The sequence below is a fragment of the Pseudonocardia alaniniphila genome (assembly GCF_022524485.1).
GTDB classification, from domain to species: domain Bacteria; phylum Actinomycetota; class Actinomycetes; order Mycobacteriales; family Pseudonocardiaceae; genus Pseudonocardia; species Pseudonocardia alaniniphila.
The window spans coordinates 113,905-169,189 of sequence record NZ_JAKXMK010000020.1 but is presented as its reverse complement, the minus strand read 5'-3'; the positions used below and the strand labels follow the sequence as shown (position 1 = coordinate 169,189).

The following is a 55,285-nucleotide window of genomic DNA, read 5'->3' as shown; positions in this document are numbered from 1 at the left end:
TCAACGGCATCCCCGGCCTCGACCACCATCGCGAGGACCCGGACGGCACGCTGCACATCGGTGCCCTCTGCCGGCACGCCACCCTCGAACGGTCGGCGCTGCTCGCGTCGAAGCACCCGGTGATGGCCTCGGCCGCCCCACTGATCGCCGACCCGATCGTGCGCAACCGCGGCACGCTGGTCGGCTCGCTCTGTCACTCCGACCCCCAGGGCGACTGGGCCTCGGTGCTCCTCGCACTCGGTGGGCACGTCGTCGCGCACGGACCGTCCGGACGCCGGACGATCCCGGCCGCCGAGTTCTCCGTCGGGCCGTTCCAGAACGCCCTGCAGCCCGGCGAGATCGCGGTGGAGGCCGTCGTCCCGCCGCCGGTCGGCGAGAGGTCGGGCAGCTACCTCAAGCTCGAACGCCGTGTCGGCGACTTCGCCACCGCGGGCGTGGCCATCGCACTGGAGACCTCGGGCGGCCGCGTCCTCCGGGCCGGCATCGGGCTGACCGGAGTCGGGCCCAGCACCATCCAGGCCGTCGCGGCCGAGCAGGCGCTCACCGGGCGGTTGCTCGACACCGACGCGATCGAGGAGGCGGCCACGCTCGCGGCCGAGGCGGCGCAACCGCGCAGCGACCACCGCGGCAGCGCGGCCTACAAGCGCCACGTCGTGGCGACGTTCGTCCGGCGCGGGCTCGCCCGCAGGGAGGCGGTGGCGGCATGAGGTACGGCGAGCCGGTCGACGAGGTCAGCGACGTCGTGCAGGACGAGCGCCGGATCACGCTCACGGTCAACGGGCGGCGCAGGGCGGTGGAGGTGGAGCCACGGCTGCTCCTCGCCCATCTCCTCCGTGAGGGGCTGGGGCTCACCGGCACCCATCTCGGGTGCGACACCACGAGCTGCGGCGCATGCACCGTGCTGGTGGACGGCACACCGGTGAAGTCCTGCACCATGCTCGCCGTCCAGGCCGACGGGCACGAGGTCACCACCGTCGAGGGGCTGGGCACGCCGAGCGAGCTCGACCCCGTTCAGGAGGGGTTCTCGGTCGAGCACGGGCTCCAGTGCGGCTTCTGCACCCCGGGGATGATGCTGACCTCGAAGGCCCTGCTGGAGCGCAACCCGGACCCGTCAGAGGACGAGGTGCGCTGGGCGCTGTCGGGCAACCTCTGCCGCTGCACCGGCTACCAGAACATCGTCAAGGCCGTGCTGTGGGCGGCGCGGAAGCAGTCCCCTGCAGGCAACGGCGCGAGCGCCAACGGGTCGGGCCGGGAGGCCGAGTCATGACCGACGACGCGTTCTTCTCAGCGGAGGAGCAATCATGACCGACGACGCGCTCTTCTCAGCGGAGGAGCAATCATGACCGCACTCGACGAGATCAAGATCGGCGGGCTCGGCGCGAGCCGCCGCCGGGTCGAGGACAGCCGGTTCGTCCGGGGCCGCGGCAACTACACCGACGACATCAAGCTGCCCGGCATGCTGCACATGGAGATCCTGCGCAGCCCGCTGGCGCACGCGCGGATCACCTCGATCGACACGAGCAAGGCCTGGGAGATCCCGGGCGTCCGGCTGGTGCTGACCGGCGAGATGATGGCCCAGCGCAACCTCGCCTGGATGCCGACGCTGTCCTACGACACCCAAGCCGTACTCGCCACCGACAAAGTGCGTTTCCAGGGCCAGGAGGTGTGCGTCGTCGTCGCCGACGACCCGTACATCGCCAAGGACGGCTGCGAGGCGATCGTCGTCGAGTACGAGCCGCTGCCGCCGATCGTCAGCCCGGAACAGGCCCAGGCGCCCGGCGCGCCGCTGATCCGTGACGACAAGGAAGGCCAGACCGACAACACCTGCTACCGGTGGGAGGTCGGCGACCGGGAGTCCACCGAGCGTGCGTTCGCCGAGGCCGACCACGTGTCACGGCTGAAGCTGCACTACCCGCGCAGCCACCCGTCACCGATCGAGTGCTGCGGATCGATCGCCGACTTCAACCCGGCCACCCAGAAGCTCACCGTCTACATGACCACGCAGGCCCCGCACATCATCCGGGCCGCGGTGGCGCTGGTGGCGGAACTGCCCGAACACATGATCCGGATCGTCTCGCCCGACATCGGGGGCGGGTTCGGCAACAAGGTGCCCGTCTACCCGGGCTACGTCGCGTCGATCCTCTGCTCGATCCTGCTCGGCAAACCCGTCAAGTGGATCGAGGACAAGTCCGGCAACCTCAGCTCCACGGGGTTCGGCCGGGACATGTACCTCGACAGCGAGATGGCTCTGCGCGCCGACGGGAAGATCCTCGCGGTGCGCCTGCGCGCCGACACCGACCAGGGCGCGTTCTTCGCCGACGCGCAGCCCAGCAAGTTCAAGATCGGGCTGCTGCACTCGGCGTTCGCCTGCTACGACATCCCGACAGGCCACATCACCGCGCAGGGCCACTACACGAACAAGGCACCCGGCGGCGTCGCCTACCGGTGCTCGTTCCGCGTCACCGAGGCGATGTACTTCCAGGAACGCATGGTGGCGGCCGCCGCGGCCGAACTGGGTATCGACCAGGCCGAGTTCCGCCGCATCAACCTGCTGCGCGACGACCAGTTCCCGCACCGCACGGCGTTCGGGTTCCTCGTCGACTCCGGCCAGTACGGGAAATGCCTGCAACTCGGGCTCGACGCGATCGGCTACGACGAGTTCCGCAAGGACCAGGAGATCGCCCGCTCGCGGGGGCGCCGTCTGGGCATCGGGATCTCGACGATGACCGAACCGCTCGGGGCAGGCAACAGCCGCGAGTACGACATCCTCGGCATCAAGATGTTCGACTCCGCCGAGCTGCGGGTGCACCTGACCGGCAAGGCGATCCTGCGGACCGGCGCGAAGACGCAGGGCCAGGGGCACGAGACCACCTGGGCGCAGATCGTGAGCCACGAGCTCGGCATCCCGGCCGCCGACGTGATCGTCGAGGAGGGCGACACCGACACGGCACCGTTCGGGATGGGCACCTACGCGTCACGCAGCACGCCCGTGGCGGGCGCCGCGGTCTCGATGGTGGCCCGCAAGGTGCGCGCCAAGGCCCGCAAGCTCGCGGCGCACCTGCTGGAGGTATCCGAAGAGGACATCGAGTGGGAGCTCGGGCGGTTCTTCGTGCGCAGCGCTCCCGACCGTGGCGCCACCATCCAGGAGTGCGCGATGGCCGCGTACTCCAACATGCCCGACGGGATGGAGCCCGGCCTCGAGTTCAATGCCTACTACGACCCGCCCAACCTGACCTGGCCGTTCGCCTGCTACATCGTGACGGTCGAGGTCGACCCGGAGACCGGTGTGTGGGACGTGCTGCGGGTGGTCGCCGTCGACGACTGCGGTGTGCGGATCAACCCCATGGTCGTCGAGGGGCAGATCATGGGTGGGCTCACCGAGGCCTACGCGATGTCGAGCATGCAGTTCCAGACCTACGACGCCGACGGCAACATCGTGGGCTCGAACTACATGGACTACCTCCTCCCGACGTCCTGGGAGACCCCGGGCTTCGAGCTCCACGAGGTCGTCACGCCGTGCCCGCACCACCCTATCGGGGCCAAGGGGGTCGGAGAGTGCGCCGCGGTCGGTGGCCCGGCCGCGTACGTCAACGCCGTGCTGGACGCCCTGTCCGACACGGGCGTCCGCAACATCGACATGCCGCTCCTGCCGGACCGCGTCTGGCAGGCCATCCAGGACGGGCGTGACGTGTCCGGTGCGCCGCCGATCCGCAGTGACCAGGGGTGACGAATGCTCATCGACAACGAGTTCGAGGTCGCCGCACCGGTCGACAGGGTCTGGGCCTACCTGCTCGACGTGCCCAATCTCGTCCCGTGCCTGCCCGGTGCGGTACTGGTCGGTGACGACGGTGACGGCACCTACCAGGGCAAGGTCACCACGAGGCTCGGCCCGGTGCGGCTGAACTTCAGCGGCACCGCGAAGATCGTCGACACCGACGAGGCCGCCCACCGGATGGTGCTCGAAGCGTCCGGTTCGGAGGACCGGGGCAAGGGCACCGCGGAGATGACGGTGACCGCCACGCTGCGGGCCGCCGGCCGGGGCACGCGCGTGCACGTCGCCCAGGACCTGACGGTCTCCGGAGCGGCCGCGCAGTTCGGGCGCGGCATGATCGCCGACGTCACGAGCGTGCTCCTGAACAGCTTCGCCGAGTGCCTGCAGTACAACATCGACAACCAGGGCAGTGCCGACCAGCGGGGCGGCGCCACCGCCACGGCCGTGCGGGCCGCCGCGCCTGCCAGCGGGCTCGCCATCGGGCTGCGAGCCACCGTGATGGCCCTCAAGCGCGTCTTCGCCCGCTTCTTCCTGCCCTACGACGCGTCGCGCCTGCGCTGAAAGGAGATCGACGTGGTGCTCTGGTGGATCGGCAACGCACTGCTGCTGTTCGTCGTGCTGCCCGTGGTGATCGCCCTGCTCAACCGGGTGCTCGCCGCGGTGGAGCGGATCCGGGCCGCGGCCGACGACCTCCTCGTCCACGGCGTCGAACTGGTCGGCGAGGTGGACGGCGTCCCCGAACTGCTCGCGACGACCGATGCCACCGTCGAACAGATCGCGGTCGGCGCCACGAGGTACGCGGGCAGCGTCGCGGCGCTGCTCCCGGCGAAGTAGAGGAGACGAGACGATGCCGGCTGTCGCCTGGGTCACGATCGTGATCGCCGCCCTGATCATCGCCGTCACGGCTGTCGGGCTGCTGCGGGTGATCCTGCACCTGCGCCACGTGCACACCACCCTCGGCGCTCTGCTCGGCGGCGTGCGAGCGGTCGCGGACAGCACTCGCACGGTGCCCGAGGTGGTGCCGTCGGTGAACGCCAACCTCGCCCCCGTGCGGGCCTGGACCGAGACGGTGTGAGGAGCGCAGTTGTGATGGTTCCCTTCGGATGGACCCTCGGCCTGGTCATCGGGCTGGTGGTGGTCGTGGTGGTCGTCGCGCTGGTCACGCCGATCCTGGTGCTGGCCTACAAGATCGGTACGCAGGCCCAGGAGCTCGACGCGGAACTGGACCGCGCGCGCGTCCACACGGCAGGGCTCGCCGGGCTGACCGAGACCATCGACCACGCCACCACGATCATCGGTGGCCTGCAGCGCGGCCGCGCGCGGTTGGGGGGCTGATCGTGTCCACTTCTCCTGCGGCGCTCTCGCCGGGCGAGGTCACGTACTGGTCGGTGATCCTGCTGATCGGCCTGGTCGTCATCGTCGCGGTGGTCGTGCTGCTCAGCATGCTCATCGCGTACGTCAAGCGGATCGACCGCCACACCACCGCGATCGGCGGCACCCTCACCGAGATCACCGCCAACACCGCCGACACGAAGCTGATCCCGACCACCGGCGACGGCCTCGACCTCGTTCTCGCGGAAGGTCTGCAGCACCACCTGTTCCTCGGGCGCGTCGTGGACAGCATCCCCACGCCCGCCGCGAGTGCCCCGCGCTCGGAAGGGAGTGCCTAGGCCATGTCGGAGACCACGCTGATCGTCCTGACCGTCGTCGAGATCGTCGTGCTGATCGCGGGCCTGGCGTTCTTCCTGTACTGGGTGGGTTCGCTGCTGGCCAAGATCGCCACCACGCTCGAAGCCGGCGACGGGCTCGTCCGGCAGATCGTCGACGACGCCACGGTGATCAAGCCCGGCCTGGAGCACATCAACCGCTCCGGCGGCGTCGTGGCGGGCGCCCTCCCATTGCTCTACGGATTCGCGGAGCAGATCATCCGGAAGGCCTCGCCCAACCCCGAGCGCCCGACGGTCGCGACGCCGGCCACCGGAAGTCGCCGCTCCCGATTGCTCGACGCTGTCGGGTTCGTCTCGTCGCGCCACTGACGGTCGTTTCACAAACAACACATTCGCCGAGCGCCCCCTTCACGGCCGGTCGTGAAGGGGGCGCTCGGGTGTCCGGGATCAGAAAGAAAGCCCCCGCGTCAGGCGAGGGTTATGTGCTGACGCAAGAAACGAACAATATTGACATACCGTATGCAGTAGACATACCGTGATCATCCGCCCAGGGAAGGGGATCCCATGGAAATGGAAATCACGGAGACCTACGAGTCGCCCGTGCCCGTCAAGGAGACCTACGAGCCGCCCGCGTTCGTCGAGGTCGGCGGGTTCGCCGAGCAGACGATGGGGGCGGGCTACGTCTACCCCGAGGGGCGCCCCGCCATGCGGTACCTCGGTTCCTGAACCGGGCGCTCCGCAGGCTGATTCGTGCGGCGAGCGCCGGCTCCTGGTCGTCTTGACCCGGGAGTCGGCGCTCGCCGCCGGTCTGTACGCAGTAGCCGAACTCTGAGGGGGGAGTTCCCGTGCACAGCGGGCGCTGGTTCGTTGTTCTGCCCGACTCGGAGCAGGCGCTCGCGATCGCGCGCCGCGTGCAGCCGTTCGCCTGCGGGTCGATAGCGCATGCGTCGGGCCGTCCCTGGCTGATGGGCTGCTGGGACGGCGACGGGATCGCCGTCGGCTCCTCGGCCGCGAACCGGGTGGCCGCGATCGGCACGTTCTCGGCAACCGAAGCCGACCTCTCACGGTGGGCGGCACGAGGTGACGAACCGGAGCCGGCGGGGGCCCTCCACCTGATCGCCTCCCTCGACGGGCGTGTGCGCGTACGAGGCACCATGTCCGGCACCCACCGCGTCTTCCATGCGCTGGTCGACGGCGTCACGGTCGCCGCCGACCGGGCCAGGACGTTGGCATGGCTCACGGACGCGCCACTGGACGAGGGCCGGCTGGCGGTGCGGATGGCGTACCCGCAGCCGCCGCACCCGATGGAGGACACCGCGCTGTGGCGGGGCGTCGAGGCACTGGCCGGTGGATCGGTGCTGACCGTGGACCCGACCGGCTCGGCCCACGTGCGGCGCTGGTGGCAGGCGCCGGAGCCGGAGCTACCGCTGGAGGAGGGGGCCGGAGCGCTTCGCGAGGCGTTGCTCGAGGCGGTGGAGCTGCGGACCCGCGGCGGCGGGGTGCTCGGCGCGGATCTGTCCGGTGGGCTGGATTCCACTTCGCTGTGCTTCCTGGCCGCCCGCACCGGCGCCCAGCTGGTGACGGTGACACTGCGGTGGGCCGCGACAGGCAACGAGGACGCGGATTGGGCCGACCGGGCGGCCGTCCACCTGTCCGGCTGCGAACGCCTGGTCTACGGGCCCGACGAGCTGCCGCCCTTCTTCTCGGGGATCGGGTCGCTCGGCGACGGCCGCTCGGAGGACGAACCGACGATGGGCGTGCGGGAAGACGCGCAGCAGGACGTGATCGACCAGGAACTGCTGAAGCGCGGCGCGCGCCTGCGGCTGTGCGGTCACGGCGGCGACCACGTGGTGCAGTCCCCGCCCTCCTCCGTGCACGACCTGTTCCGCCGCTCCCCGACCGAGGCCGTGCGCAACGCGATGGGCTACCGGGCGCGGCACCGGTGGCCTGCCGCCGCCACCGCCCGGATGCTGCTGGACAGCACCCCGTATCGCCGGTGGCTCGCTGCGGCAGGCGACTCGCTGACCGCTCCGCCGACATATTGGCCGCAGCCGTGGGGCACGCCGCCGAGGATGCCCCCATGGGCGAGTGACGACGCGGTCGCCGCGGTCGCGGCCTGCTGCGCCGGGCCGAGGCCGAGCCGCTCGATCCGGCGCGCGGTCGTCATGGGCGAATCCACCAGGCTCAGACCGTCGGCCGGATCGGCCGCCAGATGATCATGCGCGAGCTGGTCACCGACTCCCCGTTCTGTGACGACAAGGTGATCGAGGCCTGCCTCTCGGTGCGCGCGGAGGCGACCGCCTCGCCGTGGGCGTACAAGCCGCTGCTGGTCCGCGCCATGCGCGGCCTGGTCCCCGACGAGGTGCTGACCCGCACCACCAAGGACCACTCGGGCCACGAGTGGTTCTCGGGCCTGAAGCTGCAGCGCCCGGCGCTCGCCGCGCTGGCCGAGGACTCCCTGCTCGTACGGTACGGCCTGGTCGACGCCGATTCGCTACGGCGGGCGCTGCTCAGCCCGCAGCTGTCCACCGTGCCGTCACAGCCGCTGGAGCAGACGCTCGGCCACGAGATGTGGCTGCGCGACCTCGAAGCCCACCCGACGCCCGCCTACCTCTGGAAGGAGCACCATGCGGCTGCGCACTGAGGTCGTCGCGGTGGACACGGAGGACGCGCGCGTGCTCCTGGACGAGCGCACCGGCCGCTACTTCCAGCTGAACCGGCCGGGGGCGCTCATCCTCGACGCCGTCCTCGCCGACGAGGACGCGGCCCAGCGCCTGACCGAGGTCTACGCCGTCGACCCCGAGCGGGCCGCCGCGGACGTCGCGGACCTGCTGGAGCGCCTCCGGGCGGCCGGGCTGGTAGTCACGTGAGAACCGCAGCACCGCGAACGCGGCCGACGAGCGCCGGCGAGGAGGCACCGTGAGCGAGCGTGCGAGCGAACCATCAGGCGGCGCGAGCCAGGCGAGCGAACCATCAGGCGGCGCGAGCCAGGCGCTGCACCGTGGAGACCGGCCGCCGGTGGGTCGTCGCATCGTCGTTCACCTCGCCGTCGGCGCCGCCCGGGTGCTGGCCCGCCTGCCACCAGGACGAATCCGGCGGGTGCTCGAGTTGGTCAGGCGCGGAGCCGCTGCCGCCACACCCGAGCAGGCCCTCGCCGCCCGCCAGGACGTCGTCGCGGTCAGCGTTCTCTGCTCGGGCCGGTACTGCCTGCAGCGCTCCCTCGCCACTGCGCTCGTGTGCCGGATCCGCGGTGTCTGGCCCACCTGGTGCACAGGCGTGCGCACACCCCCGTTCGCCGCGCACGCCTGGGTCGAGGTCGGCGGCCGGCCCATCGGCGAGCCTGCCGACACCGTCACCTACCGCCATGTCATGACAGTTCCTCCGGTGAACTGATCGCCACGAGATCCGCCGATCAGCCCTCGCGAGGGCGCATATCCGGATCTCGCGGCGATCACGGACCGTCCCGACGGTGCGGCGGCAGGGGGGCCGTGTTCGGAGCGTCGGAATACTCGCCGATCCACTCGTCGCGCCAGGCGTTGTCGTATTGCTGCTCGTTGCAGAACGGGTGATACACCGCCACCAGTTCGTTGGTGATCATCTCCCGGTGCGGCCGGTTGCCGCCGGGCACCTCCAGGAACGCGACGTGCACCTTCCATTTCGATCCGGCGCGCTGGGTCCAGCAGCGCGCCCGCCGGTGTTTGAAGGGAAAGCCTTCGGCAGTGAGATCGTCGGCGTGCCCGACGTAGATCACCGCGTACGTCTCGGGCTTCGTCTCGGGGTCGGGTTTGTAGAGGATGGCGTAGACCCCCGGCCGGGCGGGCGGGGTCCAGCCGCCGAGCACGCGGGGTCCGGAGAAGGCGTACCCCGCGAGGGAGCCGAGGCGGATCATCCCTGGGCCAGGTCCGGGTCAGGGCCGATCTCCATGTCCTCCTCCTCGCTCACCGCCTCCACGCGCACGACCGGGTAGTCGGGGAGGCCCGCCTTGGCCACCGCGGCGGCGAACTCCGTGCGGCCCTTCTCGACGGCCTCGTCGCGGGTGTCGGCGACGACGACGAGCTGGGCGCCGTAGCGGGTGGTGCCGATCCCGGTGGCGATCCCGCCGCTCGGCGCGACGGCGTCGGCCAGCTCGACGACCTCCTCCAGCTGCATGACGCGGTCGCCCTCGGCCTCGATGCCGACGCTCCACCTGGTCATCTGCTCCCCTTTCACCGGGCCAGCGTCGGGAGCAGCTCCGCGAGCTCGGCGAGGCTGCTCAGGTCGTGCCCGGACAACAGGACGTCGATGTGCGGCTCGGCCACCATCATTCCGATGGTCCGTGGCCGGTGGCCGGGGTCCTCGCCCCGGTGCGGGTTCATCCAGACGATGTGGTGGCACAGCCGGCTCAGCCGTTCCATGGCGGTGGCGAGTGTGTCGGGGGTGCCGCGGTCCAGGCCGTCGGAGCAGATGACGACCACGCCCCCGCGGCAGACGCCGCGCCTGCCCCAGCCACGCACGAACTCGTCGAGCGAGTCGCCGATGCGGGTGCCGCCCTCCCAGTCGACGACCAGCTCGGCGGCCTCCGCCAACGCCTGGTCCGGACTGCGGCGCTGGAGTGGGACGGTGATCCGCGTCAGCCGGGTACCGAAACAGAACACCTCCACCCGCTGCGTCGCCCGCCGCGCCGAGTGGGCGAACTGCAGGAGCGCGCGCGAGTAGTCGGCCATCGAGCCGGAGACGTCGAGGATGAGTACGAGCGGGCGCAGCTTGTGTCGTCGCCGCTTCCACCGCAGGTGGACCGGCTCGCCGTGCATCCGCAGCGACTCCCGCACGGTCCGGCGCAAGTCGGGACGGCGGCCGCGCGACGACGGACGGGTGCGGCGGGTGCGGCGCTGCGGCGGGGTGAGCCGGATCCGCTCCATGATCCGCCGCAACGCGGCGAGCTCGTCGGGGGTGCAGGCGGCGAACGACTTGTGCCGCAGCGTCTCGACGTTCGACGCCACGAGCCCGAGCAGCGCCTCGTCCTCCTCCTGCTCCGAGCCGGCCGGATCGACGGCCGGGACCTGGAGAACGGCCTCGGACTCGGCGGTGGACCTGGCGGTCAGCTGGAGCAGCTCCTCGACGGGGTTGCGCTCACCCAGGAAGAACTCGCGGAAGACGTCGTCGTATCCGGCGATGTCCTCGTGGCGGCTGATCAGCGAGGTGCGTCCGGCCCAGTAGAGGTCGACGAGGTCGGTGGGGTCGAGCGGGACCATGGCCGCGCAGTACGTGGAGATGTCCCCGGAGCCGACCGAGATCCCCCGCGCCCGCAGCGCGCGGCCGAACGCGACGAGCACCCGTACGAGCTCGTGGCCTGCGGTCCGGGTGCCGGTCACGCCTGCGACGTGATCTCGTCGAGGTTGTCGCGGGCCAGCTCCATGTCCTCCCGCTCCTTGAGCACCGAGCCGAGCGTGAGGTCGGCGGCGTCGGCGGTCAGCGTGGTCTCGCCGAGGAAGTCCAGCGTGTGCGCCCAGTCGATCGTCTCCGCGACGCCGGGGGGCTTGGCGAGATCGAGCTCACGCAGCCGGTGCACCGCGGCCACGACCTTGCGGGCGAGCGCCTCGCTGACCCCCGGCCGGCGGACCAGGACGATCTCGACCTCCCGATCGAGGGACGGGTAGTCGATCCAGTGGTACATGCACCGTCGCTTCAGGGCGTCGTGCAGCTCGCGCGTGCGGTTCGAGGTGAGCACGACGAAGGGCGGGGCTGCTGCTGTGATCGTGCCGACCTCCGGGATGGTGATCTGGAAGTCCGACAGCATCTCCAGCAGGAAGGCCTCGAACTCGTCGTCGGCGCGGTCGATCTCGTCGATCAGCAGCACGGCGCGATCGCCGGACCGGACCGCCTGCAGCAGGGGCCGCTCCAGCAGGAACCGCGGCCCGAACAGCTTGTCGACGGCTGAGTCGTCTCCCGGATCCTCGTTCTCCCCGACGGTCGCTCGCTCCGACATGGCCCGGATGTGCAGCAGCTGCCGCGCGTAGTCCCACTCGTAGAGCGCCTGGCTCGTGTCGATGCCCTCGTAGCACTGCAGCCGGATCAGGTCGCGTCCGAGGACGCCGGCCAGCACCTTGGCGATCTCGGTCTTGCCGACCCCCGGCTCGCCTTCGAGGAGGAGCGGGCGCTGCAGCGACAGCGCGACGAACACGGCCGTCGACAGCCCGCGGTCGGCGAGGTACCGGCCCCGGCGCAGCGTCTCGGTCAGCTCGGCGACGCTGGTGGGTGCGCTCACGGTCGGGGTCCTCCAGCTGCCGGGTGCGGGCTCAGCGCTCGTTCTGCTCCGCCCCCATGACGAGGTCGCGCACGCTCCTGGCGCCGGGGACGATCTTGCCCTCGCGGGCGAGCCGATCGCGCCATGCGCTGCGGAGATCGTCGCCGACGGGGCCGGCGGTGGAGTCGGTGTCGGCGCCGCCGTTCGCGATGCCGCCGAAGCCGATGTTCTTCATGTTCTTGCACACCTTGGTGGTGCTGGGCGCCTCGATGTCGGCGGCGGACTGGCGCTGGGCCCTCCAGATGCCGCGCAGCACCGGCAGCGCCTCGCTGTCGGGGGCGTCGCTCTCGTGGGTCATGTCCGCACCCTCCTCGCCGCGCTGCGGGAAGACATCAGCGTAGTCGCGGACCATGCTGCTGGGCCCCGGGACAAGGGGCAATCGGTGAATAACCCTTTGCTTAGTCGTGCGCTGGGTCACAATCCACCCATGACGCTGACGCAGCTGAGCGCCTTCGTGCTGGTCGCCCGGCTCGGCTCGGTGAAGGCCGCAGCGAGTGCGCTCGGGGTGAGCGAGCCCGCCGTCTCCCAGGCGCTCGCCGCCCTGCGCAAGTACCTCGACGATCCCCTCCTCACGCGCAGCGGCGGCGGGATGGCGATGACGGCGGGCGGGAGCAGGCTGCTGACGATCGCCGCGCAGATGGTCTCTCTCGGTGCCGAGGCCGAGTCGGCCGTCCGGTCGGCGAAGGGTGCGGCCGAGCAGCTGCGGCTGGTTGCGCCGAGCGCCATCGTCGAGTTCGTCGCGGGCCCGCTGGCCGATGCGTTCACCGCACGCTCGGCCGGATCGATCGAGGTGTCGGCGGGGGTGTCGGCCACCGCGGAGATGGCCGTGCTGGTCTCGCAGCGTCTCGCCGACGTGGCACTGGGCCCCTATCTGGGTGCCGACCGCAGCTTGGGGCTGGTCAGCGAACCGATCTTCCGTTGCAGGCTCGTGGTGCTCGCGTCGCCCGACGCTCGGTTGCGCGGCTCACCCGCGGGGTGGCCGTGGCTGGTCGAGCCTGCGGCCACCGACCCGGGCAGCGACGTCAGCCGGCTGCTGCGCGGGCTCGGTGTGCCCGAGTCACGCCTGAGCGTCTTCCCCAACCAGACCGCGGCGTGGGAGGCCGCGGGCCGCGGGGCGGGTGTCGCCCCGGGGATCGCCCACCTCGCCGTCCACCAGTTGCGCCGCCGCGAGCTGCAGGTGGTGGACGTTCCGGGCACCCCGCTGGAGCTGTGCTGGCACGCCACCACCCCGCCGGTCGACCGGCGCTCGGCCGCGGCGGCCTCGCTGCGCCATTTCCTCGGCACGCCCGAGGCGATGAAGCTACTGCGATCTCCCGGCGCGGGAGTGCCCCCGTCACGGTTCCGGCCCCCTGTGTATGTGACGATCTGGAGCTGACCGGGGCGCGGGGAACCCGCCGCGCTCCCCCGTTCCTCGTAACCCGCTACACCATCGAGTGTCCACCAATAGGCCGGCCGCGTGCATTTTTCTGTCATTCCGTGAGCGGTTCTTCACACTGCGTCAGACCGCTGTAGCCTCGCCACCACTCCCCAGTGACGAGGTCTCAGGAACGGTGCGACACACGATGTGGAGATCGGTCCTCGATACGCTCCCCCGCGGTTACTCCCTCGATGAGAGGGACTGGCAACGCAGGCATCGACTCCTCCTGGGGGTCCTCGCCATGCACGTTCCGGCGCTCGCCCTGTTCGGCCTGCTCCTCCGACACCCGCCGCTGACGGTGACATACGTGCTGGTCACCCCGGTCGCCTGCCTGGCTTTCGGGTACTGGCTGCGGCGCAGGCGCCGCACGGCATCAGTGCTTGTGACGGCAGGGCTCGTGTACTCGTCGGCCGCACTGGTGGGGCTGACCGGAGGCACCATCGAGGCGCACTTCCATTTCTTCATCATCATCGGATTCATCGCGCTGTACCAGGACTGGGCACCTTTCCTGTTCAACATCATTTTTACGGTGATCAGTCACGGGATCGGCTCGGCGTGGCACCAGACATTGATCTTCAACCATCCCGCGGCGCAGGCGAATCCGTGGCTCTGGTCGGCGATCCACGGCGTGGCCGTCCTTCTCGCCTGTGTGGGCATGACGCTCTTCTGGCGGGTCACGGAGGAATCGCAGCGGGAGAAGGACATGCTGTCGCGCCGGCTCTCCGACGCCGAGATCGGCCGTCGCGAGTTCACCTCGGATCTGCTGGTGAGCCTCGCGCGGCGCAACCAGAGCATGCTCTACCGGCAGCTCGACATCATCAACCAGCTCGAGGAGTCCGAGCGCGACCCGGACGCGCTGGCCGAGCTGTTCAAGCTCGACCACCTGGCCACCCGGGTCCGTCGTAACGCCGAGAGCCTGCTGGTGCTCTCGGGTGAGCAGCCGTCCCGTACGTGGAGCGCGCCTGTGCCGCTGCGTGACGTCGCGCGAGCGGCCGTCGCGGAGATCGAGCACCTCGAACGCGTCGTCCTGGTCATCGACGAGCACCCTGCTGTCTCCGGGCGCAGCGTCACCGACCTCACGCACCTCATCGCCGAGCTCACCGAGAACGCCGTGCGGTTCTCCCCGCCGGACACGGTCGTCACCATCCGCTCCTGCCCCGACCGCGACGCCCGCGGCGGCCATCTGGTCAGCGTAAAGGACTGGGGCCTCGGGATGCCGCGGGACGAGCTGGCCGCCACCAACGCGCTTCTCGCCGACCCGCCGGAAGTCGACCTCTCGGTCGCGCAACGCCTCGGGTTCCACGTCGTCGCCCGGCTCGCGGCGCGCCACCGTATCGGCGTGACACTCACCGCGACGCCCGGATCGGGGCTGACCGCGATGGTGGCGTTACCCGCAGGGTTGTTCGAGGCACCGCCGTTCGACGGCCCACCGCCGAAGACGCAGCTGTTCGCGCCGTCGATGTCCGAGCCGGTGTCGGCCGCACCGACCTGGAACCTGCCGGCACAGTCCGGACCGGCGACGTCGCGGCGCAACGGGCCTGCCCGGCACGGGGCGACCCGAAACGGATCGACGCCGGCGTTCGCTACCACGCGGAACGGGTCGCCGTCCGCCCGGCGCGTACCGGGCGCACCGGTCAAGCGCCGCCCGCCGGAACCCGTGCCCGCCGCCGAGACCACCTGGCCCGGCTGGTGGGACCGGCCCCTCGCCGGTCCCGCCAGCACCACCGCGCCGGGCAACCCCCAGACCAGCGGCACCGTCACCCCCGCCGTGCATGCCCCGCCGGCGGCCGTGGCGGTGCCGTTTCCTCGCCGTCCGACCCCCGCCGGCGTAACGCCGGCCCCCGACCGTTCCCCAGCCGCCGAGAACCCGCCGGCCCCGGGTGACGACCACGCGGCCATCCCACCGACCCCCCGGGATATCACCGCAGTCGCCCGGGTGCCGGCGCCTCGACCCGCCGAGCCGGTGCGCCCACCACGCGCCGCAGTGGCGGCGCCGGACCGGCTCGACCACGACCCGTCGGGCAGGCACTCCCTCCGCCGGCACGTCCCCCAGGCGAGCCTGGCTCCGGGCTTGCGCGAGCCCGATCACCGGGTCGTGCCCGCGGATCACCACACGACGACGGGCAGCGCGGACGCCGCGAACGCGCTCTCCCGCTACCAGGCCGGCAGGCGGGCCGCGCTCGCCGTCGCGGAGAACGGAAGCGGAGGGTTGTCGTGACCGACGGGACGCTCAACTGGATGCTCGTCGAGTTCGCCCGGGAGACGCCCGGCGTCGAGCAGGTGGTCGTCGTCTCCGGTGACGGGCTGCTTCTCGCCACGTCCCCCGGGGTCGACGAGGACCTCGCCGACCAGCTCTCGGCCGCGGCGTCGGGGCTCGTCAGCCTCGCCAGGGGGACGGCGCAGCTGCTGAACGCCGGACCGGTGACCCAGACGATCCTCGAGATGGACGAGGGCTACCTGTTCGTCACCGCGATCAGCCAGGGCACCACTCTCGCCGTGCACGCCGCGCGCCGCTGCGACATCGGGATGGTTGGCTACGAGATGACCTTGCTGGCCGCCCGCGTCGGGCACGCGCTGACCCCGGCGACACGCGCCGGAGCCGGGAACCGTTCGTGACGCGGCCGGGCGGATCGGCGGGGCACGCCACCCCGGAGCGCCACGACGACCGCGTCGTCCCCGTGTACGCCGTGACCGGAGGCCGCACCCGCTCTGCCGGGCCCGACCTCCCGGTCGAGTCGCTCGTGGTCGCGACCGACCGGTGGACGGCAGACCTGCAGAAGGAACACCGCATGATCGTCGAGCTGGCTGCGCGCCCGGTGTCGCTCATCGAGGTCGGCGCGCGGCTGCGGGTGCCGGTCGGGGTGGCCCGGGTGCTCGTCAGCGATCTGGCGGACGCCGGATTCCTCACGGTCCACACTCCGCCGCGGTCCGCGGACGGCGGCCCCACGCCCGCGATGCTGCAGCGTCTGCTGGACGGCCTCCGTGCCCACTGACGACGCCGTCCCGACACCGCTGAAGATCCTCGTGGCCGGCGGCTTCGGCGTGGGGAAGACGACGCTCGTGCGGTCGATGTCGGAGATCCCCCCGCTGCTGACCGAGGAGGTGCTGACCGCCGCGTCGGTCGGGGTCGACGACGTCACCACGCTGCCGGGCAAGCGCACCACGACCGTCGCGATGGACTTCGGCCGGATCACGGTCGACGACGCGCTCATCCTCTACCTCTTCGGCACGCCGGGGCAGGAACGCTTCTGGTTCATGTGGGACGAGCTCGCGCGCGGCTGCGTCGGAGCCGTCGTGCTCGTCGACCTGCACCGGATCGAGGAGTGCTTCCCGGCGGTCGACTACTGCGAGAACCGGCGGCTGCCGTTCGTCGTCGCGCTGAACCTCTTCCCGGGAACGTCCACCTTCCCGGTCGAGATCGTGCGCGACGCGCTCGCACTCTCCCCGGAGGTCCCGATCCTGAGAATGGACGCCCGCAACGGCGGCTCCTGCCTCTCGACGGTGATCACGCTGGTCGAGCACGCGCTGGAGCGCACGACGGTGGCGCGCTGAGGGCACGGACCACCACCGGTTCGCCGGCGACGAATGGTCCATGATCCTGCTCATGGCGGCTGATCCGGTCATCACCACAGCACAGCGGCGCGCGCGGCTCGGACAGCGCCATCTCCTCGCCCCCGGGCGTTCCGCACCGGCCTCGGTGTCCGGGGTGGTCGAGGTGGCCGACGCGCTCGTCGCCCTGCACGCCACCGACCCCGCGTCGGTCGTGCTCGCGGTGCTCGCGCGATCGGCCGCCGACGTCCCGACGGTCGAGCGGGCGCTGCACGACGAGCGCGCCCTGCTCCGGATGCTGTCGATGCGGCGCACGGTGTGGGTGGTGGCGCTCGACGTCGCCCCGGTGGTGCAGGCCGCGTGCACGCTCGACGTCGCCGCCGTGCAGCGCCGCAGGCTCGTGGAGCACATCGAGCGGGCCGGTGTGATCCAGGACGGGGCGACGTGGCTCGCCGACGTCGAGGCCTCGGCGTTGCAGGCGCTGATCAAGCGTGGTGAGGCCACGGCGGTGGAACTGGTGTCCGACGAGCCCCGGCTGCGCACGCAGATCGTCGTGCCTCCCGACGACACCCCGCAGAACATGACGAGCCGAGCCCTGCTCGTACTGGCGGCGGACGGCCACATCGTCCGCGGCCGTCCGCTCGGCGGCTGGACGTCCACGCAGTACCGCTGGTCACCGGTGTCGGCGTGGTGGCCGGACGGCTTTCCCACGCTTCAGCCGGACACCGCACGCACGGAGTTGGCGCGGCGGTGGCTCACGGCGTTCGGTCCCGCGCCGGTTGCCGACCTGAAGTGGTGGACGGGCTGGACGATGGCGCGCACCCGCGCCGCGCTCGCCGCGGCGGGTGCCGTGCCCGTCGACCTCGACGGCGTCCCGGGCGTGGTGCTGCCCGACGACATCGAGCCCGTGGCGGAACCGGAGCCCTGGGTGGCGCTGCTCCCAGGGCTGGACCCGACGCCGATGGGCTGGCAGGAGCGCGGCTGGTACCTCGGGCAGCACAAGGCCCCGCTGTTCGACCGCAGTGGCAACATCGGCCCGACGGTGTGGTGCGACGGCAGGATCGTCGGCGGCTGGGCGCACCGCGCCGACGGCACGGTGGCGCTGCGGCTGCTGGAGGACGTCGGCGCCGAGGCGACCGCCGCCGTGCACGCGGCGGCCGAGCGCCTCGCGGGCCGGGTGGGCGGCGTACGGGTCACGCCGCGGTTCCGCACGCCGCTGGAGCGCGAGCTCGTCAGTTCCTGACCGCGTTGCCGCTGGTCAGCGGTCGGCCGGGAATCCGCCGGCCCGCGCCGCCATCACCCCGAGGGTGAGCAGCAGCCGGTCGCGAGGGTCGGCGATGGAGCGGCCGGTGGCCGCCTCGATCCGCCGCATCCGGTAGATCACGGTGTTGCGGTGGCAGAACAGCGCCGCGGCGGCATGGGTCGGCGAGCCTCCGTTCGCCAGCAGCTCCTGCAGGGTGTCGAGGAGCATGTCCCGGTCGGCGGCGGGCAGGTCCAGCAGGCCGCCCAGCGCGCTCCGCACCACCCGGGGCACCAGCTCCGGGCTGTCCACCAGCAGCGCCTCGGGCAGCCGCTCGTCGAGCACCACCAGACCGGGCTCGACCAGGGTGCGGGCCGCGGTGTGGGCCATCCGGTAGCCCGCGTCGATCGCGCCCAGGCCGTCGACCACCGGGGAGACGCCCACCCGGCCCTCGGCGCAGGGGCGCAACGCCTCGACGGCCAGCTCGGGCGGGCGTGACCCCAGCGCCACCAGGCCGACCTCGTCGCGCGGGCGCATGAACCAGGCCGAGACGATGCCGTGGGCCGCCAGCGCCTCCAGCGGCGACCGCAGCGGATCCTCGCCGGTCGGCTCGAGCGGCGTCACCACGCACAGCATCGGGCCGCGCTCCGGCATCCCGAGCACGGTGGCCGCCTCCCGGAGGAACGCCGGGTCGCTCCCGCGGCCCTCGATGAGGCCGTCGATCACGGCGTGGCGCCTGCTCAGGTCGTGGCTCTGCAAGCGCAGTTCCTCGAGCCGGTAGGCCTCGACCAGCGCCGTGGCGCTGCTGTCGTTGACGCGCCAGACGTAGCTCGCCGCGTCGAGCAGGGCACTGTCGTACCGCCCCGAGAAGCGGCCGCGGGAGGTGTTGAGCAGGGCTTCCCACATGACGCGCCCACCCAGCCGGTACGCCTTGAGCACCACCTCGAGCGGCACGCCCTGGCGCGCACGAAGGCGGCCGGTCTGCCGCGAGGTGTCCTCGGGATCCACGCCGCCCGGGACCTGCTCGGCGAGCGTCTGCACGCCGCGTTCCATGTTCGCGCGGCACGCGCTGCGCAGCTCCTCCACCATGTCGAGCTCGGCGTAGATCGGCTCGCGCTGCAGCACCATCACGGTGAGCCGGTCGGCCAAGCCGTCGACCTCGCCGATCAGCACGCCCCCGAGTACGCGCAGCGCCTCGGCGGATTCCTCGGGGAGGGGGCGACGCGCGACGCCCGTGCGCGTACCGGTGGCGCGTCGGCCTTCGCCGGCGGTCCGCCGGGTGGGGATCATCCCGGCACTGTGCAACAGACCGCACAGCGCCGTCCACTACCGCGGGCGCAGTGCCCAGTCGATCGACGGCGATCTTGGGCTCCGAGCACATGGTGCGGACTGGGCGCAGCGCCCAAAGTTGGGCCACCCCGGTGATCGGGGTCACCGCCGCCCGCACTCGGGAGACGCCCACGTGTCAGTGTCGACATCGCCCACCGGGCCGACGGCGTCCCCGGACGCGTCGGCCGTCTTCGCGGTCAGCGGAATCGGGGTCCGGTTCGGCGGCCTCGTCGCGCTGGACGACGTGTCGCTCACCGTCGGCCCGGGCGAGGTGCACGGGGTGATCGGGCCGAACGGCGCGGGTAAGACCACCCTCTTCAACGTCTGCTGCGGCTTCGTCCGCCCCGACACGGGCACGGTGCTGCGCCACGGCAAGCCCGTACGCGACCTGCGGCCCCATCAGCTCGCGGGGATGGGCATCGCGCGCACCCTGCAGGGCGTCGGGCTCTTCCGCGGGCTCACCGTGGTGGAGAACGTGATGGTCGGCGCCGACCGGCACCGCCGGGCCGGCTTCGCCGCCACGCTGTTCGCGTTGCGCAAGTCGGACCGCGACGAACGGGCGCTGCGCGAGCGCGCGATGGCCGCGCTCACCGAGCTCGGGGCCGACGGCTACGCCACCCGGTTGCCCGGCAGCCTCCCGTACCCGGTGCAGAAGCGGGTCGCGCTCGCACGGGCGCTCGCCACCGAACCCGACCTGCTGCTGCTCGACGAGCCCGCGAGCGGCCTCAGCAGCGACGAGATGAGCGAGCTCGGCGAGCTGATCCGCAGGCTGACGGGCCGGATGTCGGTGGTGCTGGTCGAGCACCACATGGACCTGGTGATGTCGGTCTGCGACCGGATCACCGTGCTCGACTTCGGCAAGGTCGTCGCCGACGGCACCCCCGACGAGGTGCGCGACGACCCCGCGGTGATCGACGCGTACCTGGGCGAGGAGGCCACTCATTCATGAGCGAACTTGCGAGCCCATCATCGAGCACAGCAGCACCGCGAACGCGGCCGACGAGCGCAAGCGAGGAGGGCGCGTGAGCGAGCTTGCGAGCTCATCATCAGCGCCGAGTACCGGGACGCTGGAGATCTCCGGCCTGACCACGGCCTACGGTCCGGTCACGGCGCTCGACTCCGTCGACATCACTGCCGGGCGAGGGCAGGTCACCGCGGTGCTCGGTGCCAACGGGGCCGGCAAGTCGACGCTGCTGCGCACGGTGTCCGGGCTGGTCCGGCCGGCGGCGGGGACGGTGCTCCTGGACGGCACCGACCTGACCCGCGCCCCCGCCGAGGAGATCGCCCGCGCCGGGATCGCACACGTCCCCGAGGGCCGCGGCGTCATCACCGAGCTCACGGTCGAGGAGAACCTGCGCCTCGGCGCACTGCTGGGCGCCTCCCGCAAGCGCACGGAGCACAACCTGGCCCGGGTGTACGAGATGTTCCCCGCGCTGGCGCAGCGCCACCGCCGCGACGCGCACGTGCTCTCCGGCGGCGAGCGGCAGATGCTCGTGATCGGACGTGCCCTGCTGTCGGGTCCCGACGTCCTGCTGCTCGACGAGCCGTCGCTCGGGCTGGCGCCCCGGATCGTCGCGCAGATCTTCGGGCTGCTGCGCGAACTGGTCGACAGCGACGGGGTCACGGTGCTGCTCGTCGAGCAGAACGCGCGCAGCGCCCTCTCCATCGCCGACGTCGGGATCGTGCTCAACCTGGGCCGGGTGGTGGCCCGTGACAGCGCGGACGCCCTCGCCGCCGACGACGGTCTGCGCCACGCGTACCTGGGCTTCTGATGCGCACGGTCACGAATCTCGCGAGAGGAGAGCAGTGCAGCAGTTCCTCAACGTCACGCTGACCGGGCTCGGCCAGGGTGCCGTCTACGCGGCCTTCGCGCTGGCCCTGGTGCTGATCTGGCGGTCCACCCGGATCGTCAACTTCGCGCAGGGCGCGATGGCCATGTTCACGACCTACCTCGCGCTCACCGTGATCGAGGGCGGCCAGTCCTACTGGGTGGCGCTCGTGGTCGCGCTCGTCACCGGTCTGGTGCTGGGCGCCGGGATCGAGCGGCTGGTGATCCGGCCGGTCGAGGGCGGACCGGAGCTCAACGCCGTGATCGTGACGCTGGGCCTGTTCGTGGCGCTGCAGGCGCTGGCCGCGATCCTGTTCGGCTCCACGTTCCAGTCCTTCCCCGCGCCGTTCGACCTGCGCGGGTTCACCGTGGGCGGGGTCAACATCGCCTTCACCCCGAACAGCATCTACACCATCGTGGCCGTCGTCGTGGTGATGCTCGGCCTGGTGGCGCTCTTCCGCTTCACCGACCTCGGCCTGAAGATGCGGGCCGCCGCGTTCAACCAGGAGGTGTCGCGCCTGCTCGGCGTGCGCGTCGGTCGCATGCTCACGCTCGGCTGGGCGCTCGCCGCGGGGGTCGGATCGCTGTCGGGCCTGCTGATCGCGGGCGGGAGCCTCGTCTTCCCCGCCTACATGGACGCCGTGATCGTCTACGGATTCGTCGCGGCCGTGCTCGGCGGGCTCGACTCGCCCGCGGGCGCCGTGGTCGGCGGCCTGACGATCGGGCTGCTGCTGTCCTACGTGAGCGGCTACCTCGGCAGCGAACTGGTGGCGCTGGCGGCACTGGTCATCCTCGTCGCGGTGCTGCTGGTCCGTCCGCAGGGCCTGTTCGCCCGCACCGCGGCGCGGAGAGTCTGATGTCCCAGCAGACCGACGAGCCCGCAGCCACCGCGCAGGCGTCCTCGGCGCCCACGGCCGCGGCTCCGCAGCCCCGCCGCCTGGACGCCCTGCGCCGCAGGCTGCCGCACTCCACCTTCGGCCGGCACGCGCTGATCGTCGTCGTCGCGCTGGTCGCCGTGGTGCTCGTGCTGGAGCTGACGAGCCCGTTCCGCAACTCGCAGTTCGCCACGATGTCCTACTACGCGATCGCCGCGGCGGGCCTCACCGTGCTCACCGGTCTCAACGGGCAGATCTCGCTCGGTCACGGCGCGCTGATGGCGGTCGGTGCCTACACCACCGGGCTGCTGCTCGGCGACGACGGTACGGGCCTCCCGTTGCTGCTGGTCATGCTCGTCGCGGCCGTCGTCACCGCGGTGGTCGGAGCGGTGGTCGGAGCGGCCGCCGCCCGGCTGCACGGGCCCTACCTTGCAGGCGCCACGCTCGCGCTGGCCGTCGCCGTGCCGGGGCTCGCGATCTACTTCGACCACACGCTCGGCGGCGAGCAGGGACTCCCGGTCGCCTCGCCCGACGTGCCCGACTGGTTCTCCGACGCCGTCTACTTCCTCTCCGCCAACGAGACGCCCACCGCCAAGTACCTCGCCTACCTCGGCTGGGGCACGTTGCTGCTGGTGCTGCTGCTCCTGGCCAACCTGATGGCCGGGCGCACGGGACGGGTCTGGCGTGCCGTGCGCGACGACGAGGTCGCGGCGGAGCTGGCCGGCATCCGGCTGGGCCGCGTCCGCGTGCTCGCGTTCGTGGTCAGCGCGGTCTGTGCCGGGCTGGCGGGGTCGGTGCTGGGCATCGTCGTGCGGCTGGCCGCGCCCAGCGGGTTCACCATCGTGCTGTCGCTGGGACTGCTCACGGCGGTGGTCGTCGGCGGGCTCGGCAGCCTCGTCGGCGCTCTGCTCGGCAGCGCGCTGCTGGTGTTCCTGCCGCCTGCCGTCACCAACATCGGAATCGGCGCGGGACTCGACGGCACCCAGGCCGCACAGCTCGCGCCGTTCGTCTACGGCGTGGTGCTCGTGCTCGTGATACTGCTCGCGCCGTCGGGGGCCGTGGGCGTGGTGAAACAGATCTGGAACCGAAGCCGGACGAACCGCCGGGAACCCTCGACGAGGAGGACAGGATGATCAGGAGAAGCAGGCGCTGGGCGCCGGCCGCGGCAGCGGTCGCGGCAGCGCTGGTTCTCACCGCGTGCGGCGCGGGCGGGCGGCCCGACGGCGGGTCCGGGGACGGCGCGGCGCCGTCCGTCGGGATCACGGAGACGTCGGTGAAGGTCGGGGGGCACTTCCCGCTCACCGGTGTGGCCGCGCCCGGCTACAGCGAGATCCCGACCGGGACGAAGGCCTACTTCGACTTCGTCAACGCCGCGGGCGGCGTGAACGGGCGCAAGATCGACTACGTCTACCGCGACGACGCCTACAACCCGACGCAGACCAGCCAGGTCGTCAACGAGCTCGTCCTGCAGGACCAGGTGTTCGCGATCCTCTCCGGGCTCGGCACGCCCACGCACTCCGCGGTGCTCGACTACCTGAACAGCGAAGGCGTGCCCGACCTGTTCGTCTCCTCCGGCTCGCTGCTGTGGGACCAGCCCGACAAGAACCCGCAGACCTTCGGCTGGCAGCCCGACTACGAGATCGAGGGCAAGATCGTCGGGCAGTACGTGGCGCAGAACTTCCCGAACGCCAAGGTCGGGCTGTTCCTCCAGGACGACGACTTCGGTCGCGACGGCGAGCTCGGCGCCCGCCGCTACCTCGACAAGCAGATCGTTGCCGCGGAGCGCTACACCCCCGGCAACACCGACGTGGCGCCGCAGATCGCTGCGCTGCAGGCGTCGGGAGCCGATCTCGTGATCGGCTTCAACGTGCCGTCATACACCGCGCTCTCGCAGCTGCAGTCGCTGCGGCTGAACTACAAGCCGCAGTGGATCTACTCGAACGTCGGCTCCGACCCAGGCCTGGTCGGATCGCTCCTGGCCCGCTTCTCCGAGGGCGCCGTGACCGACTCGGCGATGCTCGACGGCGTGATCACCACCGAGTACCTGCCCGGTGTGGACGCTCCGCAGGACCCGTGGACGCAGCTGTTCCAGCGGGTGTGGGACCAGTACGGCGGCGACGGCGACCTGACGAACTACCGCATCTACGGCATGTCCCAGGCCTACACGTTCGTGCAGGCTTTGCAGGCGGCCGGCGCCGACCCCACGCGCGAGAGCATCGTGGCGGCCATCGAGCGGTCGGGCGCGCAGTTCCAGGGTCCGTGGATGGCGCCGTTCCGGTTCTCGGACGATCGGCACGCCGGCATCTCGGGTGTGGAGGTCACCCGCATCAAGGGAGGCGCCACGGAGAGCCTCACCCCTGTGCTCGTGACCGACAACGGTGACGGACCGATCACCGAGTCGACACAGCAGGAGACCGCACCACCGGCCAACGGCATTCCGACCGTGCCGGCCTCCGGCTGAGTCCCGGGCAACCGCTCCCCTGCGGTTCAGGAAGGCCATCGCCGGGCCGCGAGGTCCGGAGGTGGCTTTCCTGGACTTCCGGGAACGGCTCGGTCACGCCGACGAGGCCGGCTGATCCACCCGCAGCGGCGGGAGCGCCGCCGCGATCTGATCACGGTCGGGCTCGAGCCACGGCGGCAGCTTCAGCGAACGCCCCAGCGCCAGCAGCGGCTCGTCGACGGTGAAGCCCGGCCGGTCGGTGGCGATCTCCAGCAGCACTCCCCCGGGCTCGTGGAAGTAGATGGAGGTGAAGTACTGCCGATCGAGGATCTCGGTGACCCGCAGCCCGGCGTCGACCAGCTCCTCGCGCCAGCGGGCCTGGGTGGCCTGGTCGGGCGCGCGCAGGGCGATGTGGTGCACGGTGCCGCCCGCCTGCAGGCCCCGCGGGCCCGGGTCGGCGGCCACGTCGATGACCGCACCGGCACCCCCGTCGGCCATCGCGAAGCGCGCGCGGTCGCCGTTCTCACCGCGCAGACGCATCCCCAGCAGGCCCGCGAGCATCTCCGCGGTGGCCTCGGGCAACCGTTCGGACAGCGTGAGGGAGTACAGGCCGCGCACCGCGTGCTCGGCGGGCACACGGGCGACGCCGTCCCAGCCCGACCGGGCGTCACCGGGCGCCGCGACGACGTCGATGACCAGGCCGTCGGGGTCGCGCAGGGTCAGCACTTCCTCGCCGTCGCGGGTGCGCGGGCCGTCGATCTCGAGGCCGAGGCCCACGAGGTGGCGCTGCCACCAGCCCATCGACTCCGGCGGCACGCTGAACGCGGTGGCCGTGGTCAGCCCGCTGCCCTGACGCCCGGGGGGCACGCCCTGCCACGGGAAGAACGTCAGGAGCGTGGACGGCGCGCCCTGCGCGTCGCCGTAGTAGAGGTGGTAGGTGCCGGGAGCGTCGAAGTTCACCGTCCGCTTCACCAGCCGCAGCCCCAGCACCTGTGTGTAGAAGTCGACGTTGCGCTGCGGGTCCGACGCGATCGCCGTGACGTGATGCAGACCGTGCGGAGCGATGTCGCTCATCCTCGTTCTCCCGTCATCCGGTGACCGTGGTTGCATACGCAACGGACGCGCGCGGTTGTCTCCCTCTGTACTCGCTCGATCACCTCGTGGCCAGGGGTGACGTGGCAGAGTTCGGGCTGTGAACGCTCCCCCTCTCGACCTGATGGCCGACATCGTCGGCGGCTGGCTGCAGCTGCCCGGTTCCGCATCCGCCGAGCTCATGGGCTCGGTCGGCTTCGGGTTCCTGTGCGTGGACCAGCAACACGGCCTGATCGGCGACGACGCACTTTTCCCGATGCTCCAGGCGCTGGACGCCACCGGCACGCCTGCCGTCGTGCGGGTCACCGGCAACGAGCCCAGTGCGATCGGGCGGGCCCTGGACCGCGGGGCCGCCGCGGTGATCGTGCCGCTGGTCGACACGGCCGAGGAGGCGGCGCGCGCCGTGGAGGCATGCCACTACCCGCCGCGCGGCGGGCGCAGCTACGGCCCCACGCGGGCGGCCTGGTCGCCCGGCAGGCCCGACCCGCAGTGCATCGTCATGGTCGAGACGGTCGCGGCGGTCGAGGCGCTCCCGGAGATCGCTGCGGTCGCCGGGCTCGACGCGGTGTTCGTCGGGCCGTCGGATCTGGCTCTCAGCTCGGGCCGGCTGCCGCGAGCCCAGGACGACGCGGACTACGAGCAGATGCTGCGCAAGGTCGTCACCGGCTGCCGTGACCGTGACCTTCCGGTGGGCATCTACTGCGCCACCCCCGCGCACGTGCACCGCTTCCGCGAGCTGGGGTTCACCTTCTTCGCACTGCAGTCCGAGGCGGCGATTCTCCGGGCTGCAGCACTGGCGCTCCTGACGGATGCGCGCGAGGATGGGCGCCCATCTACACAGTAATGAAGTAATTCCAGGAGCTCTTCTGTGACAGACACCGTCCCGACGCTCTACGACTGGTGCGGCGGATCCGCCGCGTTGCACCGCCTCACCGACGTGTTCTACGACCGCGTGCTCGCCGACCCCGTGCTCGAACCCGTCTTCCGGCACATGGGCCCGAACCACCGCGACCACGTGGCCCGCTGGCTCGGCGAGGTGTTCGGCGGCCCCACCGACTACACCGACGAGCTCGGCGGCTACCCCGCGATGCTGAGCCACCACATCGGCCTCGCCATCACGGAGGAGCAGCGGGTGCGGTGGGCGACCCTCATCGCCGCGAGCGCGGACGAGGCGGGGCTCCCCGAGGACCCCGAGTTCCGCTCCGCCTTCGTCGCCTACGTGGAGTGGGGCACGCGCATCGCCCGGGAGAACGCGGCACCGGGCGCCACTCCCATGCAGAACGCGCCCACCCCGCGGTGGGGCTGGGGTGAGGCCCCGCCCTACCTCGACTGATCGCGCGGCGCCAGTGCCGCCAGCGCGCCTGCCGCGCGGGCCGTGCTGGTGAAGTAGGCGATCCCGAGTTCCTCGAGGAGGTCGATGCTGGCCTGGGCGGGCCTGGTGTAGCTGTAGATCACGATCGGCACCGCCCGGGCCAGCGCGACGAGGTGCTCGCGCTCGCGTTCGAGCTGCTTCTGGTCGGCCAGCGTCGCCACCAGCACCACCGCGTCGACCTCACTGCTCTCGGCGAGCAGCCGCACCACCGGGCTGATCCCGCCGAGCCCGAGCACCTGTGCCGTGGCGTCCACCGGATTGGCCGGGCTGCCGTACGGGGGGATCCCCTCGCGCAGCCGCGCTTGTAACCCGTCGGAGAGCAGCGGCACCTGCAGCCCGGCCGACACGAGGTCGTCGGCGAGCCAGGTGCCGGCACCTCCGGACACGGTGACGATCCCGACCCTGGGTCCGGCGAGCCGGGTGGTGCGCGACAGCGCGAGCGCCAGGTCGATCATGTGCTCCTGGTCGTGGGCCCGCAGGATTCCGGGCCGGTCCAACAGCTGGGCGTAGAGCGCCTCGTCGCCTGCGTCGTGCGCCGTGTGGGCGAGCGCGGCCCGCCTGCCCGCCTCCGTGTTCCCGACCTTCGCGACGACCAGCGTCTTCTCCGCAGCGAGGGCCGCGTCCCCGAGCGCCCCGAGCCGCTCCGGATCCGCCACGCCCTCGACGAACAGCAGCAGCACCCGCGTGTCCGGGTCGTACAACAGCGCCTCGGCGAGGTCGGTCAGGTCGACGTCCACCTCGTTGCCCGTGGTGACCACGTGGCTGAACCCGAGCCCCCGGCTGAGCCCGTCGTTGAACAGCGCGAACCCCAGCCCGCCGCTCTGTGCCACCACCGCGACGTCGCCGCGGCGCAGCCGCACCAGCCCGCGCCGGTAGTCGACCGTCGGGCTGAACCCCAGCGGAACGTCGTCGACGACGTTGATCAGGCCCTCGCCGTTGGGGCCGAGCACGCGCATGCCGGGGTGGCGCGCGCAGACGTCGGCCAGCGCCTGCTGCCGGTCGGCGGCGTCGGCCTGCTCGGCGAACCCCGAGCTGATCACCACGGCGAACCGGGCGCCCGCCCGTCCACAGGCGTCGAGCACCTCGACCACGCGGCTCGCGTTCACCACCACGAGCACGACGTCGACCGGCCCGGGCACCGACTCGATGTCCGGGTAGCAGCGCACGCCGTCGATCTCGTCGTAGCGGGGGTTCACCGGGTACACGGCGCCGGTGTAGCCGTGCTGGGCGAGCACCCGCTGCGGGATCCCGCTGATCACCCCCTCGTTCGCCGAGGCGCCGACGATCGCGACCGACGCGGGCCGCAGCAGCCGCTCGACGTCGAGCGGCCGGGAGGCGAGCGGGCTCGTGGGCCCGGCCGGGCCGCCGGCCGAGGTCCTGTCCGACGCCGTGGTCACGATGCCCTGCCCAGCGCGGCGGCACCCAGCATGTCCCGCGCGACGAGGAAGCGCTGGATCTCACTCGGTCCCTCGACGACGCGGGCCACCCGCAGCCCGCGGAACCAGTGCTCGAGCGGCATCTCCTTGGTCATCCCCATCCCGCCGAGGATCTGCATCATCGCGTCGACGACCTGGTACCCGGCCTCGGTGGCGTAGACCTTCGCGATCGAGGCCTTCGTCCGGGCGTCGCGGCCCTGGTCGGCCTCCCAGGCGGCCTCCCACGTCAGGTGACGGGCCGCGGCAAGCTGCATGCGCGCGTCGGCCAGCGGGAACTGGACGGCCTGCCGGGTGGCGAGCAGCGCCCCGAACGTCTCCCTCGTCTTCGCCCACTCGACCGCGATGCGCACGGCCTCCTCGGCCACGCCGACTGCCTGCGCGGCGTAGCGCAACCGGCCGCGGACCAGCCACTCCTGGGCCAGGCCGAAGCCTTGCCCCTCCTCACCCACCAGGTTCTCCGCCGGAACCTCGACGTTGTCGAACACGACCTCGGTGGTCCAGTGGTCGCGCAGCACGGGTACCGGGGTGATCGTCATCCCGGGCGTGCCGGAGTCGACGATGAAGGCGCTCATCCCGCGCCGCCCCGCCTCGCGGTCCGTGCGCGCGTAGACGATGCCGTACCGCGCCGTGTCCGCGCCGCTGGTCCACATCTTGTGGCCGTTGATCCGGTAGACGTCGCCGTCGCGCGTGGCGACGCTGCGGATGGCCCGCGCCGGGTCCGATCCACCGGTCGGCTCGCTGATCGCGCTGAACGCCGTCCAGGCGTTCTCGATCGTCGGGCGCACGTACTCCTCGATCTGGCGCGGGCTGCCCTTGTAGAGGACGTTCGGCGGTTCGGAGCCGAAGACGCCCGCCCCCGGCCGCGGGAAGCTGTAGCGGTGTTTGGCCATCTGTTCGGCCAGCACCACGCCCTCGAACACGCCGAGCCCACCGCCGCCGTACTCCTCCGGCGCCTCCAGGCACCAGAACCCCGCTGCCCGGGCCTTGGCCTGCAGCGTCCTGAGGTCGTCGACCGGCAGCCCGCGGGCGTCACCGGGCACGCCCGCCTCGACGGGAACGATCTCCTCCCGGACGAAGTCGGCGACCGTGTCCCGGAGCAGCCGCAGGTCGTCGGGCAGGTCGAATCCTGCGAACGTCATGCGTGCCTCCTTTCCAGGCCCTCCCGGGGCCCACTGTTGGTCAGCGCCCGGCGAACCGGCCGGGGCGCTTCTCGCGGAAGGCGGCGAGCGCCTCGGCGGAGTCCTCGGTGGAGGTGACCACCGCCATGTGCGAGGAGATGAGATCGAGCGCGGTGCGCAGGTCGGACCGCGCCGACTGGTAGACCGCACGCTTGATCGTCCGGATCGCCACCGGAGGCCCGTCGGCGATCTTGCGGGCCAGGGTGGAGACCGCGCCGTCGAGGTCCGCGTCGTCGACGACGTGGTTGGCGATCCCCAGCCTGCCCGCCTCCTCGGCGTCGATGAAGTCACCGGTGAGCAGCAGTTCCAGCGCCTTCGCCGTGCCGACCAGGCGCGGCAGGTAGTAGCAGCCGCCGTCGCCGGGGACGAGGCCGACGCGGACATATCCCTCTGACAGCCGTGCCGAGCGGGCCATGATCCGCATGTCGCACATCAGCGCCATGTCCATCCCGGCGCCGACGGCCACCCCGTTGATCGCCGCGATCACCGGCTTGTCGAGGTCCTCCAGCGCGTAGGGGATCCGGTGGATCCGCTCGGTGAGGCTCTCCTTGCGCTGCAGCGGCGTCGGGGGTGCGGCGCCGTCGCGACGGTCGAGGTCGACGCCCGAACAGAAGGCGTCACCGGCGCCGGTGAGCACCACGACCCGCACGTCCGGATCGGTACGTGCGTCGCGCAGCGCCTCCGCCCACACGTCGATCATGTCCATCGTGAAGGCGTTCTTGCGGTGCGGCCGGTTCAGCAGGATCGTGCCGATGCCGTCGGCGACGGTGTACTCCAGATCCGCCACGGGACACCTCCTCTCAATCTGTACTGATCAGTTGGGGGCCAGTAACCGCGACGGCGCGAGCTGGTCCAGCTCGCGCTGCGGCGGCAGGTTGCGCCCGCAGGCCATGACGACGGCACCTGCCAGCACCAGCGCCGCGGAGATCGCCGGAATCGCCGCGGGCGTGCTCGACTCGATCAACGCACCGCCGATGATCGGCATGAACGACAGGGTCAGGAACGAGAAGCCGAGCGAGAACGACGTGCCGGTGCCCCGCAGCTCCGCGGGAAAGGACTCGGCGGTGTAGCGGGTGTAGCAGCCGAACGTGCCGTTCCCGAAGAACCCGAACGCGACAAGGCTGACCAGCGCCATCGAATAGGTCAGGTGCGGCGTCACCAGAAGCGCCAACGCTCCCGCGGCGAGCACCGAGTAGCCGGTCATCAGCCATTTCGCCGGAAGGTGGTCGGCGAGAAAGCCGACGAGGACCTGACTGCCCAGCGCGACCCAGTTGCTCAGCCCGAACAGGAACGCCGCCGCCCCGATCCCGATCCCGTCGACGTGCACGAGGTAGGTGGTGACGACGCCGATGATCAGGCCGATCCCACCGTTGATGCAGAACCCGAACAGGCTGGTGACGATGGTCTGCCGGCGCAGCTGCGGCGAGAAGAGCGCGCGCCAGCCGGGCCGGTGGTCGAGACGTCGGCGCTCGGTCTCGGCGCGCACGGCCGTGAAGCTGCGGGACTCGCGCAGGAACTGCGCCGAGACCAGCACGATGAGCACCGGGGCGAAGGCGATCAGGAACAGCGGGCGCCAGCCAGACGACGGCAGCAGCACCGCGGCGAGCGTGCCCGCGATGGCGGCGCCGAGCGGGTAGCCGGCCTGCACGAAGCCCATGATCAGCCCGCGGCGGCGGGCGGGCGCCTCCTCGGCGACCACGGTGTTCACCACCGGCTCGGTGAGGCCGTAGGACGTCGCCGCAACGATCCGGACCAGCACGAACTGCCAGCCGGCGCCGACCACCGCCGTCAGCCCGCCGAAGATCCCGGTGCCCAGCAGCGACACCTGGAATCCCCAGCGTCTGCCCAGCCGGTCGATGAGACGCCCGCCGATCACGGGCGCCGCGAACGTCACGAAGGCGAAGATCCCGACCAGGTACTCCATTGTGGACAGGGACACGCCGAGCGCGTCGGACAGCGACGGCACCGCGACACCGAGCATGGTCTGGTCCATCGAGACCAGGGCCCAGGCCAGGAAGCTGACGATGACCACGAAGGCGACGTAGCCGGAGCGCCGGGACGGTGGAGCGGATGCGGCCGTCGGTACGTCCCCGGCGGGGGTCTGTGAAGCGGTCATCGTGCGTTCCTCCTCATCGAGCGCAGTGATGACGTTCCAGTGATGACGTTCCAGTGATGACGTTCCAGTGATGACGTATGAGTCGGGCGCCGGCGTGGGTTACGCCGGGCGTCGACGTGCGCGCTAACCGAGCACGGGGCCCGGCCGCGTGAGCACGTGGACCACGTCGCGCTCGCTGGCGGCGCGGTGGCCGTCCATCACCTCGACCAGCCGCTCGACGTCCCGGTCGCCGAGCGCGGCGAGGAGCGCGTCGTGCTCCGCGACGATCAGGGCGCGGGCCGAGCGCTCCGAGCTGTAGACGGCGCGGTAGGGGACGGTGCGGTCCCAGAGCCGGGACACCTCGGCCACGACGTGCCCCAGCCCGGTGGCGAGTCCGAAGATCCGGAAGTGGAACTCGCGGTTGAGCGAACGGAGCTCCCGGGAGGGCTGGTCGACCATCTCGGCCATCCGGGCGTTGAGCCCGGCGAGCAGCTCCAGCTCGGACGCGGGCACCGCCTCGACGCGGCGCAGCAGCTCGGACTCGAGCAGCCTGCGCATCAGGTAGAACTGCCCGAGCTCGTCGGCCGAGAGCCGCGTGACCTCGAACCCACCTGTCGGGGACGCCGTGACCAGCCCGTCGGCCTGCAGGTTCTTCAACGCCTCCCGCAGCGGGACGCGGCTCATGCCCAGTTGCTCCGCGAGCGCGAGCTGGCGGATGGGCTGGCCGGGCAGCAGCCCCCCGTCGTGGATCAGCTCACGGACCGCGAGGACGGCGCGCTCAGCGAGACTCGCCGTGGAGCTCGTGGTGGTCGGCATCGGGTCCCTCGCTCTTGCGCGACGCTGGGGCCCTTTCTGAATACAGTGCTGAATACAGTCAGGTCAACGGCTGCTCGGGAACGCGCTCGGGGGTGCCGAGGGCGTACCCCGCCACGTCCTTGTAGCCGTCGGAGATCGCCGCGAGCTCCTCGCGGCTGATCACGTCCTCGATGCGGGCGAAGGGCCGGTCGCCGCTGCGCCGGCTCACCTCCCGCAGGATCGCGTCCGGCGGGTTGGCGCGGTTGGTGCGCACGACCGCGGCCGTCGCGGGCCTGCGCTTGTGTTCGTAGGCCTGCAGGGCGCTGTGCACATCCGGCTCCTCGACGAGGGCAGTCCGCAACGCCCTGGCGTCGAGCACGGCCTGGCCCGCTCCGTTCGAACCGCGCGGCACCATCGGGTGCGCGGCGTCGCCGAGCAGCGTCACGCGCCCCGCCGTCCACCAGTCCAGCGGCTCCTGGTCGACCATCGGGTACTCCAGGACGCTGTCGGTCGCCTCGAGGAACGCCGGCACGTCCAGCCAGTCGAAATGCCAGTCGGCGTACGCGGAGGCGAAGTCCGCGAGCTCGCCCTGACGGATCCAGTCGCGGTCGGTGCGCTGTGGGGTCTCCCGCTCGGCCACCCAGTTGACCAGCTGCCGGCCCTGCGCGTCGACGTCGTTGCGGATCGGGTAGATCACGAGCTTGCCCTTGTCGAGCCAGCCGATGCGCACCATGCTGCCGCCGGACAGGAACGGCTCCCACACGGTCACCCCGCGCCACATCGTCACACCCGAGTAGCGGGGCTCGCCTTCCTTCGGGTGCAGCTGCTTGCGGATCACCGAGTTGACCCCGTCGCACGCGATCACCGCGTCGCCCCGGACCCGAACGAGCGCACCGTCCGCGGTGCGGAACTCGGCCGTGACGTGGCCGTCCTCGTCGCGCGTGCCGGTGCAGGTGTGCCCCGTCACGACGGCGTCGGGTCCGAGCCGCTCGCGTACCGCGGAGAGGAGAACGGCCTGCAGGTCGCCGCGGTGGATGGAGTACTGCGGGTCGGGATAGCCGGCGTCACGGCCCGCGGGCTCGCGGTAGGCGAGCTGGCCGAACCGGGTGAAGAACACCGATTCGCGGGTGAGCACCGCGGCCGCCGACAGATCGGCCTCGAGACTGAGCTGCCCGAGAACGGCCCCTGCATGCGGGAGGACGTTGATCCCCACCCCGAGTGCCCGGATCTCGGGCACCGACTCGTAGACGCGGCACGGAATCCCGGCGTCGTGCAGTTCCAGGGCCAGGACGAGCCCGGCGACGCCGGCGCCGACGATGACGATCTCGGGGCGGTTGCTTGCGGTCATGGTGGGGCTTGGTCTCCTGTCGTTCGGGTGGACCAGACCGACGGCCCCAGCTCGCGCAGCAGGCGGCGCGTCGTGACCCATCGGTCGAACACGGATGCGGGGTCGGTGAGCCGGAACCGGATGCCCGACTCGAGCACCGCATACGGCGCCGTGTCGGCGCTGGCCTCCACCACGCGCCCGTCGACGACGGTCAGGGGGGCTCCGGGGAGGGCGAGTTCGCCGTGCGAAGCCAGGGCCAGGAGCACGGTGTAGGAGACGCCGTCGACCACCGCGGTGAGTGCGCAGCGCCCGGTCCGCGCCATGTGGCGGGTGGTGGTGCTCGACGGCCACGTGGCGAGCCGAACATGCTCCTCGTCGAGCACGACGATCTCACCGATGCTGATCAGCGCCTGGTGGGGGAACGCCTCTTCGGTGACGGTCAGCAGGGCCATCGTGAAGCCCTCGTTGTCGTCCTGGTCCAGCACCGCGCGCAGGGCGGGCGGGACCTTTCGGTCCAGCAATGTGCTCATGGCGCCAGTGTCCTCACGAGCGTTCGCCCGTCCGCGCCGTTGCTCATGCAGGTCTCCCGCTCGCTCCGATGCCCACTCCAGGGGCGAACGGAAGGTTACGAGGTTGTTCCTCTCATAGGAAGAAAGTGACGGCGATATTCCTTAGTGCGGAACGTTCTCCTGCGGAGGGCTACCCGGCGGAGATCGCCTCCGTGACAGCCGCCGCGGCGGCGAGCAGAGGTGCGCTGAGCTCGTCGAGGGCGCGCCCCCGTACCCGCGAACTGGGAGCGCCGATGACGACCGCCGCGACCGCGCGACCACGCCGGTCGCGCGCACAGGCGCCCACCGCGCTGACACCGCGCTCGGTCTCCTCGACGTTGCGCGCGTAGCCGCGCCGCCGGATGCCGGCGAGCTCACGGCGCAGCGCGGCGAGGGCCGGGCCCGCGGCGTCCGGCGTGAGCGGGAGGCCGCTCGGATATCGCTCGCCCAGCTCGTCGGCGGTCAGTTCGGCGAGCAACGCCTTGCCGCCCGAGGTCAGGTGCGCGGGCATCAGGAGCCCGACCCGGGGGGCGACCCGGCGGGCCGGGCTGCCCTCGACCACCGCGACGAACCGGGCGCTGGTGCCCTCCAGCACCACCAGGTGCACCGTCTCCCCCACCTGCGCGGCGAGCGCCTCCAGGTGCGGGCGGGCGCAGGCCACCAGGTCCACGGGCTCGACACGCGGCGCGGCCACCGCGTCGAGGGCGGAACCGGGGAAGTACTCGTGCCGGACGTCCCGGCGTGCGAACTCGTGCCGGACGAGGGTCGTGAGCAACCGGTGCGCCGTGGACGGGGCGACGTCCAACGCCAGCGCCGCCTCGTACACCCGGAGCCGGCCGCGGGCATGCAGGAGTGCGAGCAGGTCCAACACGCGGTCGGCGGAGGTCGAGGCGGTCGGTGTCGGCACCTCCGAGATTCTGCATGGCCGAATGTCGTGCGCGGGACGAGACGGGTTCGGCCGCAGTTCCTAGCGTGGGGAGAGACAGCTTGATCGGGAAGGAGTGCTTCGATGACCAGTACCGACACGCGGCCGGTCGCCGAGCCCACCGCTGAGGAAGCGGCGGCGCTCGATCAGCTCTACGCGGACTTCGCCGCAGCCCACATGGCGCCGCTGTGGACCCAGCGGGCCGGACTCATGCCCGAGACCCCGCAGCCCGCTGCGGTCCCGATGCTCTGGCGCTGGTCCACCCTCTACCCGTTGGCCGCGCGGAGCGGCGAGCTCGTGCCGGTGGGCCGCGGCGGCGAGCGCCGGGCCATCGCGCTGGCCAACCCCGGCCTGCCCGGCACCGCCTACGCCACCCCGACCCTGTGGGCGGCCATCCAGTACCTCGGCCCGCGCGAGGAGGCACCCGCGCACCGGCACACGCAGACGGCGTTCCGGTTCGTCGTCGAGGGCGAGGGCGTCTGGACGAACGTGGCGGGCGACCCGGTCGCAATGCGCCGCGGCGACCTGCTGCTCACCCCGGGCATGCACTTCCACGAGCACCACAACACCACCGACCACCCGATGGCCTGGGTCGACGGACTGGACATCCCGCTGGTCCGCCAGCTCGACGCCGGGTTCTTCGAGTTCGGCCCCGACCAGCTCGCCACCCGGGAGACGCCGGCGGCGTCGCGTAACGAGCGGCTGTGGGCGCACCCCGGGCTGCGGCCGATCGGCGCGCCGCGCACCCCCTCGTCGCCGCTCATGGCCTACCGCTGGGAGCACACCGACGCCGCGCTCACGGCTCAGCTCGAGCTGGAGCGGGAAGGGCACCCCGGCGTGGTCTCGCCCGGGCACGCCGCCATCCGGTTCAGCAACCCGGCCACCGGCGGCGACGCGCTCTCGACGATCCGCTGCGAGATGCACCGGCTCGCCCCGGGCGCCCGGTCGGCCACCACGCGCGTGGCCGGTTCGGCTGTCTGGCAGGTGTTCTCCGGCTCCGGCGTCGTCACGGTCGGCACGCAGCGGTACGAGGTCGCGACGGGCGACCTGTTCGCCGTGCCGTCCTGGGCCCCGGTGACGATCACGACCGACGAAGGCCTCGACGCCTTCCGGTTCAGCGACGACCCGGTCTTCGAGGCACTCGGCCTCGCCCGCAGCACTATCGAGAAGGCAGTGGACGAGGAACAGGCCGTAGACGAGGAACAGGCAGAGAAGCACGCATGAGACTCGCCACCGGTCCGCACCGCCGAGGGCACCCGCGCCGTCCGAGTCGAGGACGACGACGCCGTCGACCTCGGCCACCCGGACCTGGGCGCTCTCCTGCGCAGGCCGGACTGGCGCGCAGAGACGGCCGCGGCCGACGGCATCCGCCACGACCTGGCCACCCTGGACCACGCGCCCGTGGTGCCGTTCCCGGAGAAGATCGTGTGCGCCGGTCTGAACTACCGCGCGCACATCCTGGAGATGGGCCGCGAGCTCCCGGGCGTCCCCACCTCGTTCGCCAAGTACGGGCGGTCGCTGATCGGCGCGTACGACCCGATCATGCTGCCGGCCGGGTCGGAGCAGGTCGACTGGGAGGCCGAGCTCGGCGTCGTGGTCGGGGCCGAGGTGCGCCACGCCACCCGGGAGCAGGCCGCGGCGGCCATCGCCGGCTACACCGTGGTCAACGACATCACCGCACGGGACTTCCAGTACCGCACTCTCAGTGGCTGCAGGGCAAGACCTTCGAGGCGAGCACGCCGGTCGGGCCCTGGCTGGTCACCACCGAGAACGGGGCGGTTCCCGGCGAGCTCACGTGCAGCGTGGACGGCGAGCTGATGCAGAAGGCCGACACCAGCGACCTCGTGTTCGACCCTGCCGCGCTGGTGGAGTACGTGTCCTCGATCATCACGCTGGCGCCCGGCGACCTGATCGCCACCGGCACCCCCGGCGCCGTCGGCCACGCGCGCAAGCCCGCGCGCTACCTCGGAGCAGGCTCGCAGGTAGTCACGCGCGTCGAGGGCATCGGCGAGTGCCGCAACACCTGCCGCGCCGACGGCACGCCGTCCTGAGCGCTCCGGTATGGCGCGGTAGCTGATAGGGCGAGCCGGCCCTCGTGGTGCTGACCGGTGACCGCCTCGACCGGCGGGCTGTGGGCGGTGGCGTGATCATCGTTTCGGGAGCGGAAACCGTGGTGGACACGCCTCCGCACCCCGAACCGGTGATCTTGATGCCTGCTCCGGGGCGACTCTCCGCGGTGATCGATGTTTCGGGACCCGCATCCGCTCTGGGCGCGCCTACCCGTCCCCAATCGGTGATCATGGCCGCGACGGGCGCTGCCGCGGCGGGCGGGCAACGGGGGCGGTCTGGTCCTTATGGTGCCCCCGGTGATCACCTTCCCCTCGCAGGCCTGTGGACGGTCGCGTGATCATCGTTTCGGGAGCGAGAACCGTGGTGAACGCGCCTCCGCGTCCCGAACTGGTGATCTTCGGGCTGCTCCGGAGCGGCGCTCCGCGGTGATCGACGATTCGGGACCGGTAGCCGTGCTGGGCGCGGCTGCGCGCCCCCAACCGGTGATCATGGCCTCGACGGACGCTGCCGCGGCGGGCGAGCATGGGGACGGGCCCGCCCCGCAGGGTGGCCACCGGTGATCACCTCGACCTCGCGGGCGTGAGCGGTGGCCCCGACGTCGACACAGCCGCGACCGCCCACCCCGGCGCTCAGCCGGAGCGCGGGGGCAGTACGCAGAACTCGTTGCCCTCGGGGTCGGCGAGCACCACCCAGGGGTGCTCGGCCTCGTCCGCCACCCGCATGGCACCGAGCCGCACCAGCCGCTCCACCTCGTCCTCCTGCGACCCGGTCATCGGCGCGATGTCCAGGTGCAGCCGGTTCTTCCCGCCCTTGCCCTCGGGAACGGGCTGAAAGACCAGCATCGGCCTGTCCGCCGTGCCAATCTCCACGTACTGCACTTCATGGGCGTCCCGCCACCGGCCGCGCACCTCGACGCCGAGCGCCGCGCACCAGAACGCGGCACACCGCTCGGCGTCGAGGCAGTCGACCGCAACGGCGACCAGTTCGCTGTGCACGACCGGATCTTCGCCCATCGACGCGCCATCCGCAGGCCTCGGCGGTCAGCCGGGCAGGTAGTTCAGCCGGACGGTGTCGGTGCGCTCGCCCCACCGCAGGTCGAGTGTCCAGCAGCCGGGGGCGGGCAGGTCGACCGCCGACGGCCCCGGTCCTCCCGGCACCTCGCGGACCACGGGAGGATCGCCGGGGCTTCGGCGCGCGGTGATCAGCAGCGGGCCGGTGGATGCCGGTTCCCGGGCCACCCAGAGGATCTTGTTGTTCCGCCCGGGCTCGGGCGGAGAGGTGAGCGGGCCGAACAAGATCGCCGCGACGTGCCCGCCGTCGCCGAGCACGTAGGGCATCGCCGGCTCGGGCGCGGTGAAGCCGGTCCTGGCCCATTCGGGCAGCACGGCAGGAGCGACCTCGGCCGCACATCCCGGCGCTGCCGCCGGTGCGATGGGACGCGTCCCGATCCCGAGCGGCACGAGCACGGCCACCACCGCGACGGCCGCAACGGTGCCGGCCACCTGCGCCACGATCCGTCGACGGGCGCGGCGGCGGCCCGTGCGGACGATCTCCTCCACAGGGGCGTCCCGCACGTCGAGCCCCGACGCGGTGCGCCGCAGCAGCGTGCTGATCTCATCGGGTGTCATCCCGGCTCCCTCTCCGCGGTCGGCAGCAGGTCCGCGAGCGTGGTGTCGGCGGCCAGCAGGGCGATGGCCCGGGCGGTCCGGCTCTTCACGGTGCCGGCCGGGACCCCGAGGACGGCCGCGGTGCGGCGTTCGCTCAGATCGGCGAAGAAGCGCAGCACGACGACCTGCCGGTGCTCCTGGCGGAGCTTCGCCAGCGCAGCGCCCACGGCCGTGCGCAGCAGGACCTCGGGTTCGGGACCGGCTTGCCCTGCCGGTTCCGGTGGCTCGGCGTGCGGCACCTCGCCCCGCCACCGCCTGCGCCTGCCCCTGGAGATCCCGTTGACCAGCACCCGGTAGGCGTAGGCCTCCGGGTCGTCGGCCGCACGCACCCGCGACCATGCCGCGTAACAGCGGCTCAGCGCGTCCTGCACGGCGTCCTCGGCGTCCGGACGGCTGCAGCCCAGCAGCACGGCAGCCCGGACCAGCGGCCCGTACCGCGCGCTGACGAAAGCCCGGAACCCCGCGTCGTCGCGTCCCAACCGGGCCTCCTCGTACTGGTTTCCCTACCTGGAGGAGTACCTGGCCGTCATATCCGGTTCCGCACCCAGTACGTCAGCTCTGCTCGAACAGCACGCTCACCGACTCGCCGTTGTGGATCCGCCGCACCGCCTCGGCGAACGCGGATGCGGTCGAGAGCACGGTGAGCTTGGGGGCGCGGTCCGCGTCGTGCACCGGCACCGTGTTCGTGCAGACGATCTCCGTGACCTCCTCGCGCTCGCCGATCCGGGCCAGCGCGCCGTCGGTGAACAGGCCGTGGGTGCAGGCGACCCGCACGGACGCCACCTCGTGCTCGGCGAGGCGGTCGAGCAGCTCCAGGATGGTGGTGCCGCGGGCGATCTCGTCGTCGAGCACCACGACGTCGCGTCCCCTGACGTCACCGATGATCTCGCTGATCACCACTTTGTCGTCCGCCAGCCGCTCCTTGGCGGCCGCCGCCACCGGCACCCCGAGCAGGCGCGCGAACCGCGCGGCCTCCTTCGCGTAGCCCAGGTCCGCGGAGACGACGACGGAGTTGCCGAGATCGTCACGGCGGAAGTGCTGGGCCAGCTCGTGGCGGGCGTGCAGATGGTCGACGGGAACGCCGAAGAACCCGTGCACCTGGGGTGAGTGCAGGGTCATGGTCAGCACGCGGTCGGCGCCTGCGGTCTGCATGAGGTCGGCCATCAGCCGGGCAGCGATCGAGATCCGCGGCGCGTTCTTCTTGTCCGAACGCGCGTAGGCGAAGTGCGGCATCACCACGGTGATCCGCCCGGCCGACGCACCGCGAGCGGCGTCGAGCATCAGGAGCAGCTCCACCAGGTGCTCCTGCACGGGCGGCGAGAGCGGCTGCACGATGTAGACGTCGCGCTCACGGCAGTTGGCGAGCAGCTGCACCTCGAGACAGTCGTTCGCGAACCTCGTGACGCGCGTCGAGGCCAGAGGTATGTCGAGATGATGGCAGATCGCCGCGGCCAACTCCTGGTGCGCCGATCCGCTGAACATGGTGATCTCGTGCATCCGCTGCTCCCCCAGCCGGTTGTGAGGAGAGCCTTTCACGCGAACCGCTCAAGCGGGGCGTGGCATCCAGGTGTCGCGGCACGCATCGAGCAACGGCGCCTGCAGGCGGGCCCACGGCGAGATGTCACTGTCATCGGCACGGGCGTCGGCGACGAACGCGTCCCAGCTCGACCACTCCCACGAGTCCACCTCGTCGGGACACGGCCGGGGCTCTCCCACCAGCCTGCACACGTACACCGGGCAGAGCTCGTTCTCCTCCACACCGCCCGCCGATGCGCGGTAGGCGAAGTCGGGCAGGACCAGCTGCAGGTCCACCGCCGTCATCCCCAACTCGTCGGCCAGCCGCCGCCGCACGGCGTCCTCGCCCGCCTCATCCGGAGCGGGATGGCCACAGCACGTGTTGGTGCGGACGCCGGGGAACGTGCGCTTGTCCCGGGCCCGCCATGTGACGAGCAGCCGCCCGGCCTCGTCGAAGCCGTAGCAGGAGAAGGCGAGATGCAGAGGTGTCTGCGCGCCGTGCACGGTGGCCTTGTCGGCCACCCCGATCGGACGGCCGCCGTCATCGAGGAGAACCACCTGCTCAGCCGGTGGAGTGGTTACGACATTCACCTCCACCAGTCTGCTGGACGAGCGGGCTGCACGCCCGCAGTATCACCCGACTGTCCTCACCCGACAGGCGTGGACCAGGTCACACGCTCCGCGGCCACCACCGTACGAGCGGGCCGGCCGCCATCTCGTCCGAGACGTGGACGTCGACGACGGCACAGCCACCACCGCGAACCACCTCGACCGCCTCCTCCAACGCCGGGCGCACGTCCGCGGTCGCGGTGGCCTCGGCGCCGAACATGCCGAATGCCGCAGCGACGTGCGAGAAATGCTGCTCGCCGTAGTCCACGCCGACGCTGCGCCCTCCGAAGTCGGCCTCCTGCCGCATGCGAACGTGGCCGAGGGCGCTGTTGTTGATCACGACGACCAGAAGCGGGGTGCCGAGCCGGACCGCGGTCTCCAGCTCGCCCATGGTCATCGTGAACCCGCCGTCGCCGACCAGGGCACAGACGAACGCGTCGGGGTGGGCGATCTTCGCCCCGATCGCGCCCGGAACCCCGAACCCCATCGTGGCCGCCGTCGGGTAGTGGAAGAGCCCCGCGTGCTCGACCGGGAAGTACTGCTCCGCCCAGTGCAGGTAGTTGCCCGAGTCGAGCACCAGGCGCGTGTCCGCGTCGAGGAGCTCGCGCAGCTGCTCCACCACGTACCGGCTTTGCGGGGTGGTGTCGTCCCGCCGGTAGCAGGCCAGCTCCTGCAAGTAGCCGGCCTGTTCCTTCTGCAGCGTCGTCAACCAGTCCGACGGGCCGGCGGCCGAGGCCTCGACGGCGGCCCGCAGCTCCGGCAGGAGGTCGCCCAGGTCGGCCTGCACCCCGAGATGCACCGGGTAGACGCGGCCGATGACGGCGGGGTCGAGGTCGACGTGCACGAGCTTGGCGTCGGCGGCGAAGCTCATCGCGTACTGCTCGGTCATCTGCTCGGAGAACCGGCATCCCAGCACCAGCACAACGTCGGCGTCCTGGATGCCCCGCCGGGCCGCCGGAGAGCCGCCGATACCGGCCATCCCGATGCAGTGCGGGTCGCGGTCGGGCACCGGCTTGCGCAGCCACGACTGCACCACCGGGGCGGAGAGGCCGCGGGCGAGCGCGAGCAGGTCGTCCGCGTTCTGCGGGGGTACGCCGCCTCCGGCGATGATGAGCGGCCGCCGCGCCGAGCGCATGAGCGCGACGATCCCGTCGCGGGAGCCGTGCGGCGTGATCGGGCCGACCGGCCGCGTGGGGCGCACGTACGGACCGGCCTCCTGCTGCATGAAGTTCTGCGGAATCGCGACGTGGACCGGCCCCGGGCGGCCGGTGAGCGTGCGCCGGTATGCCTCGTTGAGGATCTTCCCGGTGTGGCCCGGGTCGTCGAGCCGCACGGACCATTTCGTGATCGGCTCGAAGAGAGCGGAGAGATCGATCTCCCCGTAGGCCTCGCAACCCTCGTGGGCGTTGCTGCCCTGTGCGGTGAGAACCAGCATCGGCAGCGACTCCACGTGCGCCCCCATGACCCCGATGGTCAGGATGGTTGTTCCCGGCGCCCTGGAGCCGACGACCACGGCGGGCCGGCCGGTCTGGAAGGCGTACGAGTACGCCATCATCGACGCGCTCTGTTCGTGGCGCGTCAGGATGAACGGCACATCGGTCGTGGTCGAGATCGAGTCGATGATCTCGAGGATCCCCTTGCCCGGGATCCCGGCCACGAAGGGCGTCTCCACATCGGCACACCACCGCGCGATGGCGTCACAGACCTTCACGTTTCCTTCTTCCGCTCGGACCGGAGCTCACGCGGTCAGCCGGCCGCAGCGCTCCGGCCCGGCACGAAGCGGCCTCCGCGGGCACCCACCGGCTTGCCCTCCTCCGCGACCAGCGCGCCACGCAGGTAGGTCCGCACGGTCTGGCCGCGCACCCGCCGCCCGTCGAACGGCGTCCACCCGGCCTTGGAGAGCACGTCCTGGTTGCGCAACACGCGCTCGCCCGATGGGTTGACCAGCACGAGATCGGCGTCGGCTCCCGGTGCGACCCGGCCCTTGCGTGGCCAGAGCCCATAGGTGCGCGCCGGAACCTCCGCGTAGACCCTGGCCACGTCCTCATGGGACAGATGGCCGCGGGCGGCCGCATCGAGCAACAGCGCCATGGTGCTGTCCAACCCGGGCAGCCCGAAATGGACGTTCCAGATGTCGCCCGCGCGCTTCTGCTCCAATGTGGACGGTGCGTGGTCGGTCGACATGTGGGTCAGGGTGCCGCCGCGCAGCAGCTGCCACATCTGCTTCTCGTCGTCGTCGGTACGGGCCCTGGCCGGCGGGGTGAACTTGCGCAGCGCCCCCTGCTCGAGCACCTCCTGCTCGCGCAGGAGGAAGTACTGCGGGCAGGTCTCGGCCGCCAGGCGCGCCCCCCGCGCCCGTTCCTGGGCGACGTACTCGGCCACCTCCGGATGGCTGACGTGCGCGATGGTGGCTCGTGCGCCGGTACGCCGGACGAGGAGTGCGGCGACCGCGGCCGCCACCACCTCGGCGTCCCGGTTGCGCCACTCGGGCACCAGCCCGCCGTCGTAGCGCCCGGCCTCCCGCAGGATCTTCTCCGCGGCTCCCGTCAGGGACTCGTCCTCGCAGTGCATCAGGCTGACCGAGTCGACGAGTGCGGTCTGCGTGAGGTGCTCCTTGAGCGCGGCGGCGTCGTGCCCCGGCACGCCGTGGGTGGTGCACGTGAACACCTTGAAGAAGGCGACGCCTGCGGCCGCCAGCTCCGCGACGACCGACGAGCGGCCCGGCCAGGCGTGCGCTGCGAGCCCGTAGTCGACGTTCGACCGGTCGAGCAGGTACTCCCGCTTGGCGTTCAGGTCGTCCACGCTCACGACCGGCTGGCCGTGGCTGTGCTCGATGATCGTGGTGACCCCGGACGCGGCCGCCGCGCTGGTGCCCGTGGGGAAGTCCTCCCGCTCCGTGCTCCCCGGGTCCATCAGGTGCACGTGCGTGTCAACCCCGCCCGGAAGCACCAGGAGCCCCCCGGCGTCCACGGTCTCACGGGCCGTGGGCTGCTCGGGTCCGACATAGCTGATCCGGCCGTCCTGCACGGCGACGTTGAGCCTGTTGCGTCCGTGTGCGGTCACCACGGTGCCACCCGCGATGACGAGGTCCATGTCGGGCATCTCGTGCTCCTCCCCTTGTGCCGTTTCCGAGCTTTCCGGGCGGGCTACGAGTAGCGCAGATCCGCGCTGCTGCCGAACCAGTCGGAGGAACCCGCCCCGGCGTTGACGATCAGGCTCTGCGTGCGGGTGTAGCCGCGGTAGGAGTCCCAACCGTTCTCCGAGCCGATCCCGCTGTCCTTCGAGCCGCCCCACGGGGACGCGGGGTCGATCCGGTGGTGGTCGTTGATCCACACGATGCCGATGTCGAGCTGGTCGGCGACCCGGATGGCTCGTCCGACGTCCCGGGTCCAGACGGAGGCGGCGAGCCCGAACTCGCAGTCGTTCGCCTGCGCCACCGCGTCGGCCTCGTCCCGGAACGGACGGACCAGCGTGACCGGCCCGAAGACCTCGTCGTACCACAGGTCGTGTGCCGGGGTGATGCCCGCGACGACCGTCGGTTCGTAGAAGAAGCCGCCGGCGTACCGCGCATCCTCGGGCACGCTGCCCCCGCACAGCACGGTGGCGCCCTGCTCGCGGGCCCGGTCGACCGCCGCCGCTACCCGCTCCCGTTGCGGCCCCGAGACCAGCGGGCCGATCTGGGTCTCGGAGTCCAGGGGGTCGCCCAGCCGCAGCGCCCGGGTGCGGTCGACGAGCCGGTCGACCACCGCGTCGTACATGCTCTCCACCACCAGTACGCGGGCTCCCTGCACGCAGGTCTGGCCCGTCGCGATGAACGCCGCGAAGAGCGCGCCCGCCACGGCGTCGTCGACGTCCACGTCGTCGAAGACGATGACCGGCGCCTTGCCCCCGAGCTCCGCGGTCACCGGGATCAGGGACCGTCCGGCGTTGCCCGCCACCACGCGGCCGGTATCGGTGCCGCCGGTGATGTCGAGCTTGTCGAGCCCCGGATGCTCGGAGAGTAACCGGCCGGTCGTGGCGCCGAACCCGGTGACGGAGTTGACCACGCCGGGCGGCACACCCGCCTCCTCCAGCAGAGCCACGAGCGCCGAGGGCACGGCGGGGCCGAGCTCGCTCGGCTTGACCACGATGGAGTTGCCGGCTGCGAGGGCGGCCGACAGCTTCTTCATCGTGATCAGCAGCGGGTGGTTCCACGGGGTGATCAGCCCGGCCACACCCAGCGGGACCCGCCGCACCACGTTCAGATAGCCGGTGCCGAACTCCGGCGCCGTGCCCTCCGCGGACTGCGCCACCGCGCCGAAGTACTCCAGCCACTCCGGCAGGCGGCGCAGCTGGGCGCGCATCTCCCGCAGCGGCCGTCCGATCTGCAGCGTCTCCAGCCGGGCGTACTCGTCGATGCGGTCAGCCAGCAGCGCGGCCGCACGGTTGAGGATGCGCGCCCGGTCGCGGGGGCGCATGCCGCTCCAGCGCCGGTCCTCGAAGGCGGACCTGGCCGCGCCGACGGCGGCGTCGACGTCAGCGGCACCGGCGTTCGCGACCTCGCCGAGGTGCTCGCCCGTCGCAGGGTTGTCCAGCGGGAACGTCGCACCGTCTGCCGCCGGGACCTGCTTCCCGTCGATGTGCAGCAGGATGCGCTCGGGCATGTGTCCGTCCGTCACAGCTCGTCATCTCCTTGATGCCTGCCGAAGAGTCGTTCGGCGTTGCCGTGCGCGATCGCCTCGAGCTCGCGGGCGGACAGATGCAGCCCTCCGAGCTGCTCGTCGAGCCCGCCGGCGCCCATGTCGAACGGCATGTCGGTGCCCAGCACCACCCGGTCCGAGCCGACCTGGTCGACGAGGAAGCGGACCGCGGCGCTGCCGTGGGTCAGGGTGTCGTAGTGGAACCGCCGCAGGTACTCGCTGGGCGGATGCGCGCAGCCCCGCGCCTCCGGCCGCACGCGGTGCCCGTGGTCGAGCCTGCCGATCTGGTAGGGCAGGTGTCCCCCGCCGTGCACCAGGAGGAGGTCGAGGCCGGGCAGCGCGTCCAGCGTTCCGGACAGGATCAGCCGGGACGCGCAGACCGCGGTCTGCCAGGGGTTGCCCTGCAGGTTGGTCAGGTAGAAGTCGCTCAGCGGCCCGGGCGTAGAGCCGACGTAGTAGGGGTGGACCATCAGCGGCACGGACAGCTCGGCCGCCGCTGCGAGCACCGGCCGCAGGCTCTCGTCGTCGAGTTGCACGCCCTCGGCGTGCGGGCCCACCTCGGCTCCGCGGAACCCGAGCTCGATCACGCACCGGCGCAGCTCGTCGACCGCCGCGCGTGGATCCTGCAGCGGCAGGGTCGCCATGGCGGTGAACCGGCTCGGTGCCGCCGCCACCATGCCCGCGATCGCGTCGTTCACGATCCGCGCGGCCGCAGCGGCATCCGCCGGCTCGATCCAGTACAGGAACAGCGGCGGCGCGACGGACAGGACGGCGCTGTCGATGCCGCAGGCGTCCATGGCCTTGAGCCGCATCTGCACGTCGTGGAACTCGGCGAGCAACGGGTAGCGGTAGCCCTGCCGGTGCACCACCCAGGGCGATCCCTCCTGCTCCGTGATCGTGATGCCGTCCGGGGCACCGCCGTCGTACATCGCGTCGACCAGCGTCTGCGGGATGACGTGAGCGTGCGTGTCGACGACCTTCATCGGGAGTCCCCGAGCGCTTCCAGCACGTCCTGAGCAGGCGCGACCCAGCCGAAGGCCTGCCGGATCACGGCCAGCGCGGCGTCGTGCAGGTGCCGGTCCATCGTGTCGACGCAGTCCTCCACCACCACCGGTACGTAGTCGCGGGTGTTGGCCGCGACGGCGGTGGCCAGCACGCAGCTGTTGGTGTTCACACCGGTGAGCAGCAGCGTGTCGAGGGATCGGGAGCGAAGGACGTGGTCCAGGTCGGTGGCCACGAAACAGTCGTAGCGTTTCTTGCTGTCGACCACGAGGTCGTAGTCGGCCTCGTAGACCTCCGGCATCAGCTGCAGCCCGGGGCTTCCGGGCAACTGGTGGCGCATCGCGTTGGACCGGCTGGCGCCGGTGTCCGCGACGGCCGCCCACCACGGGTTGGAGGCGATCTCCGCCGCGGACCGGTAGGAGGTGACGACGTGCACCACCGGCACGCCCTGGTTGCGCACCTCGCGCAGGAACTCGGCGTTGGCCTTCGTGACACGCGCGGCGGCGTCGGCGGGTAGCGGCATCGTCGCCACCTGGGGGTCGAGATGGCCACGGTGCAGGTCGATCGTCACGACGGCGGCTCGGCGACCGGACAGTGGGAGAGTCATGCGGATGCGACCTCCTTGGGGTGGGAACGACGTTCGATCTGCCCCGTGGGCAGCACGTAGTCCACGACGTCCTCGGCGGGTTTGCCGTCGACGCGGTCGCGGAGCCAGTCGGCGGCGTAGGTGACCCAGTTCGGGCCGAGCGCCACCGACGGGGTCGGCAGCGACAGCGCGTGCCTGCCCTGCTGGTAGACGAGCATCGGAGCGGGGGCCGGACAGCGCGCGGCCAGGTCGTAGCTGTGTTCCATGGGCGAGAGCTCGTCCTCGTCGCCCGCGATCACCAGCCACGGCGCCGACATCCCGCCGATCAGCGGGCGCAGATCGATCTGCTGCGCCATCTTGTCGAAGGCGGCCTCGTCACGCTCCAGGCCCGACATCCACATGTACCGGGCCTTGAACGACGGGGAGGCCATCTCGAAGATCATGTGGCAGCCCGGCTCGTGGCAGACCAGCCCGACCGCCGACCCCCGCAGTGCCGGCTGGGTGGCGGCGATCTGGCTCATCCAGTACGAGCCGAAGGAGAGCCCGAAACCGACCATGCGATCGGCGTCTACCTCGGGGCGCTGCCGGCACCACGAGACGATCTGCTCGCCCGCCTCGACCCACGCCGTGGGGGTGAACTTCACGCCGCGCACCGGGGCCTCGCCCTGCCCCGGCCCGTCGAACGCGAGCACCGCGAACCCGCGCTCGAGGAACTTGTCACCGTAGAGGTTGACGTTCAGCTCCTTCGGCGCGTCCATTCCGCCGCAGGAGATGACGGTCGGCAGCGGGCCACCGGTGTCGCCGCTGGGCAGGTGGAACCAGGCCGGGATGAAGCTGTCGCCGAAGGGGATCTCCACGCGCTCGACGTGGTGGTCCGCCAGCTCGGCGTACGCCTGGTAGCAGGCGTTCTTGCGGTCGTCGAGCGCGACGAGATCGGGACCGTCACGCCAGATCGGCCATTCCGCCGTGACGTAGAGCAGCGCGGCGTGGAAGAAGTTCTCGCGAGCGGTCACGGGGTTGGTGGCGGCCCGGGCCAGCCGCTCCCGACGCTCCGCGAGCTCGGTGAACACCGGCACCATGTCGGCGAACTTGTGGATGCGCGACTCCGCCACCCTGAAGTCCGGCGTGGCGTCGACGCCCATGGGCCGCAGCGTGTAGGCCACCCGCGGCTGGTCCCACTCGAGACCGTCGGTGCGCAGCACGGAGTCGGTGATCCAGCGTTGCTCGCGCCACCGGCGCGGGCCGATCTCGTGATCCATCGTCACAGTCCCCTCCACGGACGGTTTCAGGACGCGGTCCGGGTTCGCGCATTCGCGAACCTGCCGACGTCGACGAAGATCAGGGCGACCACCCCGACCAGCGGCAGCACCGTCAGCTGCCAGATCGCGGCTCCGCCCCAGCCCGTGCCGGCGACCAGCGCCGAGAACACGTACCCGGCGAACGCCGCCGGGACGTAGAACGCGCTCACGTAGACGCCGGAGGCACGCCCGATCAGATGTGGCCGGACAGCGCGCTGCATCGCCGAGTAGATGTTGACGAACAGGAAGCCGCTCGCGATCGCGCCCTCGCCGAACGACAGCACGTACTGGGCGACGGCTCCGGTGGGCCCGTTGAACAGCAGGTAACCGACCACCGCGCCGATCAGCAGCGCCACGGTCATGAGGACGCGCTGGTTGACGCGGTCGCCCAGCCAGCCCGCCGGGATGCCCAGCAGCGCGCCGAGCCCGAACATGCTCGCGGCCAGCGCGGCCTGCCCGCTGCTCCAGTGCAGCTGGGTGACCAGGAACGTGGGGTAGAGCCCGATGTAGCCGTACATCGACATCCCCACCACCACGGCAGTCACGCCGAGCAGCACGGTGTTGCGGTTGTACAGCCGCTGCGGCACGTGCGCGACGTCCAGCGGCCGGTCCACGTCACCGGCCACCTCCTGCCGCTCGGTGAACGCCCTGCGGATCACCACCGCGATGAGCACGCAGAACGCCAGGCCGATCAGGCCGTAGACGAGGAACGGCATCTGCCAGTGCCCGGCGCCCGCCAGTTTCGCGCCGGCCAGCGGGCCGACGAACCCACCGAGCCCGTAGGCGAAGTTCAGGCTGCCGAGCGCCAGTGAGCGCCTGGCGAAGAAGTAGGCCCCGACCGCCGAGAACAGCGCGGCGTTCTGCAGCGCCTCCCCCACACCGGACAGCGCCCGGTAGGCCAGCATGTCCCAGAAGCCGGCGGCAACCATCGTGAGCAGCGTGAACACCGAGTAGATGAAGACGCCGAGGATGATCACCGACTTGCGCGACAGCCGGTCCAGCAGGTAGCCGGCCGGCACGCCGGACAGCCCGATCCCGAGGGTGAAGATCGTCGACAGCAGCCCGCCCTGTGCGAGCGTGAACCCGTAGTCGTGGCTGATCGGTGTCAGCAGGACCGGGAAGACCTGGCGGTCCATCGCATTGACGACGTAGGAGCCCGCCAGCACGACGAGGCCGACGAGGGCAACCGTTCTGGACAACCTTGCGGCGTCGGACGGTGGACGAACGGCCGGTTCTTGCACGTCGGGACGGGCCACGACACCACCACTTCTTCCCTATCGGCGCGAGCAACAATGCATCCTATAAAGTGCAGAGTACAGAGCGTCAACTAGGCAGGAGATGGGATGACGAAGCCGTGTCTGGCAGTGGGCTCACTGGGAGGCACGATCACGATGACCCGAGACGATGGGGACGGGCGCGGCGTCACGCCGTCCCTGACCGTCGCGGACCTGCTGGCAGCGGTCCCGGGCCTGGCGAACTCGACCGAGCTGCTGACCCGCACCCTCGCCACCGCGCCAGGTGCCTCGCTCGGCTTCGCCGACGTGCTCGCGGCGATGGACTGGGCTCGCCAGGCCGTCGATGACGGCGCCGCCGCAGCGGTTCTCGTCCAGGGCACCGACACCCTGGAAGAGACCTCCTACCTCCTCGACCTGCACTGGGACCGGGAGCAGCCGCTCGTGCTCACCGGTGCGATGCGCTCACCCGGCCAGCCCGGGGCCGACGGCCCGGCGAACATCCTCGCCGCCTCGGCGGTGGCGACCGCGCCGTCATCGCGAGGCCTCGGAGTTCTGGTCACGATCAACGACGAGGTGCACGCCGCGAGGCGCGTCCGCAAGTCCGACGCCACCGCGCCCGACGCCTTCACCTCGGCGCCGTTCGGACCGCTCGCCCGCATCCACGAGGGGGCGGTCGTGTACGCGAACCGGCCCCGGCGGTGGGCTGCCCTACCCCGGCCCACCGGCACACACGTGCCGCGGGTGGCGCTGCTGGAGGCGAGCCTCGGCGACGACGGCGCCCTGCTCGAAGCCGTGTGCGACGCCGGATACGACGGCGTCGTGCTCTCCGCCTTCGGCGCCGGTCACGTGTCCGCGACGATGGCCGACGCCGTCTCCGCGGCGGTCGAGCACGTGCCGGTGCTGCTCACCAGCCGAACCGGGAGCGGCTCGGTGCTCTCCAGCACGTACGGGTTCACGGGCTCGGAGCAGGACCTGCTCGCCCGCGGGGTCGTGTCTGCCGGCTGGCTGGACGCGCACAAGGCCCGGATCCTGCTGTGGTCGCTGATCGCCACGGGCTCCCCGCTGCGCCGCATCCGCGAGGTGGTCGCCGCTCGAGGCGGGCACCCCGGTGGTCCGGGGTCAGATCTAGACTCCACGATGGACAGGTGGAGGAAGCGTGACTCTCAGTAACCTGCGGCCGGTCGGACGGTCCAGGACAGCGCATGAGTACGTACTGGGCACACTGCGCTCGGCGATCCTGAGCGGCACTCTCGCCGGGGGCACCCGCCTCGTGCAGGCCGAGCTGGCCAGCCAGCTCGGCGTGAGCACCACACCGGTCCGCGAAGCGCTGCGGGACATGGCCAGCGAGGGACTCGTGGTCTTCGACCCGCACCGTGGCGCGATCGTGCGGCCCCTCGACATGGAGGAGGTCCGCGAGATCTACGAACTGCGGATCACGCTCGAACCGCTGATGGTGCGCCGGGTCGCCGACCTGATCACCGACGAGCAGCTCGACCGGGCCGACGGGCTCGCCGCGCGCATGCGCATCGAGACGAACCTGTCCACCTGGGTGGAGCTGAACCGCGAGTTCCACTCGGTGTTCAGCGAGATCGGTGAGGGCAGCAGGCTGGCGGGGATTCTGGCCAGCCTGCGCGACAGCGCGTCGGCCTACGTCAGCCTGTCGCTCGAGGCCCGGCCGGAGCAGGTGCCCCAGGCCAACCACGAACACGACGAGCTGGTCCAGCTCTACCGCGAGCGGGACGTCGAGGGCGCCGTCGAGCTCACCGTGGCGCACCTGCGGTCCACGCTCGCCGCGATCGAGGAGGCGCACGAGCGGGGCGGCATCCGCTGACGGGACGCGCTCAGAGCCCGCCGCGCGACACCAGCTGGCGCACGATCACGTTCCGCTGGATCTCGTTGGTGCCCTCACCCACGATCATCAGCGGCGCGTCGCGGAAGTAGCGCTCCACGTCGAACTCGGTGGAGTAGCCGTAGCCGCCGTGCACCCGGATGGCGTCGATGGCCACCTGCATCGCCGTCTCCGAGCAGAAGAGCTTGGCCATCCCGGCCTCGAGGTCGGCCCGCTCGGCGGAGTCGTAGCGCTGCGCGGCGTGCAGGAGGAGCTGGCGGGCCGCGGTGATCTTCGTGCCCATGTCGGCGAGGAGGTTCCCCACCGACTGGTGCTGCCAGATGGGCTTGCCGAAGCTCTCCCGCTCCTGGGCGTAGCGCAGGGCGTCGTCGAACGCCGCTCGGGCGACGCCGGTGGCCCGGGCGGCCACCTGGATCCGGCCGATCTCCAGCCCGCGCATCATCTGCGCGAAGCCACGGCCCTCCACCCCGCCGAGCAGCGCGGCCGCCGGCACCCGGCAGTCGTCGAAGGACAGCTCACAGCTCTCGACGCCCTTGTACCCGAGCTTGGGCAGGTCCGCGGAGACGACGAACCCCGGCACCTTCTCCACGAGCAGCACGCTGATCCCGCTGTGGGCGGGCTGCGCCTGCGGGTCGGTCTTGCACAGCAGCGCGACCACACCGGCGCGACGGGCGTTCGTGATCCAGGTCTTGCCTCCGTTGATCACGTAGGAGTCGCCGTCGCGGCGCGCGACCGTGCGCATCGCCTGCAGGTCCGACCCTCCGCCCGGCTCGGTGAGCGCCATCGTGGCCCGCAGCTCGCCCGTCGCCATCCGCGGCAGGTAGCGCTGCTTCTGCTCATCCGTGCCGTGGTCGAGCAGCAGCTTCGCCACGACGGTGTGGCCGCCCATCGCGCCTGCCAGGCTCATCCAGCCACGCGACAGCTCCTCGGTGACCATCGCGTAGCACGGCGTCGACACGCGCACGTCGCCGTAGGGCTCGGGGATCGCCAGCCCGAAGATCCCCAGCTGCTTCATCTGGTCGATCAGCTTCTCGGGATAGGTGTTGCCGTGCTCCAGCTCGCGCGCCACCGGCCGGACGTCGCGGTCCACGAAGTCACGGACCGTGTCGACGATCGCCGACTCCTCGGCGTCGAGTACGTGCATGCTCTCTGCGTCCTTCCGGTGGCCGACCTTCGCATCGACCAGACAACCACGATCGCGCAGCGCGCGTCGGACGCCGGCATGGGAACCGAGCCGGATCAGAAACCCGGGATCGGGAGTCCGGAGCAGCTACGCGGCATCCAGCATGTGGAAGAGCAGCAGGAGCTGGGTGACCGCCAGCGGTCCGCTGCGCTTGCCCCAGCTGAGCAGGCCCAGCCCGTCCGGGACATCGCCCGCCCGGTCGAGCAGCGCCCAGATCGCCTTCTCCAGGGTGCGGCTCTCCTCCTCGGCGACGTCGCCGTGCACGTGGAGCGTGTCGACCGGCCTGCCGTCGGTGTCGCGGCACAGCTTCAGGCGCATCGAGGGGTGGTCGGCCAGCACGCTGCTCAGGTCGGGGTGGCGGATGGTCGGCCGGAGCACGAGCTCCGCCGAGAGCGCGGTGGCCGGCAGGTCGTCCCGTGACGGGATCGGCGCGAACCGGACGACGATGTCGGCCTGGCTGCGCTGCGGCTGGATGTAGGCCTCCGACTCGGCGATCCGGCGGTTCATCTCGGCGAGCACCTCGGGCCGCGTGTAGCCGCGGGCGCGGACGTCGCGGGTCAGCTTCCAGCGGCGGCGGATCCGCTCCGGCGGGTCGAGGTACACGGTGACGTCGAAGCACGCCCTCGCGAGCTTGCTGTACAGCGGGAACAGGCCCTCGACGATGATGTACCGGTTCGGCTCCACCCGCTCCGACCGGCAGAACTCGCCGGTGCGGTGGTCGTACACGGGCTTGAGGATCGGCTGGCCGCTGGCCAGGAGCTGCAGGTGCTGCTCCATGATGTCGAGGTGGTTGCAGTCGGGGTGCAGCGCCGTGAAGGGCAGGTCGCGGCGTTCGGCCCGGTCGTAGCGGTGGTAGTCGTCCACGCAGATCGACACGCAGTTGTCCGGGCCCAGGGCCTGCACCAGGCCGCGGGTGATGGTCGTCTTGCCCGACGCACTGTCCCCCGCGATCGCGATCATCACCGGGCGCGACACCGCACCGGCCCGCACGATCCGCAGCGCCTTGTCCACCACTGCATCCACCTGCCCCTCCGCAGCGCCCACCACCCTGGAATGGCGGCGCCGCTGCCGCAGTAGGGAGACGTTAGGCGGATCACGGCTCCTCCGGGTCCCCCGCACTGGGGGTACGGCGGGGGATGCCGTCGCGATGACGTCTCTGAAGAGGTGTTCGCCCGGATGCCGGGGCCCTATCGTCATGTGATGCCCGGCCCCTTGCGCATCGTCCTGGTCGACGACCACGAGATGGTGCGCCATGGGCTCAAGGCGATGCTGGCGCCGTTCCGCACCCGTGTCCAGGTGGTCGGCGAGGCGGAGGGCGCGGATGACGCAGTCCCGCTGGTCACGGGCCTGGATCCGGACATCGTGCTCTCCGACGTCCGGCTGAACGGGGCGAGCGGGCTGGACCTGTGCCGGCGGCTGCGTGAGGAGCGGGCCGAGCGGCGGGTGGTGCTGCTGTCGGTGTACGACGACGAGCAGTACCTGTTCCAGGCCATGCGTGCCGGAGCGGCGGGCTACCTGATCAAGCGGATCACCGGGGAGGACCTGGTGCGCCACCTCGAACTGGTGCACGCCGGGGAGACCGTGATCGACCCGGGGATGGCCGGGCGCGCGGTCGCCTCCGCGGCGCGGCTGCACAGCGGGGAGTTCTGGCCAGGCGCCCGCCACGGCCTCACCCACCGCGAGAGCGAGGTGCTGTCCCTGATCGTCAGCGGCCTCTCCAACCGGGCCATCGCCACCCGCCTGACGGTCGGGGACGAGACCGTGAAGAGCCACCTGCGTTCGATCTACCGCAAGCTCGCGGTGAACGACCGGGCCGGAGCCGTGGCCGCGGCCCTGCGCGAGGGCATCTTCCAATGACGGGCACACGACGTCCCACCCTGGACGATCTCGCCGACCTGGAGGCGGAGAACGCGCTGTTGCTCGCCATCGTGGAGGCCACGTCGTCGGGACCGGACGTCGAGCCCCTCGCCGCCGCGGTCGCGCGGTTGATCGTCGAGGCCACCGCCACCGACGTCTGCTTCGTGCACGTGCTCGACGACGCCGGGCGCTCGCTCACCCTGGCCGGCGCCACCCCACCGTTCAATGGGCAGGCCGGCCGTGTGCGGCTGCCGATCGGCACGGGGGTCGCGGGCTGGGTCGCGGAGCACGGCAGGCCCGCCGTGATCGTCGACGACAAGCACGCCGACCCCCGCTACGTGCCGATCGCGGCGTTGCGCGGCGTCGACTACACCTCCATGGCCTCGGTGCCGATGACCAGCGATCTCGCCGGTCTGGTCGGTGTGCTCAACGTGCACACGGTGGTCCGTCGCGAGTTCACCGCCCGGGACATCCGGTTGCTCACCTCGATCGGCAGGCTCGTCGCGGGAGCCCTGCACTCCGCGCGGCTGCATCGCAGGCTCGTCGCCCGGGAGCGTGCCAACGAGC

61 protein-coding genes and 1 pseudogene (2 of these 62 running past the window's edge) are annotated in these 55,285 nt (G+C 71.6%); 33 read left to right on the top strand and 29 right to left on the bottom strand.

The window, feature by feature from the left end:
• The 14 genes from MMF94_RS23465 to MMF94_RS23400 form a co-directional block, all read left to right on the top strand.
• Window positions 1–707, top strand: partial view of an FAD binding domain-containing protein gene (locus MMF94_RS23465; protein WP_241039304.1) — the 3' portion only. 160 nt of this gene lie to the left of the window's left edge; the window shows 707 of its 867 coding nt (coding positions 161–867); its start codon lies beyond the left edge, outside the window; its stop codon occupies window positions 705–707.
• A complete protein-coding gene (locus MMF94_RS23460; RefSeq protein WP_241039303.1) occupies window positions 704–1,267 on the top strand; it encodes a (2Fe-2S)-binding protein in 564 nt (187 codons plus the stop codon). The genes MMF94_RS23465 and MMF94_RS23460 overlap by 4 nt, the downstream gene beginning before the upstream one ends.
• Before the next feature lie 72 nt (window positions 1,268–1,339).
• Window positions 1,340–3,727, top strand: coding sequence for an aerobic carbon-monoxide dehydrogenase large subunit (locus MMF94_RS23455; protein ID WP_241039302.1), 2,388 nt, complete (start codon window positions 1,340–1,342; stop codon window positions 3,725–3,727).
• A 3-nt stretch (window positions 3,728–3,730) separates the two neighbouring features.
• Window positions 3,731–4,333 (top strand): SRPBCC family protein, encoded by a 603-nt coding sequence (locus MMF94_RS23450; protein WP_241039301.1) that lies wholly within the window; start codon window positions 3,731–3,733, stop codon window positions 4,331–4,333.
• Window positions 4,334–4,345: 12 nt separating this feature from the next.
• The gene (locus MMF94_RS23445; protein ID WP_241039300.1) at window positions 4,346–4,606 is read left to right on the top strand and encodes a hypothetical protein; all 261 of its coding nucleotides are present in this window, start codon (window positions 4,346–4,348) and stop codon (window positions 4,604–4,606) included.
• A gap of 13 nt (window positions 4,607–4,619) precedes the next feature.
• Window positions 4,620–4,847 (top strand): hypothetical protein, encoded by a 228-nt coding sequence (locus MMF94_RS23440; protein ID WP_241039299.1) that lies wholly within the window; start codon window positions 4,620–4,622, stop codon window positions 4,845–4,847.
• Window positions 4,848–4,861: 14 nt separating this feature from the next.
• Window positions 4,862–5,107, top strand: a complete 246-nt coding sequence (locus MMF94_RS23435; protein WP_241039298.1) for a hypothetical protein — start codon at window positions 4,862–4,864, stop codon at window positions 5,105–5,107.
• A gap of 2 nt (window positions 5,108–5,109) precedes the next feature.
• On the top strand, window positions 5,110–5,442 hold the full coding sequence (locus MMF94_RS23430) for a hypothetical protein (RefSeq protein WP_241039297.1): 333 nt from the start codon (window positions 5,110–5,112) through the stop codon (window positions 5,440–5,442).
• A gap of 3 nt (window positions 5,443–5,445) precedes the next feature.
• A complete protein-coding gene (locus MMF94_RS23425; protein WP_241039296.1) occupies window positions 5,446–5,808 on the top strand; it encodes a hypothetical protein in 363 nt (120 codons plus the stop codon).
• A gap of 195 nt (window positions 5,809–6,003) precedes the next feature.
• Window positions 6,004–6,165, top strand: coding sequence for a lasso RiPP family leader peptide-containing protein (locus MMF94_RS23420; protein ID WP_241039295.1), 162 nt, complete (start codon window positions 6,004–6,006; stop codon window positions 6,163–6,165).
• A 119-nt stretch (window positions 6,166–6,284) separates the two neighbouring features.
• Entirely contained in the window at window positions 6,285–7,655 is a 1,371-nt protein-coding gene (locus MMF94_RS23415; RefSeq protein WP_241039294.1) for an asparagine synthase-related protein, read from the top strand.
• Entirely contained in the window at window positions 7,652–8,083 is a 432-nt protein-coding gene (locus MMF94_RS23410; protein WP_241039293.1) for an asparagine synthase-related protein, read from the top strand. Before MMF94_RS23415 ends, MMF94_RS23410 begins: the two co-directional genes overlap by 4 nt.
• Window positions 8,067–8,309, top strand: a complete 243-nt coding sequence (locus tag MMF94_RS23405) for a lasso peptide biosynthesis PqqD family chaperone (RefSeq protein WP_241039292.1) — start codon at window positions 8,067–8,069, stop codon at window positions 8,307–8,309. Before MMF94_RS23410 ends, MMF94_RS23405 begins: the two co-directional genes overlap by 17 nt.
• A gap of 49 nt (window positions 8,310–8,358) precedes the next feature.
• Window positions 8,359–8,832, top strand: a complete 474-nt coding sequence (locus MMF94_RS23400) for a lasso peptide biosynthesis B2 protein (RefSeq protein ID WP_241039291.1) — start codon at window positions 8,359–8,361, stop codon at window positions 8,830–8,832.
• Between the two features lie 58 nt (window positions 8,833–8,890).
• On the opposite strand, the gene MMF94_RS23395 is transcribed toward MMF94_RS23400, so the two are convergent.
• From MMF94_RS23395 to MMF94_RS23375, 5 genes are read right to left on the bottom strand one after another with little or no spacing between them, the layout of a single operon-like run.
• The gene (locus MMF94_RS23395; RefSeq protein WP_241039290.1) at window positions 8,891–9,280 is read right to left on the bottom strand and encodes a hypothetical protein; all 390 of its coding nucleotides are present in this window, start codon (window positions 9,278–9,280) and stop codon (window positions 8,891–8,893) included.
• A gap of 44 nt (window positions 9,281–9,324) precedes the next feature.
• Complete coding sequence (locus MMF94_RS23390) at window positions 9,325–9,633, bottom strand: hypothetical protein (RefSeq protein ID WP_241039289.1); 309 nt, start codon at window positions 9,631–9,633, stop codon at window positions 9,325–9,327.
• An 11-nt stretch (window positions 9,634–9,644) separates the two neighbouring features.
• Window positions 9,645–10,790, bottom strand: coding sequence for a vWA domain-containing protein (locus MMF94_RS23385; protein ID WP_241039288.1), 1,146 nt, complete (start codon window positions 10,788–10,790; stop codon window positions 9,645–9,647).
• Window positions 10,787–11,683, bottom strand: a complete 897-nt coding sequence (locus MMF94_RS23380; protein ID WP_241039287.1) for an AAA family ATPase — start codon at window positions 11,681–11,683, stop codon at window positions 10,787–10,789. Before MMF94_RS23380 ends, MMF94_RS23385 begins: the two co-directional genes overlap by 4 nt.
• Before the next feature lie 31 nt (window positions 11,684–11,714).
• Window positions 11,715–12,020, bottom strand: coding sequence for a hypothetical protein (locus tag MMF94_RS23375; protein WP_241039286.1), 306 nt, complete (start codon window positions 12,018–12,020; stop codon window positions 11,715–11,717).
• 129 nt (window positions 12,021–12,149) lie between these two features.
• On the opposite strand from MMF94_RS23375, the gene MMF94_RS23370 reads away from it, so the two are divergent.
• The 6 genes from MMF94_RS23370 (at window position 12,150) to MMF94_RS23345 (ending at window position 17,931) form a co-directional block, all read left to right on the top strand.
• Window positions 12,150–13,097: a LysR family transcriptional regulator gene (locus tag MMF94_RS23370; protein WP_241039285.1), complete on the top strand. Its 948-nt coding sequence runs from the start codon at window positions 12,150–12,152 to the stop codon at window positions 13,095–13,097.
• Between the two features lie 283 nt (window positions 13,098–13,380).
• The gene (locus tag MMF94_RS23365; protein WP_241039284.1) at window positions 13,381–15,357 is read left to right on the top strand and encodes an ATP-binding protein; all 1,977 of its coding nucleotides are present in this window, start codon (window positions 13,381–13,383) and stop codon (window positions 15,355–15,357) included.
• Window positions 15,358–15,377: 20 nt separating this feature from the next.
• Complete coding sequence (locus MMF94_RS23360; RefSeq protein ID WP_241039378.1) at window positions 15,378–15,755, top strand: roadblock/LC7 domain-containing protein; 378 nt, start codon at window positions 15,378–15,380, stop codon at window positions 15,753–15,755.
• Complete coding sequence (locus MMF94_RS23355) at window positions 15,752–16,132, top strand: DUF742 domain-containing protein (RefSeq protein WP_241039283.1); 381 nt, start codon at window positions 15,752–15,754, stop codon at window positions 16,130–16,132. Before MMF94_RS23360 ends, MMF94_RS23355 begins: the two co-directional genes overlap by 4 nt.
• Complete coding sequence (locus MMF94_RS23350; protein ID WP_241039282.1) at window positions 16,122–16,691, top strand: GTP-binding protein; 570 nt, start codon at window positions 16,122–16,124, stop codon at window positions 16,689–16,691. The genes MMF94_RS23355 and MMF94_RS23350 overlap by 11 nt, the downstream gene beginning before the upstream one ends.
• 52 nt (window positions 16,692–16,743) lie before the next feature.
• Window positions 16,744–17,931 carry a winged helix DNA-binding domain-containing protein gene (locus MMF94_RS23345; RefSeq protein WP_241039281.1) on the top strand — a complete coding sequence of 396 codons (1,188 nt, stop codon included), beginning with the start codon at window positions 16,744–16,746 and terminating at the stop codon, window positions 17,929–17,931.
• Between the two features lie 15 nt (window positions 17,932–17,946).
• Here the strand turns inward: MMF94_RS23345 and MMF94_RS23340 are convergent, their stop codons facing one another.
• Window positions 17,947–19,218, bottom strand: a complete 1,272-nt coding sequence (locus tag MMF94_RS23340) for a PucR family transcriptional regulator (RefSeq protein ID WP_241039280.1) — start codon at window positions 19,216–19,218, stop codon at window positions 17,947–17,949.
• Between the two features lie 178 nt (window positions 19,219–19,396).
• Here MMF94_RS23340 and MMF94_RS23335 point away from each other — a divergent pair, with 178 nt between their 5' ends.
• The 5 genes from MMF94_RS23335 (at window position 19,397) to MMF94_RS23315 (ending at window position 24,421) form a co-directional block, all read left to right on the top strand.
• On the top strand, window positions 19,397–20,206 hold the full coding sequence (locus MMF94_RS23335) for an ABC transporter ATP-binding protein (protein ID WP_241039377.1): 810 nt from the start codon (window positions 19,397–19,399) through the stop codon (window positions 20,204–20,206).
• A gap of 73 nt (window positions 20,207–20,279) precedes the next feature.
• A complete protein-coding gene (locus MMF94_RS23330) occupies window positions 20,280–21,029 on the top strand; it encodes an ABC transporter ATP-binding protein (protein ID WP_241039279.1) in 750 nt (249 codons plus the stop codon).
• Between the two features lie 34 nt (window positions 21,030–21,063).
• The gene (locus MMF94_RS23325; protein WP_241039278.1) at window positions 21,064–21,942 is read left to right on the top strand and encodes a branched-chain amino acid ABC transporter permease; all 879 of its coding nucleotides are present in this window, start codon (window positions 21,064–21,066) and stop codon (window positions 21,940–21,942) included.
• Entirely contained in the window at window positions 21,942–23,093 is a 1,152-nt protein-coding gene (locus MMF94_RS23320) for a branched-chain amino acid ABC transporter permease (protein WP_241039277.1), read from the top strand. The genes MMF94_RS23325 and MMF94_RS23320 overlap by 1 nt, the downstream gene beginning before the upstream one ends.
• Window positions 23,090–24,421, top strand: coding sequence for an ABC transporter substrate-binding protein (locus tag MMF94_RS23315; protein ID WP_241039276.1), 1,332 nt, complete (start codon window positions 23,090–23,092; stop codon window positions 24,419–24,421). Before MMF94_RS23320 ends, MMF94_RS23315 begins: the two co-directional genes overlap by 4 nt.
• Before the next feature lie 93 nt (window positions 24,422–24,514).
• Here MMF94_RS23315 and MMF94_RS23310 read toward each other — a convergent pair whose 3' ends face one another.
• Window positions 24,515–25,474, bottom strand: a complete 960-nt coding sequence (locus MMF94_RS23310; RefSeq protein ID WP_241039275.1) for a ring-cleaving dioxygenase — start codon at window positions 25,472–25,474, stop codon at window positions 24,515–24,517.
• 118 nt (window positions 25,475–25,592) lie between these two features.
• Here MMF94_RS23310 and MMF94_RS23305 point away from each other — a divergent pair, with 118 nt between their 5' ends.
• Both MMF94_RS23305 and MMF94_RS23300 read left to right on the top strand, forming a co-directional pair.
• The gene (locus MMF94_RS23305) at window positions 25,593–26,336 is read left to right on the top strand and encodes an HpcH/HpaI aldolase family protein (protein ID WP_241039274.1); all 744 of its coding nucleotides are present in this window, start codon (window positions 25,593–25,595) and stop codon (window positions 26,334–26,336) included.
• A gap of 24 nt (window positions 26,337–26,360) precedes the next feature.
• Window positions 26,361–26,825 carry a group II truncated hemoglobin gene (locus tag MMF94_RS23300; RefSeq protein ID WP_241039273.1) on the top strand — a complete coding sequence of 155 codons (465 nt, stop codon included), beginning with the start codon at window positions 26,361–26,363 and terminating at the stop codon, window positions 26,823–26,825.
• Here MMF94_RS23300 and MMF94_RS23295 read toward each other — a convergent pair.
• The 8 genes from MMF94_RS23295 to MMF94_RS23260 all read right to left on the bottom strand — a co-directional run bounded on the left by MMF94_RS23295 (window position 26,813) and on the right by MMF94_RS23260 (window position 35,150).
• Window positions 26,813–28,261, bottom strand: a complete 1,449-nt coding sequence (locus MMF94_RS23295; protein ID WP_241039272.1) for a CoA-binding protein — start codon at window positions 28,259–28,261, stop codon at window positions 26,813–26,815. The genes MMF94_RS23300 and MMF94_RS23295 overlap by 13 nt on opposite strands.
• A complete protein-coding gene (locus MMF94_RS23290; RefSeq protein WP_241039271.1) occupies window positions 28,258–29,439 on the bottom strand; it encodes an acyl-CoA dehydrogenase family protein in 1,182 nt (393 codons plus the stop codon). The genes MMF94_RS23295 and MMF94_RS23290 overlap by 4 nt, the downstream gene beginning before the upstream one ends.
• A 40-nt stretch (window positions 29,440–29,479) precedes the next feature.
• Window positions 29,480–30,265 (bottom strand): enoyl-CoA hydratase/isomerase family protein, encoded by a 786-nt coding sequence (locus MMF94_RS23285; protein WP_241039270.1) that lies wholly within the window; start codon window positions 30,263–30,265, stop codon window positions 29,480–29,482.
• A 27-nt stretch (window positions 30,266–30,292) separates the two neighbouring features.
• Window positions 30,293–31,594 carry an MFS transporter gene (locus MMF94_RS23280; protein WP_241039269.1) on the bottom strand — a complete coding sequence of 434 codons (1,302 nt, stop codon included), beginning with the start codon at window positions 31,592–31,594 and terminating at the stop codon, window positions 30,293–30,295.
• A 123-nt stretch (window positions 31,595–31,717) separates the two neighbouring features.
• Entirely contained in the window at window positions 31,718–32,389 is a 672-nt protein-coding gene (locus MMF94_RS23275) for a GntR family transcriptional regulator (protein ID WP_241039268.1), read from the bottom strand.
• 58 nt (window positions 32,390–32,447) lie between these two features.
• Window positions 32,448–33,716 carry a flavin-dependent oxidoreductase gene (locus MMF94_RS23270; RefSeq protein ID WP_241039267.1) on the bottom strand — a complete coding sequence of 423 codons (1,269 nt, stop codon included), beginning with the start codon at window positions 33,714–33,716 and terminating at the stop codon, window positions 32,448–32,450.
• The gene (locus MMF94_RS23265; protein WP_241039266.1) at window positions 33,713–34,225 is read right to left on the bottom strand and encodes a hypothetical protein; all 513 of its coding nucleotides are present in this window, start codon (window positions 34,223–34,225) and stop codon (window positions 33,713–33,715) included. The genes MMF94_RS23270 and MMF94_RS23265 overlap by 4 nt, the downstream gene beginning before the upstream one ends.
• 169 nt (window positions 34,226–34,394) lie before the next feature.
• Entirely contained in the window at window positions 34,395–35,150 is a 756-nt protein-coding gene (locus tag MMF94_RS23260) for an IclR family transcriptional regulator (RefSeq protein WP_241039265.1), read from the bottom strand.
• A 102-nt stretch (window positions 35,151–35,252) separates the two neighbouring features.
• Between MMF94_RS23260 and MMF94_RS23255 the strand changes: the two genes are divergently transcribed.
• Together MMF94_RS23255 and MMF94_RS23250 are read left to right on the top strand one after the other, a co-directional pair.
• Window positions 35,253–36,392: a cupin domain-containing protein gene (locus MMF94_RS23255; RefSeq protein WP_241039264.1), complete on the top strand. Its 1,140-nt coding sequence runs from the start codon at window positions 35,253–35,255 to the stop codon at window positions 36,390–36,392.
• Window positions 36,393–36,632: 240 nt separating this feature from the next.
• Window positions 36,633–37,219, top strand: a pseudogene (locus MMF94_RS23250) (fumarylacetoacetate hydrolase family protein).
• Window positions 37,220–37,867: 648 nt separating this feature from the next.
• On the opposite strand, the gene MMF94_RS23245 reads toward MMF94_RS23250, so the two are convergent.
• The 12 genes from MMF94_RS23245 to MMF94_RS23190 form a co-directional block, all read right to left on the bottom strand.
• A complete protein-coding gene (locus MMF94_RS23245) occupies window positions 37,868–38,251 on the bottom strand; it encodes a VOC family protein (RefSeq protein ID WP_241039263.1) in 384 nt (127 codons plus the stop codon).
• A gap of 27 nt (window positions 38,252–38,278) precedes the next feature.
• The gene (locus tag MMF94_RS23240; protein WP_241039262.1) at window positions 38,279–38,866 is read right to left on the bottom strand and encodes a hypothetical protein; all 588 of its coding nucleotides are present in this window, start codon (window positions 38,864–38,866) and stop codon (window positions 38,279–38,281) included.
• Window positions 38,863–39,384, bottom strand: coding sequence for a SigE family RNA polymerase sigma factor (locus MMF94_RS23235; RefSeq protein ID WP_241039261.1), 522 nt, complete (start codon window positions 39,382–39,384; stop codon window positions 38,863–38,865). Before MMF94_RS23235 ends, MMF94_RS23240 begins: the two co-directional genes overlap by 4 nt.
• Window positions 39,385–39,457: 73 nt before the next feature.
• Window positions 39,458–40,402, bottom strand: coding sequence for a ribose-phosphate diphosphokinase (locus MMF94_RS23230; protein WP_241039260.1), 945 nt, complete (start codon window positions 40,400–40,402; stop codon window positions 39,458–39,460).
• 48 nt (window positions 40,403–40,450) lie between these two features.
• Window positions 40,451–41,011, bottom strand: coding sequence for an isopentenyl-diphosphate Delta-isomerase (gene idi / locus MMF94_RS23225; RefSeq protein WP_241039259.1), 561 nt, complete (start codon window positions 41,009–41,011; stop codon window positions 40,451–40,453).
• A gap of 79 nt (window positions 41,012–41,090) precedes the next feature.
• Entirely contained in the window at window positions 41,091–42,740 is a 1,650-nt protein-coding gene (locus MMF94_RS23220; RefSeq protein WP_241039258.1) for a thiamine pyrophosphate-binding protein, read from the bottom strand.
• A gap of 35 nt (window positions 42,741–42,775) precedes the next feature.
• Window positions 42,776–44,131 carry a dihydroorotase gene (locus MMF94_RS23215; RefSeq protein ID WP_241039257.1) on the bottom strand — a complete coding sequence of 452 codons (1,356 nt, stop codon included), beginning with the start codon at window positions 44,129–44,131 and terminating at the stop codon, window positions 42,776–42,778.
• 44 nt (window positions 44,132–44,175) lie between these two features.
• The gene (locus tag MMF94_RS23210; protein ID WP_241039256.1) at window positions 44,176–45,687 is read right to left on the bottom strand and encodes an aldehyde dehydrogenase family protein; all 1,512 of its coding nucleotides are present in this window, start codon (window positions 45,685–45,687) and stop codon (window positions 44,176–44,178) included.
• Window positions 45,684–46,691, bottom strand: a complete 1,008-nt coding sequence (locus MMF94_RS23205) for an amidohydrolase family protein (protein WP_241039255.1) — start codon at window positions 46,689–46,691, stop codon at window positions 45,684–45,686. Before MMF94_RS23205 ends, MMF94_RS23210 begins: the two co-directional genes overlap by 4 nt.
• Window positions 46,688–47,317: a cysteine hydrolase family protein gene (locus tag MMF94_RS23200; RefSeq protein ID WP_241039254.1), complete on the bottom strand. Its 630-nt coding sequence runs from the start codon at window positions 47,315–47,317 to the stop codon at window positions 46,688–46,690. Before MMF94_RS23200 ends, MMF94_RS23205 begins: the two co-directional genes overlap by 4 nt.
• The gene (locus MMF94_RS23195; protein WP_241039376.1) at window positions 47,314–48,555 is read right to left on the bottom strand and encodes an alpha/beta hydrolase family protein; all 1,242 of its coding nucleotides are present in this window, start codon (window positions 48,553–48,555) and stop codon (window positions 47,314–47,316) included. The genes MMF94_RS23200 and MMF94_RS23195 overlap by 4 nt, the downstream gene beginning before the upstream one ends.
• Before the next feature lie 26 nt (window positions 48,556–48,581).
• Window positions 48,582–49,793 carry an MFS transporter gene (locus MMF94_RS23190; protein WP_241039253.1) on the bottom strand — a complete coding sequence of 404 codons (1,212 nt, stop codon included), beginning with the start codon at window positions 49,791–49,793 and terminating at the stop codon, window positions 48,582–48,584.
• A 144-nt stretch (window positions 49,794–49,937) separates the two neighbouring features.
• Between MMF94_RS23190 and MMF94_RS23185 the strand changes: the two genes are divergently transcribed.
• Both MMF94_RS23185 and MMF94_RS23180 read left to right on the top strand, forming a co-directional pair.
• Window positions 49,938–50,999 (top strand): asparaginase, encoded by a 1,062-nt coding sequence (locus tag MMF94_RS23185; RefSeq protein WP_277398802.1) that lies wholly within the window; start codon window positions 49,938–49,940, stop codon window positions 50,997–50,999.
• Complete coding sequence (locus MMF94_RS23180; protein WP_241039251.1) at window positions 50,986–51,660, top strand: GntR family transcriptional regulator; 675 nt, start codon at window positions 50,986–50,988, stop codon at window positions 51,658–51,660. Before MMF94_RS23185 ends, MMF94_RS23180 begins: the two co-directional genes overlap by 14 nt.
• A gap of 10 nt (window positions 51,661–51,670) precedes the next feature.
• On the opposite strand, the gene MMF94_RS23175 is transcribed toward MMF94_RS23180, so the two are convergent.
• Both MMF94_RS23175 and MMF94_RS23170 read right to left on the bottom strand, forming a co-directional pair.
• Entirely contained in the window at window positions 51,671–52,822 is a 1,152-nt protein-coding gene (locus tag MMF94_RS23175) for an acyl-CoA dehydrogenase family protein (RefSeq protein WP_241039250.1), read from the bottom strand.
• 126 nt (window positions 52,823–52,948) lie between these two features.
• Complete coding sequence (locus tag MMF94_RS23170) at window positions 52,949–53,884, bottom strand: phosphoribulokinase (RefSeq protein WP_241039249.1); 936 nt, start codon at window positions 53,882–53,884, stop codon at window positions 52,949–52,951.
• A gap of 177 nt (window positions 53,885–54,061) precedes the next feature.
• On the opposite strand from MMF94_RS23170, the gene MMF94_RS23165 reads away from it, so the two are divergent.
• Complete coding sequence (locus tag MMF94_RS23165; protein WP_241039248.1) at window positions 54,062–54,718, top strand: response regulator; 657 nt, start codon at window positions 54,062–54,064, stop codon at window positions 54,716–54,718.
• On the top strand, window positions 54,715–55,285 hold the beginning of the coding sequence (locus MMF94_RS23160; protein WP_241039247.1) for a GAF domain-containing sensor histidine kinase. The gene runs 650 nt beyond the window's last position; 571 of the gene's 1,221 nt are visible here — the first part of the coding sequence; it begins with the start codon at window positions 54,715–54,717; its stop codon lies off the right edge, out of view. The genes MMF94_RS23165 and MMF94_RS23160 overlap by 4 nt, the downstream gene beginning before the upstream one ends.

What these genes read in the sequence shown, in the direction of transcription:
- MMF94_RS23175 (WP_241039250.1), bottom strand. Translation starts at nt 52,822, where the DNA reads ATGCACGTACTCGACGCCGAGGAGTCGGCGATCGTCGACACGGTCCGT.
- MMF94_RS23280 (WP_241039269.1), bottom strand. Translation starts at nt 31,594, where the DNA reads ATGACCGCTTCACAGACCCCCGCCGGGGACGTACCGACGGCCGCATCC.
- MMF94_RS23365 (WP_241039284.1), top strand. Translation starts at nt 13,381, where the DNA reads ATGCACGTTCCGGCGCTCGCCCTGTTCGGCCTGCTCCTCCGACACCCG.
- MMF94_RS23200 (WP_241039254.1), bottom strand. Translation starts at nt 47,317, where the DNA reads ATGACTCTCCCACTGTCCGGTCGCCGAGCCGCCGTCGTGACGATCGAC.
- MMF94_RS23460 (WP_241039303.1), top strand. Translation starts at nt 704, where the DNA reads ATGAGGTACGGCGAGCCGGTCGACGAGGTCAGCGACGTCGTGCAGGAC.
- MMF94_RS23420 (WP_241039295.1), top strand. Translation starts at nt 6,004, where the DNA reads ATGGAAATGGAAATCACGGAGACCTACGAGTCGCCCGTGCCCGTCAAG.
- MMF94_RS23360 (WP_241039378.1), top strand. Translation starts at nt 15,378, where the DNA reads ATGCTCGTCGAGTTCGCCCGGGAGACGCCCGGCGTCGAGCAGGTGGTC.
- MMF94_RS23370 (WP_241039285.1), top strand. Translation starts at nt 12,150, where the DNA reads ATGACGCTGACGCAGCTGAGCGCCTTCGTGCTGGTCGCCCGGCTCGGC.
- MMF94_RS23345 (WP_241039281.1), top strand. Translation starts at nt 16,744, where the DNA reads ATGGCGGCTGATCCGGTCATCACCACAGCACAGCGGCGCGCGCGGCTC.
- MMF94_RS23265 (WP_241039266.1), bottom strand. Translation starts at nt 34,225, where the DNA reads ATGAGCACATTGCTGGACCGAAAGGTCCCGCCCGCCCTGCGCGCGGTG.
- MMF94_RS23425 (WP_241039296.1), top strand. Translation starts at nt 5,446, where the DNA reads ATGTCGGAGACCACGCTGATCGTCCTGACCGTCGTCGAGATCGTCGTG.
- MMF94_RS23185 (WP_277398802.1), top strand. Translation starts at nt 49,938, where the DNA reads ATGACGAAGCCGTGTCTGGCAGTGGGCTCACTGGGAGGCACGATCACG.
- MMF94_RS23255 (WP_241039264.1), top strand. Translation starts at nt 35,253, where the DNA reads ATGACCAGTACCGACACGCGGCCGGTCGCCGAGCCCACCGCTGAGGAA.
- MMF94_RS23310 (WP_241039275.1), bottom strand. Translation starts at nt 25,474, where the DNA reads ATGAGCGACATCGCTCCGCACGGTCTGCATCACGTCACGGCGATCGCG.
- MMF94_RS23405 (WP_241039292.1), top strand. Translation starts at nt 8,067, where the DNA reads ATGCGGCTGCGCACTGAGGTCGTCGCGGTGGACACGGAGGACGCGCGC.
- MMF94_RS23275 (WP_241039268.1), bottom strand. Translation starts at nt 32,389, where the DNA reads ATGCCGACCACCACGAGCTCCACGGCGAGTCTCGCTGAGCGCGCCGTC.
- MMF94_RS23390 (WP_241039289.1), bottom strand. Translation starts at nt 9,633, where the DNA reads ATGACCAGGTGGAGCGTCGGCATCGAGGCCGAGGGCGACCGCGTCATG.
- MMF94_RS23440 (WP_241039299.1), top strand. Translation starts at nt 4,620, where the DNA reads ATGCCGGCTGTCGCCTGGGTCACGATCGTGATCGCCGCCCTGATCATC.
- MMF94_RS23290 (WP_241039271.1), bottom strand. Translation starts at nt 29,439, where the DNA reads ATGACGTTCGCAGGATTCGACCTGCCCGACGACCTGCGGCTGCTCCGG.
- MMF94_RS23230 (WP_241039260.1), bottom strand. Translation starts at nt 40,402, where the DNA reads ATGCACGAGATCACCATGTTCAGCGGATCGGCGCACCAGGAGTTGGCC.
- MMF94_RS23205 (WP_241039255.1), bottom strand. Translation starts at nt 46,691, where the DNA reads ATGAAGGTCGTCGACACGCACGCTCACGTCATCCCGCAGACGCTGGTC.
- MMF94_RS23455 (WP_241039302.1), top strand. Translation starts at nt 1,340, where the DNA reads ATGACCGCACTCGACGAGATCAAGATCGGCGGGCTCGGCGCGAGCCGC.
- MMF94_RS23165 (WP_241039248.1), top strand. Translation starts at nt 54,062, where the DNA reads ATGCCCGGCCCCTTGCGCATCGTCCTGGTCGACGACCACGAGATGGTG.
- MMF94_RS23315 (WP_241039276.1), top strand. Translation starts at nt 23,090, where the DNA reads ATGATCAGGAGAAGCAGGCGCTGGGCGCCGGCCGCGGCAGCGGTCGCG.
- MMF94_RS23410 (WP_241039293.1), top strand. Translation starts at nt 7,652, where the DNA reads ATGATCATGCGCGAGCTGGTCACCGACTCCCCGTTCTGTGACGACAAG.
- MMF94_RS23340 (WP_241039280.1), bottom strand. Translation starts at nt 19,218, where the DNA reads ATGATCCCCACCCGGCGGACCGCCGGCGAAGGCCGACGCGCCACCGGT.
- MMF94_RS23270 (WP_241039267.1), bottom strand. Translation starts at nt 33,716, where the DNA reads ATGACCGCAAGCAACCGCCCCGAGATCGTCATCGTCGGCGCCGGCGTC.
- MMF94_RS23240 (WP_241039262.1), bottom strand. Translation starts at nt 38,866, where the DNA reads ATGACACCCGATGAGATCAGCACGCTGCTGCGGCGCACCGCGTCGGGG.
- MMF94_RS23435 (WP_241039298.1), top strand. Translation starts at nt 4,862, where the DNA reads ATGGTTCCCTTCGGATGGACCCTCGGCCTGGTCATCGGGCTGGTGGTG.
- MMF94_RS23245 (WP_241039263.1), bottom strand. Translation starts at nt 38,251, where the DNA reads ATGGGCGAAGATCCGGTCGTGCACAGCGAACTGGTCGCCGTTGCGGTC.
- MMF94_RS23375 (WP_241039286.1), bottom strand. Translation starts at nt 12,020, where the DNA reads ATGACCCACGAGAGCGACGCCCCCGACAGCGAGGCGCTGCCGGTGCTG.
- MMF94_RS23320 (WP_241039277.1), top strand. Translation starts at nt 21,942, where the DNA reads ATGTCCCAGCAGACCGACGAGCCCGCAGCCACCGCGCAGGCGTCCTCG.
- MMF94_RS23450 (WP_241039301.1), top strand. Translation starts at nt 3,731, where the DNA reads ATGCTCATCGACAACGAGTTCGAGGTCGCCGCACCGGTCGACAGGGTC.
- MMF94_RS23215 (WP_241039257.1), bottom strand. Translation starts at nt 44,131, where the DNA reads ATGCCCGACATGGACCTCGTCATCGCGGGTGGCACCGTGGTGACCGCA.
- MMF94_RS23195 (WP_241039376.1), bottom strand. Translation starts at nt 48,555, where the DNA reads ATGGATCACGAGATCGGCCCGCGCCGGTGGCGCGAGCAACGCTGGATC.